55 protein-coding genes (2 of these 55 running past the window's edge) are annotated in these 56,746 nt (G+C 68.8%); 37 read left to right on the forward strand and 18 right to left on the reverse strand.

Going from position 1 to position 56,746, the window contains the following annotated elements:
- The 3 genes in view from MAA8898_RS12250 to MAA8898_RS12260 are tightly spaced (each overlapping or abutting the next) and all read right to left on the reverse strand, a layout consistent with a single transcriptional unit that may run on beyond the window.
- Window positions 1-439 carry the 5' portion of a hypothetical protein gene (locus tag MAA8898_RS12250; RefSeq protein ID WP_094021313.1) on the reverse strand. Its footprint begins 53 nt before the window's first position, so the window shows 439 of its 492 coding nt (coding positions 1-439); its start codon is at window positions 437-439; its stop codon lies beyond the left edge, outside the window.
- Window positions 436-1,401 carry a hypothetical protein gene (locus MAA8898_RS27080; protein ID WP_094021314.1) on the reverse strand — a complete coding sequence of 322 codons (966 nt, stop codon included), beginning with the start codon at window positions 1,399-1,401 and terminating at the stop codon, window positions 436-438. The genes MAA8898_RS12250 and MAA8898_RS27080 overlap by 4 nt, the downstream gene beginning before the upstream one ends.
- Entirely contained in the window at window positions 1,398-2,372 is a 975-nt protein-coding gene (locus MAA8898_RS12260; protein WP_141194840.1) for a hypothetical protein, read from the reverse strand. Before MAA8898_RS12260 ends, MAA8898_RS27080 begins: the two co-directional genes overlap by 4 nt.
- Window positions 2,373-2,798: 426 nt before the next feature.
- On the opposite strand from MAA8898_RS12260, the gene MAA8898_RS12265 reads away from it, so the two are divergent.
- The 10 genes from MAA8898_RS12265 to MAA8898_RS12310 all read left to right on the forward strand — a co-directional run bounded on the left by MAA8898_RS12265 (window position 2,799) and on the right by MAA8898_RS12310 (window position 10,081).
- Window positions 2,799-3,623 carry a hypothetical protein gene (locus MAA8898_RS12265; protein ID WP_141194841.1) on the forward strand — a complete coding sequence of 275 codons (825 nt, stop codon included), beginning with the start codon at window positions 2,799-2,801 and terminating at the stop codon, window positions 3,621-3,623.
- Between the two features lie 51 nt (window positions 3,624-3,674).
- Entirely contained in the window at window positions 3,675-4,292 is a 618-nt protein-coding gene (locus tag MAA8898_RS12270) for a hypothetical protein (protein WP_094021317.1), read from the forward strand.
- Between the two features lie 2 nt (window positions 4,293-4,294).
- A complete protein-coding gene (locus MAA8898_RS12275) occupies window positions 4,295-4,648 on the forward strand; it encodes a hypothetical protein (protein ID WP_094021318.1) in 354 nt (117 codons plus the stop codon).
- A 1-nt stretch (window position 4,649) separates the two neighbouring features.
- Window positions 4,650-5,327, forward strand: coding sequence for a MotA/TolQ/ExbB proton channel family protein (locus MAA8898_RS12280; protein ID WP_094021319.1), 678 nt, complete (start codon window positions 4,650-4,652; stop codon window positions 5,325-5,327).
- Window positions 5,324-5,797, forward strand: a complete 474-nt coding sequence (locus MAA8898_RS12285; RefSeq protein WP_094021320.1) for a hypothetical protein — start codon at window positions 5,324-5,326, stop codon at window positions 5,795-5,797. Before MAA8898_RS12280 ends, MAA8898_RS12285 begins: the two co-directional genes overlap by 4 nt.
- Entirely contained in the window at window positions 5,794-6,468 is a 675-nt protein-coding gene (locus tag MAA8898_RS12290; protein WP_094021321.1) for a hypothetical protein, read from the forward strand. The genes MAA8898_RS12285 and MAA8898_RS12290 overlap by 4 nt, the downstream gene beginning before the upstream one ends.
- Before the next feature lie 88 nt (window positions 6,469-6,556).
- Window positions 6,557-7,342: a hypothetical protein gene (locus tag MAA8898_RS12295; RefSeq protein WP_094021322.1), complete on the forward strand. Its 786-nt coding sequence runs from the start codon at window positions 6,557-6,559 to the stop codon at window positions 7,340-7,342.
- A gap of 136 nt (window positions 7,343-7,478) precedes the next feature.
- Complete coding sequence (locus MAA8898_RS12300) at window positions 7,479-8,921, forward strand: sensor histidine kinase (RefSeq protein ID WP_176445144.1); 1,443 nt, start codon at window positions 7,479-7,481, stop codon at window positions 8,919-8,921.
- Window positions 8,918-9,565, forward strand: coding sequence for a response regulator (locus MAA8898_RS12305; protein WP_094021324.1), 648 nt, complete (start codon window positions 8,918-8,920; stop codon window positions 9,563-9,565). The genes MAA8898_RS12300 and MAA8898_RS12305 overlap by 4 nt, the downstream gene beginning before the upstream one ends.
- A gap of 111 nt (window positions 9,566-9,676) precedes the next feature.
- On the forward strand, window positions 9,677-10,081 hold the full coding sequence (locus tag MAA8898_RS12310) for a hypothetical protein (RefSeq protein WP_094021325.1): 405 nt from the start codon (window positions 9,677-9,679) through the stop codon (window positions 10,079-10,081).
- Between the two features lie 39 nt (window positions 10,082-10,120).
- Here the strand turns inward: MAA8898_RS12310 and MAA8898_RS12315 are convergent, their stop codons facing one another.
- The 10 genes from MAA8898_RS12315 to MAA8898_RS12360 form a co-directional block, all read right to left on the reverse strand.
- On the reverse strand, window positions 10,121-11,944 hold the full coding sequence (locus MAA8898_RS12315) for a M10 family metallopeptidase C-terminal domain-containing protein (RefSeq protein ID WP_176445145.1): 1,824 nt from the start codon (window positions 11,942-11,944) through the stop codon (window positions 10,121-10,123).
- Between the two features lie 354 nt (window positions 11,945-12,298).
- Window positions 12,299-13,441 carry an iron-containing alcohol dehydrogenase gene (locus tag MAA8898_RS12320; RefSeq protein ID WP_094021511.1) on the reverse strand — a complete coding sequence of 381 codons (1,143 nt, stop codon included), beginning with the start codon at window positions 13,439-13,441 and terminating at the stop codon, window positions 12,299-12,301.
- 23 nt (window positions 13,442-13,464) lie between these two features.
- Window positions 13,465-15,252, reverse strand: coding sequence for a thiamine pyrophosphate-binding protein (locus MAA8898_RS12325; RefSeq protein WP_094021327.1), 1,788 nt, complete (start codon window positions 15,250-15,252; stop codon window positions 13,465-13,467).
- Window positions 15,253-15,535: 283 nt separating this feature from the next.
- Entirely contained in the window at window positions 15,536-17,251 is a 1,716-nt protein-coding gene (locus MAA8898_RS12330) for an ABC transporter substrate-binding protein (RefSeq protein ID WP_094021328.1), read from the reverse strand.
- Between the two features lie 129 nt (window positions 17,252-17,380).
- On the reverse strand, window positions 17,381-17,782 hold the full coding sequence (locus MAA8898_RS12335) for a DUF2160 domain-containing protein (protein WP_094021329.1): 402 nt from the start codon (window positions 17,780-17,782) through the stop codon (window positions 17,381-17,383).
- A 54-nt stretch (window positions 17,783-17,836) separates the two neighbouring features.
- Window positions 17,837-18,661: a carbohydrate ABC transporter permease gene (locus MAA8898_RS12340; RefSeq protein ID WP_094021330.1), complete on the reverse strand. Its 825-nt coding sequence runs from the start codon at window positions 18,659-18,661 to the stop codon at window positions 17,837-17,839.
- 23 nt (window positions 18,662-18,684) lie between these two features.
- Entirely contained in the window at window positions 18,685-19,560 is an 876-nt protein-coding gene (locus MAA8898_RS12345; protein WP_094021331.1) for a carbohydrate ABC transporter permease, read from the reverse strand.
- On the reverse strand, window positions 19,560-20,645 hold the full coding sequence (locus MAA8898_RS12350) for an ABC transporter ATP-binding protein (RefSeq protein ID WP_094021332.1): 1,086 nt from the start codon (window positions 20,643-20,645) through the stop codon (window positions 19,560-19,562). The genes MAA8898_RS12345 and MAA8898_RS12350 overlap by 1 nt, the downstream gene beginning before the upstream one ends.
- A gap of 7 nt (window positions 20,646-20,652) precedes the next feature.
- Window positions 20,653-21,738 carry an ABC transporter ATP-binding protein gene (locus tag MAA8898_RS12355; protein ID WP_094021333.1) on the reverse strand — a complete coding sequence of 362 codons (1,086 nt, stop codon included), beginning with the start codon at window positions 21,736-21,738 and terminating at the stop codon, window positions 20,653-20,655.
- The gene (locus MAA8898_RS12360; RefSeq protein ID WP_094021334.1) at window positions 21,731-23,278 is read right to left on the reverse strand and encodes an FGGY-family carbohydrate kinase; all 1,548 of its coding nucleotides are present in this window, start codon (window positions 23,276-23,278) and stop codon (window positions 21,731-21,733) included. Before MAA8898_RS12360 ends, MAA8898_RS12355 begins: the two co-directional genes overlap by 8 nt.
- A gap of 235 nt (window positions 23,279-23,513) precedes the next feature.
- Between MAA8898_RS12360 and MAA8898_RS12365 the strand changes: the two genes are divergently transcribed.
- The 19 genes from MAA8898_RS12365 (at window position 23,514) to MAA8898_RS12455 (ending at window position 44,536) form a co-directional block, all read left to right on the forward strand.
- Window positions 23,514-25,214, forward strand: a complete 1,701-nt coding sequence (locus MAA8898_RS12365; protein ID WP_094021335.1) for a glycerol-3-phosphate dehydrogenase/oxidase — start codon at window positions 23,514-23,516, stop codon at window positions 25,212-25,214.
- On the forward strand, window positions 25,211-25,981 hold the full coding sequence (locus MAA8898_RS12370; protein ID WP_094021336.1) for a GntR family transcriptional regulator: 771 nt from the start codon (window positions 25,211-25,213) through the stop codon (window positions 25,979-25,981). Before MAA8898_RS12365 ends, MAA8898_RS12370 begins: the two co-directional genes overlap by 4 nt.
- Window positions 25,982-26,063: 82 nt before the next feature.
- A complete protein-coding gene (locus MAA8898_RS12375) occupies window positions 26,064-27,044 on the forward strand; it encodes a sugar-binding transcriptional regulator (RefSeq protein WP_245853394.1) in 981 nt (326 codons plus the stop codon).
- Complete coding sequence (locus tag MAA8898_RS12380) at window positions 27,041-28,600, forward strand: FGGY-family carbohydrate kinase (protein ID WP_094021338.1); 1,560 nt, start codon at window positions 27,041-27,043, stop codon at window positions 28,598-28,600. The genes MAA8898_RS12375 and MAA8898_RS12380 overlap by 4 nt, the downstream gene beginning before the upstream one ends.
- Window positions 28,597-29,631, forward strand: coding sequence for a 2-hydroxyacid dehydrogenase (locus tag MAA8898_RS12385; protein ID WP_094021339.1), 1,035 nt, complete (start codon window positions 28,597-28,599; stop codon window positions 29,629-29,631). Before MAA8898_RS12380 ends, MAA8898_RS12385 begins: the two co-directional genes overlap by 4 nt.
- Before the next feature lie 12 nt (window positions 29,632-29,643).
- Window positions 29,644-30,345, forward strand: coding sequence for a class II aldolase/adducin family protein (locus MAA8898_RS12390; RefSeq protein WP_094021340.1), 702 nt, complete (start codon window positions 29,644-29,646; stop codon window positions 30,343-30,345).
- A gap of 16 nt (window positions 30,346-30,361) precedes the next feature.
- The gene (locus MAA8898_RS12395) at window positions 30,362-31,858 is read left to right on the forward strand and encodes a glycerol-3-phosphate dehydrogenase (protein WP_094021341.1); all 1,497 of its coding nucleotides are present in this window, start codon (window positions 30,362-30,364) and stop codon (window positions 31,856-31,858) included.
- Window positions 31,859-31,885: 27 nt separating this feature from the next.
- On the forward strand, window positions 31,886-32,758 hold the full coding sequence (locus MAA8898_RS12400) for a carbohydrate ABC transporter permease (RefSeq protein ID WP_094021342.1): 873 nt from the start codon (window positions 31,886-31,888) through the stop codon (window positions 32,756-32,758).
- Window positions 32,755-33,543 (forward strand): carbohydrate ABC transporter permease, encoded by a 789-nt coding sequence (locus tag MAA8898_RS12405; protein ID WP_094021343.1) that lies wholly within the window; start codon window positions 32,755-32,757, stop codon window positions 33,541-33,543. The genes MAA8898_RS12400 and MAA8898_RS12405 overlap by 4 nt, the downstream gene beginning before the upstream one ends.
- A gap of 70 nt (window positions 33,544-33,613) precedes the next feature.
- A complete protein-coding gene (locus MAA8898_RS12410; RefSeq protein ID WP_094021344.1) occupies window positions 33,614-34,450 on the forward strand; it encodes a tryptophan 2,3-dioxygenase in 837 nt (278 codons plus the stop codon).
- Window positions 34,447-35,634: a kynureninase gene (gene kynU / locus MAA8898_RS12415; RefSeq protein ID WP_094021345.1), complete on the forward strand. Its 1,188-nt coding sequence runs from the start codon at window positions 34,447-34,449 to the stop codon at window positions 35,632-35,634. Before MAA8898_RS12410 ends, kynU begins: the two co-directional genes overlap by 4 nt.
- The gene (locus MAA8898_RS12420) at window positions 35,634-36,041 is read left to right on the forward strand and encodes an acyl-CoA thioesterase (RefSeq protein ID WP_094021346.1); all 408 of its coding nucleotides are present in this window, start codon (window positions 35,634-35,636) and stop codon (window positions 36,039-36,041) included. The genes kynU and MAA8898_RS12420 overlap by 1 nt, the downstream gene beginning before the upstream one ends.
- A 483-nt stretch (window positions 36,042-36,524) precedes the next feature.
- A complete protein-coding gene (locus tag MAA8898_RS12425; protein ID WP_094021347.1) occupies window positions 36,525-37,745 on the forward strand; it encodes a 3-deoxy-D-manno-octulosonic acid transferase in 1,221 nt (406 codons plus the stop codon).
- A 62-nt stretch (window positions 37,746-37,807) separates the two neighbouring features.
- Entirely contained in the window at window positions 37,808-38,248 is a 441-nt protein-coding gene (locus tag MAA8898_RS12430; RefSeq protein WP_094021348.1) for a DUF1178 family protein, read from the forward strand.
- 27 nt (window positions 38,249-38,275) lie between these two features.
- Window positions 38,276-38,920, forward strand: coding sequence for an SDR family oxidoreductase (locus MAA8898_RS12435; protein WP_094021349.1), 645 nt, complete (start codon window positions 38,276-38,278; stop codon window positions 38,918-38,920).
- Between the two features lie 134 nt (window positions 38,921-39,054).
- A complete protein-coding gene (locus MAA8898_RS12440) occupies window positions 39,055-40,290 on the forward strand; it encodes an aspartate kinase (protein WP_094021350.1) in 1,236 nt (411 codons plus the stop codon).
- A 161-nt stretch (window positions 40,291-40,451) separates the two neighbouring features.
- Window positions 40,452-42,692, forward strand: a complete 2,241-nt coding sequence (ptsP, locus tag MAA8898_RS12445) for a phosphoenolpyruvate--protein phosphotransferase (protein ID WP_094021351.1) — start codon at window positions 40,452-40,454, stop codon at window positions 42,690-42,692.
- A 117-nt stretch (window positions 42,693-42,809) separates the two neighbouring features.
- The gene (locus tag MAA8898_RS12450) at window positions 42,810-44,111 is read left to right on the forward strand and encodes a multicopper oxidase family protein (protein WP_306456437.1); all 1,302 of its coding nucleotides are present in this window, start codon (window positions 42,810-42,812) and stop codon (window positions 44,109-44,111) included.
- The gene (locus MAA8898_RS12455; RefSeq protein WP_094021352.1) at window positions 44,108-44,536 is read left to right on the forward strand and encodes a c-type cytochrome; all 429 of its coding nucleotides are present in this window, start codon (window positions 44,108-44,110) and stop codon (window positions 44,534-44,536) included. Before MAA8898_RS12450 ends, MAA8898_RS12455 begins: the two co-directional genes overlap by 4 nt.
- Before the next feature lie 381 nt (window positions 44,537-44,917).
- Here the strand turns inward: MAA8898_RS12455 and MAA8898_RS12460 are convergent, their stop codons facing one another.
- Window positions 44,918-45,667, reverse strand: coding sequence for an EcsC family protein (locus tag MAA8898_RS12460; RefSeq protein ID WP_094021513.1), 750 nt, complete (start codon window positions 45,665-45,667; stop codon window positions 44,918-44,920).
- A gap of 63 nt (window positions 45,668-45,730) precedes the next feature.
- Window positions 45,731-46,216, reverse strand: coding sequence for a GNAT family N-acetyltransferase (locus MAA8898_RS12465; protein WP_094021353.1), 486 nt, complete (start codon window positions 46,214-46,216; stop codon window positions 45,731-45,733).
- Window positions 46,217-46,310: 94 nt separating this feature from the next.
- On the opposite strand from MAA8898_RS12465, the gene MAA8898_RS12470 reads away from it, so the two are divergent.
- Together MAA8898_RS12470 and MAA8898_RS12475 are read left to right on the forward strand one after the other, a co-directional pair.
- Window positions 46,311-46,916, forward strand: coding sequence for a flavin reductase family protein (locus MAA8898_RS12470; RefSeq protein WP_094021354.1), 606 nt, complete (start codon window positions 46,311-46,313; stop codon window positions 46,914-46,916).
- A 393-nt stretch (window positions 46,917-47,309) separates the two neighbouring features.
- Window positions 47,310-47,996: a CatB-related O-acetyltransferase gene (locus MAA8898_RS12475; protein WP_094021355.1), complete on the forward strand. Its 687-nt coding sequence runs from the start codon at window positions 47,310-47,312 to the stop codon at window positions 47,994-47,996.
- A gap of 35 nt (window positions 47,997-48,031) precedes the next feature.
- Here the strand turns inward: MAA8898_RS12475 and MAA8898_RS12480 are convergent, their stop codons facing one another.
- Both MAA8898_RS12480 and MAA8898_RS12490 read right to left on the reverse strand, forming a co-directional pair.
- Window positions 48,032-48,511, reverse strand: a complete 480-nt coding sequence (locus MAA8898_RS12480) for a VPLPA-CTERM sorting domain-containing protein (protein WP_176445147.1) — start codon at window positions 48,509-48,511, stop codon at window positions 48,032-48,034.
- 816 nt (window positions 48,512-49,327) lie between these two features.
- A complete protein-coding gene (locus tag MAA8898_RS12490; protein ID WP_094021358.1) occupies window positions 49,328-50,956 on the reverse strand; it encodes a SulP family inorganic anion transporter in 1,629 nt (542 codons plus the stop codon).
- A gap of 259 nt (window positions 50,957-51,215) precedes the next feature.
- Between MAA8898_RS12490 and MAA8898_RS12495 the strand changes: the two genes are divergently transcribed.
- The 5 genes from MAA8898_RS12495 to MAA8898_RS12515 all read left to right on the forward strand — a co-directional run bounded on the left by MAA8898_RS12495 (window position 51,216) and on the right by MAA8898_RS12515 (window position 54,370).
- Window positions 51,216-51,479: a hypothetical protein gene (locus MAA8898_RS12495; protein WP_141194842.1), complete on the forward strand. Its 264-nt coding sequence runs from the start codon at window positions 51,216-51,218 to the stop codon at window positions 51,477-51,479.
- Between the two features lie 117 nt (window positions 51,480-51,596).
- On the forward strand, window positions 51,597-52,472 hold the full coding sequence (locus MAA8898_RS12500; RefSeq protein WP_094021360.1) for an S-methyl-5'-thioadenosine phosphorylase: 876 nt from the start codon (window positions 51,597-51,599) through the stop codon (window positions 52,470-52,472).
- 10 nt (window positions 52,473-52,482) lie between these two features.
- Window positions 52,483-53,163 carry a DUF2927 domain-containing protein gene (locus tag MAA8898_RS12505; RefSeq protein ID WP_141194843.1) on the forward strand — a complete coding sequence of 227 codons (681 nt, stop codon included), beginning with the start codon at window positions 52,483-52,485 and terminating at the stop codon, window positions 53,161-53,163.
- Window positions 53,163-53,783 (forward strand): LysE family translocator, encoded by a 621-nt coding sequence (locus MAA8898_RS12510; RefSeq protein ID WP_094021362.1) that lies wholly within the window; start codon window positions 53,163-53,165, stop codon window positions 53,781-53,783. The genes MAA8898_RS12505 and MAA8898_RS12510 overlap by 1 nt, the downstream gene beginning before the upstream one ends.
- 47 nt (window positions 53,784-53,830) lie before the next feature.
- Window positions 53,831-54,370 (forward strand): adenine phosphoribosyltransferase, encoded by a 540-nt coding sequence (locus tag MAA8898_RS12515; RefSeq protein WP_094021363.1) that lies wholly within the window; start codon window positions 53,831-53,833, stop codon window positions 54,368-54,370.
- A 149-nt stretch (window positions 54,371-54,519) separates the two neighbouring features.
- Here MAA8898_RS12515 and phaZ read toward each other — a convergent pair whose 3' ends face one another.
- A complete protein-coding gene (phaZ, locus tag MAA8898_RS12520) occupies window positions 54,520-55,803 on the reverse strand; it encodes a polyhydroxyalkanoate depolymerase (protein ID WP_094021364.1) in 1,284 nt (427 codons plus the stop codon).
- A 134-nt stretch (window positions 55,804-55,937) separates the two neighbouring features.
- On the opposite strand from phaZ, the gene MAA8898_RS12525 reads away from it, so the two are divergent.
- Window positions 55,938-56,746 carry the 5' portion of a PHA/PHB synthase family protein gene (locus MAA8898_RS12525; protein WP_094021365.1) on the forward strand. It continues 994 nt past the right edge of the window, so the window shows 809 of its 1,803 coding nt (coding positions 1-809); its start codon is at window positions 55,938-55,940; its stop codon lies beyond the right edge, outside the window.

Below are 56,746 nucleotides of genomic sequence, written 5' to 3' on the forward strand. Positions count from 1 at the left end.
CCAGAGGCCACAGCGCCAGCGGCGGCGTCAGGCCCGGCGGGGTCAGCAGGTGCAGAAGACCCAGGTGCAGCACGGCGGCGATCAACCCGGCGACGGCGCGCTCTCCAATGGACCCGCCGCCCAGGCATAGCAGCGCCGACAGCACCGCCGCCGCCAGGCAGCCCGCCATGAACATCTGTGCCGGGCCAAACGCATCGACCTGCGGCCCCATGGTGAACACCAGCCCGCCCAGCAGCACCGCCAGCGCCGCCGCCGGCACGGCCCGCGCCGCCTGTCCCGGCGCGGCGACTGCCAGCAGCACGACCAGCGCCGCGAGGCTGCCAAGCCAGCCGCCCGCCCGGAACGGCAAAGGCGCAATCCCCTGCCGCAGCGCCACGAGCCCCAGCAGAGCCAGCGCCAGCCACCCTGCCCGCAAGGCCCAGGGGCGGACCCACCTCATGGCTGCGCCCCCTCGTCCAGCAGGCCCAGCAGCCCTTCCAGTTCCGCCGCGACTTCCGGCGCGCAGACCGGGCGCGGCGGCTGCATGAAACCGTCCAGCGCGGCGCGCGCCAGGTCGCCCCGGCGCGACAGCACACCCAGGTAGACCTGCGCCGATTGCAGGCCCGGCGCGGTCTCCGGCACGCGCAGCTGGCGTGACAGGTACAGCTCCAGGTGCGCCGCCACCCGGGGGCAAGGCTCCAGGTCGGCGATCCGCGCCAGCGCCGCCAGCAACTGCCGGAACTCCGCGCGGCAGGCTTCGGGCCGGGCAAAGGCGCCCGCCGCACCGCGCAAATGGTCGCCCTGCGCCAGCGCCAGCCGCAGTTCCAGCGCCAGGGCATTGAAAAACCGCGGCTCGATCTGCGCGGCCTCCTGCGCCAGCACCCGCGCCTCGGCCCCCCGCCCCTCGGCCTCGGCCTGCAAGGCGCGCAGGAACGGCAGGTCGCTGCGCACGAGGTCCGGCGTTTCGGCCGCCGCCATCACCGCCAAAGCGTCGGCAAAGCGGGGGTCAGCGATCTGCCCCGCCCGCACCGCCGCCAGCGCCACCTGCAACGCGGCGGCATAGCGCACGACGGGGTCCTCGGACGACATCAGCGGCGCGGCCATCGGCTGGACACCGTCGAGGGTCTCGGCCAGCGCGGCCAGCGCCAGCCCCCGGCGCACACCGTCATCGCCCACCGCGATCCCCGGACGGCGCAGAAAGACGGTGTCGGCATAGGGCTGGTCCGGGCCGCTCTGGCAACCGCGCTCCAGCTGCTCGCGCAGCGGCTGACACAGCGCGCCGCAGCCCGGCTCCTCGGGCGGCTGGACCGGCAGGGGCACGCAGGGGATCACCCGAAAGGCCGGGCATTGCTGCGCCTGCGCGCCGACGCCCGCCGCCAGCAGCGCCAGGACCGCCGGCAGCACCGCGCGGCGGCGTCTCACCGGCAGACCTCGACCCCGCTGTCGGCGGGACAGGTCGCCGGGTAGGTCGCGCACAGCAGGCGCGCGCTTTCGTCGGCGCGAGCGCGCTCGGCATCGTCCAGCGGCTTGGGCCAGGCCTTTTCGACCGCCTCGACCGCCGGTTCACCCTTCAGCAGGCTGTTGACCAGCACGTTCTGCCGCACCGGCCCCAAGCCTCCGAACAGCGCATCCTGCTCGATCAGGAAGAACGCCAGGTCGCCATCCGTGGGCAGCGCGGCGCAGGCGGTTTCCTCCGTGGCCGGCGGCGGCGGAGCGGGTGTTTCGGCATCGCGCAGCACCTCGTCGGTCTTGACCCGGTCGGGCGCGGACAGCAGGGCAAGGAAACGCGTGACCTCGGCGATCGGGTTGCCGGTGCAGGCGTTCAGGTCGAGGCTGGGCGCGGCCTCGCCCAGCACCTCGGCCGCGCGGGCGTTCAGCCGCTGCGCCGCCGCGCGGCACACGTCGGCGGGCTGCACCTCGCGCGCGTCCAGCGCCGCCTGCGCCGCCTCGACCTGCGCCTTCAGCGTGCCGTTCTCGGCCCGCAGCGCCGCGAGGTCGGTCCCAAGCCCGGCGGCGCGTTCCTCGGCCGCGGTGCACAGCCCGGCGTCCCCGGCATCGCACTGGGCAATCAGCCCCTTGACCTGCTCGCGGTAAAGCCGCGTCTGCCGGTCGAGAAAGTCGATGCAGCCGGTCAGGGTCAGATTGGCCGAAGCGCAGGTCACCGGCATCCGGTAGTCGCGGACAAAGGCCAGGCAGCGCGCCGCCGGCACATCGTTCAGCCGGCAATAGGTGTCAAAGGAAAACCCCGCGAGCACGGCCAGGCACTCCTCGGCCGACACGCCGGCCTCGGCGCAGATCGGCGGCAAAGGCACGGCATCGGCCTCGGCAGGCGGCGGCGCGGTTGGCGATGGCGCTTCGGCGGCCTCGACGGGATCCCCCTCAGGCGCGAGCACGGGTCCGTCCCCCGCCACAGCGGCGGGATCGCCATCGGGCGTGACCACAGGATCCCCCGCAGCGACAGGCACGGCGTCCGGTCCCGCCTCCGCCGGCGTCACGACAGGCGGCGCGGCGTCCGGCAGACTGTCACCCGCCTCCTGCGACAGACCCGGACCCGCCGCCAGCAGGCCGGCCAGCGCGCAGGCCGCCAGAAGGCGCGCGGCCCCTGCCGGCCCCCGTCCCCGCCACCGGATTTTGTCAGTTTCAAATGAAAAGGGCATTTGCTATTTCTACCTTAGAGGTCATTTTCAAACGGCTTGGTCAATTTGACAAGGATGGAAGTCATGTGCGCAAAATCACTTTGGACCTCTGCGGAGCATGCGCCCCGGGCGGCGCGTTTCGGCGGTGTCTTTCGGTCCCTTGGCGCACTTGCGCTCCTGTCGATGCTGACCGCCCTGCCCGCCGCCGCCCAGGACAGCGACGATCCCGTTGCGCGCGCCGTGGCCACCTGCCAGCAGGATGACACGCTGGACCGCTGCCCAAACTATTGCCAGGTGGCCTGCACGTCCACCGGTTTCCTGCTCGACCATACCGACGCCTGCGACGTGGCCATGGCCGCCCTGCCCGACGCGGACGAGGCCAGCTGCCCGGTGGCCAGCGACGAGGGCATCGTCACGCTCCAGGCCTGCATCGACGAGAAACGCAGCATCCCGCGCGAACCGGGCCGCGTCATCGAACGCAATCCCGAACGGCTGCGCCTGTTCAACGACTTCTTCTCCGACCGGCCGGACTGCGCCGCCTCCACCATCGCGCTCGAGGCGATGTTCGGCTGCCTCAGCGGCGAGACCAGCGTCGTGCAGCGCGATTACGAGGCGCTGGGCACGCTGGGCGTCGGTGCCGCACCGCTGACCGCCGACCGGCTGCGCGAACTCGCCTGCGCCATCGACGAGGACCGGCTGATCGAGATCGACATCGGCGCCTCCTCGCTCAGCGGCCGCGCCACCGAGCTCAGCGACAACCTGGGCGAGGTGTCGTCCTGCCGCCGCGCCTATGCCCAGTGGCTCGACGACCGCGCCGACACCTTCTGCGCCAGCAGCGATTTCCCCAACTGCGAGGCCGTCATCAGCCTGTTCCAGAGCGAGCTTCAGAACTCGCTCGACGGGGCAGAGGAACAGAACCGCCAGATCAGCGACGTGGTCGACAACCTCGAACGCGATCTTGGCGCCATTCTCAGCCTGGCCCTTGTCCCCGTTTCCGCCTGCCAGTGACCTGGCGCGCAAGCCCTTGATTTTACTCCAACCCTCATCGGGAGATGTCTCATGATCCGAACCTTTAAAGCCGCGCTTGGCGCTGCCGCGCTTGCCGCAGGGCTGGCCCTGTCCGGCCCCGTCCTGGCGCAGGACACCGAGGAGATCTCGCTGGCCAAGGTGATCGAGGACATCGCCGCCTCGCGGCAGGACACGCTGAGCCGGATCGACGCGCTGTCGGCGGACATCGACCTGGCCACGATCGAGCTGGCCGAGGCCGACAAGGCCTTTGACGCCATGATCGAGACCCTGCGCGCCCATGCCGCCGTGGGCGACCCGGACGGCTCTTACGTCGCCCGCCTGCAGGCGCTCGAAGAGGCCGCCAAGTCCGACGCCCAGGCCGCCAAGATCGCCGGTTTCCTCGATTTCGAAGAGGCCTTCCTCGAGGATGCGCAGATCTTCGCGGAACAGCGCGGTACCCTGATCGGCGAATTCGAGGCGCTGGAGCGCCGCATCCGCGCCGTCGAGGCCGAGCGCGAGCGCATCGTCTTCCTGATCAAGCTGCGCCGCTACGACCAGATTCAAAAGCTGTTCGACGAGGCCACCGGCATCATCCAGCAGGGCGCGGACCGCGTCGGCGCGGTCGAGGCGGCGTTGCGGCAGCGCGACCCGAACCTGGTCGAGAACTGAAGGTGCTCGGGCGGCTTGCCCTTGCCGCGCTGGTGCCCCTCGCGGGTGCCAGCGTCCTGACCTGCGCCGCTGCGGCTCCGGCGCGGGCCGATAGCCATGGCGCGGCCCAGACCCCGGATGAGACCGCCACCGCCCGCGCCGACCTGCGCGACAAGGCGGTCACGATGCAGGCCCAACTGGCGCTCATCGTCGCCGAACTGGACGCCGAGATCGCCACGCAGGAGGACGCCGCCGGCTTCGGCGCCTCCGAAGAGGTCCTGGCCCAGATCGACAGCCTGAAGGCGCGCCGCGACAGCTTTGCCGACCAACTGGCGCAGGTGCGCGCGCTGATCGCCGACCTGGACAGGGCGCAGTGACATGACAGGTCCGGTCGAGGACAGCCCGCCCCCGGCCCGGCCCTGGCGCAGCGCGCTGATCTGCGCCGCGCTGGTGGCGGTGACGCTGGCGGTGCTGCGCGACCTGGGCCTGGCCGACCCGCAGGCGCTGCTGGAGGCACCAACGGGCGACACCGGCAGCCCGCTGCTGACCCGCATCACCGGTGATCCGGTGCGGCTGGTCTTTGCCGCGGGCTGCGTCGCCGTCGCCCTCTTTGCGCTGGTCCAAAGCCTGTCGCTGGCCATCGACGCGCAGCTGGCCCGCGCCCCGCGCGCCCGCGCCGGCCTGCCGACCCTGCCGGCGCAGCTAGTCCGGCTGCTGGCGGGCCGCCGCCTGCACCCCGGTCACCCCGAACGCCGCCGCATGGACGCGCTGACCCTCGCCACCGAGGGCGACACCCTGGCCGATCCGCTGCGCATGGGGCTGACCGCCTTTCCGATGCTGGGGTTTCTCGGCACCGTCGTCGGCCTGTCAGGCGCGATCGAGTCGCTGCCCGCCGCCATCGGCAACCCCGACGCCCTGCAACCCGTGCTGTCCGAGCTGCACGTCGCCTTTGACACCACGCTGATCGGCCTGGTCGGCGCGCTGATCTGCCTTGCGGGGACCAAGACCATCGACCTCGGCTGGGACAGGCTGTCGCGCCTCGCCAGCTTGCGATGACCGCCCGCCTGCGCCGCAGCCGCCCGCAGGAGCGCGTGCCGGTGCTGGCCATGGTCGATGCCTTTGTCGGCGGCACGGCGATCCTGCTGATCCTCATCATCCTCGCCAGTAACCAGCAGGAGACGCAGGGCACCCAGCCGCAGGCCGACCTGGTGATGCGCTGCGCCGGAGGGCTGGTGACGATCACCCCGCCGCCCTGGACCGACCCGCCCCCGGCCGAGGCGCAGGAACCCGAGGCCGCCGCCGATTGGGCCGCCCTGCACCCCCGTCCGGACCGCCTGCTGCTGAACATCCGGCTGGAGGCCGACGCGCGGGAATACCGCTGCGCCACCCGCTTTCAGCGCGCCGCCGACCAGATGAACGACCTCACCGACGACACCGCCGCCCGCGACACCACGGCGGCGCGGGCGATCCTGACGGTGACACTGGTGCTGTCCCCGCCGCCCGCCGACACGGAGCCAAGGCCATGAGCCCGCTGCGCCTGGGGCGCAAATCCAGACGGGACGCGGAGGCCGACGACAGCTACCAGCTGGACGCCGTGGTGTCGCTGTTCGCCATGATCCTCGTCATCCTGGTGACCACCGCCGCCGCCTCGGCCATCGGCACCACGCGCTTTGCCTACCGCAGCGAGGACCCGCAGACCGCCCCGGTGCAGCCCGAAAGCCTCGCCGCCCCCTTCCCGCGGCTGGAGACCTGGATCCTGCGGCAGGGCGCGCTGATGCGGCTGGACTACGACGCCGCCGCGCGCCTTTTGGCCGAAAACATCGCGCGCGACCCGATGGCCGCCACCGACCCGGCGACCGGCATCGACCTGACGCTGATCCCCAGCCCGACCGAACCCGGCGCCTTCGACACCTTCGAGGTACTGCTGCCGCCCGGTCCCATCCCGGCCCCCGGCGGGGTGATCGCCGCCATCGTCGACCCGGCCGACGGTGACGCCGTGGCGGCCTGGGCGCGCGGGGCGCAACCGGCGCGGATCGCCGTCTTTGGCTCCGGCGTGACGGACCTGCCCGCGCTCAGCGCCGCCGCCGAGGCGGCCGGCCGCCCCGTCACCGTGCTGTTCCTGACCGGCAACCAGAAATTCGCGGAACGCCGCACCAGCGCCAGCTTTGGCTTTCGCGGCGTGCTGCGGTCCTACTGAGCGCGCTTTCACCATTCCGCCAAACTCTGTTTTGAAATCATGCGCCAAAGACCTTACATTTGGTCTCAGGCCATTTCGGGAGACCGCCATGAGATTTCGCGCCGCACGGACCGGCCTGGGGCCCGCCCTGGCGCTGATGCTGTCGGCCCAGGCCGCGCTGGCCGACGCCCATTCCGGCGCGCCCGAGGGCATCAGCCCGACCGAATCCGCCCTGGCCGACCTGCTGATCACCCTGGCCGAACTGGAACTCACCCTCACGCGCAACGGTGCCGCCGCCCTGCCGCCGCCACCCGATGGCGGCGACCTGCTGGACAGGGTCAACGCCCGGCTGACCCTGCTGGACGGCGTCCGCCCCGCGCCCGCACCCGACGCGCCCGACGCCGAAAAGCTGGCCGGCCTGCCCGCCCCCGAAAGCCCGGAGACGCCCCTGCCCGCCGCCGATGCGGCGCCGGATTCGCCCGCGCCGGACCCGGCCGCGCCGGATGCCGACTTCGACCCGATCGCCGCCGCGCTGGGGTTCTCGGACACCGCCGATCCACCCGACGCCCCAGAGCCGCCCGCGGCGCAGACCGACCCGCCGCCCGCCGCCCCGCCCGCGGGAGAGCCCTTTGTCGCCGTCTCGCTGAACGGCACCGCCGTGCACAGCCTGGTGATCGAGGACCTCACCGATGCGGACAAGGCAGCCATGCCCGACGCGTCGACCTGCCCGGAGCTGGGCGACTGGTTCCTCGCGCTGCCGCTCCAGCGCGACTTCAAGAGCGTCTTCGTGATCGAGGGCGAGTTTGTCCGCGTCTGCCGCGAACTGGGCCGCAACTGGCTGGTCAAGCGGGCCAACACCCGCGAACGCGCGCACCTGGTCAAACGCCCCGACTGAGCGCGACCCGGATCAGACCATATGGCCGACCCGCCCGACCAAAGTCGGATGAAACCGCCGCGCCCGCCGTGTAGGCTGTGACAAACGCCGACGGTGCAGCCGCCGTCACGGCCCCGACACCATGCGGAAAACGACCATGCGCACCGGCACACAGCCCGCGGGGCTGTCCGATCCCCCCTCACCCGCGCTGCGCGACACCCTGCGGCGCGCCGTCACGGCCTACCGCCGGCAACCGCTGACGATCCGTTTCGCGCTGGTCGGGGGCCTGGTCAGCCTGCTGGGCATGGCGCTGATCGGTGCCTTTGTCGGCGAGAGGATCAAATCCGCCGTGGTGCGCAACTCGGCCATCTCGGCCGCGGTCTACATGGAAAGCTTCATCGCCCCGCTGTCGCAGGACCTCGCCGGTCAGAACCTGCTCTCCGCCGAGGCACAGGCCCGGCTGGCCGAGATGCTGGAGCGCGAGGGCGTCAAGGGCCGCATCCTGTCGATCAAGATCTGGAAGCGTGGCGGCCTGATCGCCTATGCCAGCGACCCCGCCCTGATCGGCCAGACCTTCGCCCCCACCGATGACCTCAGGGCCGCCTGGGCCGGGCAGCTGATCGCCGGCTTCGACGAGCTGGAGCATGCCGAATCCGCCTCCGAACGCGCCCTGGGGGTGCCGCTGCTGGAGGTCTACAACCCGATCCATTCGATCGGCACCGGCGAGGTGATCGCCGTGGCCGAGTTCTACCAGAACGCGACCGAGCTGCAGCAGGACCTGAAAGTCGCGCGGCTGACCTCCTGGGCGGTGGTGGCCAGCGTCGCCGGGGCGACCTTCCTTGCGCTTTACGGGATCGTCCGCGCCGGCAGCCAGACCATCGCCCGCCAGCACGGCGAATTGCGCCACCGCATCGCCGAGATCACCCGCATCTCCAACCAGAACGCGCAGTTGCGCCAGCGGGTGCAGTCCTCCTCCGAACGGGCGGCGGCGCTGAACGAGGCGCTGTTGCGGCGGGTCGGGGCGGAACTGCACGATGGCCCGGCGCAGGTGCTGGCGCTGGCCAACCTGCGGATCGGCGCGTGGAAACGCGGCTCGGGCGACGAGGAACTCGACATGATCCACCGCGCACTGGAAGAGGCGCTGTCAGACATCCGTGGCCTCGCGCGCGGGCTGGTGCTGCCGGAACTGGAAGGGCTGAGCGCCGCCGAGGCGATCCGCCGCGCCGCCGAGGCCCACGCCGAACGCACCCAGACCGAGGTGGTCCTGGACGGCATGGCCGAGGATGGCCAGCGCCCCGGCCTGCCGCACCTGATCTGCATCTACCGTTTCGTGCAGGAAGGGCTGATGAACGCCTGGCGCCACGCTGAGGGACGCGGCCAGTGCGTGGTTTGGACGACCGAGGGCGCGGACCTTGTCGTCACCGTCAGCGACGACGGCCCCGGCTTTGACCCGGACCGCGCCGAGGGCACCGGGCGCATCGGTCTCGAAGGTCTGCGCGAACGGGTGCAAAGCGTCGGCGGCTCCTTCGCTCTGCTCAGCCGCCCGGGCACCGGAACCACGCTGACCATGCGCCTGCACCTGCGGGGCGACACGGCATGACCCGGCGCATCCGCACCCTGCTGGCCGACGATCACCCGCTGTTCCGCAACGGCGTGGCCCGCACACTGGAAGAGGCGGGCGACATCGAGATCGTCGCACAATGCGGCAGCGCCGACGACGCCGTGGCCGCCACCTCAGAGCACATGCCCGATGTCGCCCTGCTGGACATCTCGATGCCGGGCAACGGCATCACCGCCGCCACCCGCATCGGCACGGAGTTTCCCGCCGTGCGGGTCATCATGCTGACCGTCTCGGAACAGGATGACACCGTCATGCGCGCGCTCGAGGCGGGCGCCTCGGGCTACGTGCTCAAGGGCGTCTCGGCCGAGGCGCTGATCGCGGCGGTGCGCGGCGTGCATGCCGGCGGCAGCTACATCTCGCCCGAACTGGCCGGGCGCGTGCTGTCGGCGATGGGCGCGGGCATGGCGCGCAACGCCCGCACCTATGACCCGGTGTCCGACCTGACGCGGCGCGAGGAACAGATCCTGCGGCTGGTCGCGCGCGGCTGTTCCAACCGCGAGATCGGCGAGGACCTGTCGCTGCAGGAGGCGACGGTCAAGCACTACATGACCAACATCCTGCAAAAGCTTCAGGTGCGGAACCGGGTCGAGGCGGCGCTGCTGGCGCGCGAGGAAGGCATGTAACCGCCGGTTTTCCGACCTTGGTCGGAAAACCCGCCAGACCTTGGAGCATGTGCCGCGCGCGGTCCCTCCGGCACAAGGAGGGACACCAGACACCGCAAAGGATGCTTCACGATGAAACGACTGATCCTGGGAACCGCCGCCGTCCTGACGCTGGCCAGCCTGCCGGCGACCGGCCTTGCCGCCTTCGGGCCCGGCACCGCGACGGATGACGCCGCCGTGACCGCCGCCCCCGCGCCGCTGCTGCTGGCGCGTGGCGGCGACGACGACAGGGATGACGATCGTGGCCGGGGCCGCGGCGGCGATGACGACGACGATGACAACCGCGGCCGCGGACGTGGCGGTGACGACGACGGCGAGGATGACCGCGGCCGTGGCCGCGGCCAGGATGACGGCCCCGACATCAGCCCGGACAACAGCCCCGACGGCACCAGCGGCCGCGACCGCCCGCGCGTCCCCGGCGGGTCGGGTTGCGACGATCCCGGCGATGTCGCCGAACACGCGGGCTGCCGCGGATGACCCTCGGGCGCCCGGGTCCGCCGACCGCGGGCGCCCCTGTCACAGGAGGAAATCCGTGGCCTGGAGGCCGGTAATCCCCGCCACGCGGATTTCGGCGTCGGTGACACCGTCCCCGTCCAGGTCGAACATCACGATGGTCGACCCGGAAGGCGTCTCGAACAGGCGCAGCTCGGGATTGCCTGACGGATCGAACGGCGCGGAGCCCCGGAATTCGAACACATCCGGGGACAGGCCGCTCACGTCGATCCGGTCCAGGCCCTGTTCAAAGTCGATGATCTGGTCGCGCGCCGCGCCGATCCCGGCATCCCCCGCCGTCGCAAAGACAAAGTGGTCGGCCTCGGCCCCGCCGGTCAGCGCATCGCTCCCGGTGCCGCCGATCAGCACGTCCATCCCGGCATTGCCGCGCAGCACGTCGACCCCCTCTCCGCCCTCCAGCGTGTCGTTTTCGCCCGACCCGATGATCGTGTCGTTGCCGCCATTGCCGGACAGCCGGTTGGCCCGCAGGTTGCCGACGATGAAATCGCCGCCGCCGCCGCCCTCGACGTTCTCGAAGTTGACGATGGTGTCGCCGCTGACCAGCGGATCGCCGGAGACGCTGTTGTTCCACAGCCGCACCGTGACGCCGCCGGCCGCCGCCGAGTAGTCCAGCGTGTCGCTGTCGCCCGGCGAGCCGTCGAGGAAATCCGCGTCGGGGCTGCCGATCAGCCAGTCGTCGCCGTATCCCCCGGTCAGGCTGTCGGCCCCGGTGCCCCCGTCCAGCGTGTCGTTGTCGGTATTGCCGTTCAGCGTATCCGCGCCCTCGCCGCCCAGGATCGAATCGTTGCCGCCGCGGCCGAACAGGGTGTTGGCCGTGGCGTTGCCGGTGAGCGTGTCATTGCCAGCGCCGCCGATGCCGTTTTCGATCACCACGCCGCTGGCAATGGTGAATCCGCCGTGGAACCCCGCCAGGTGGGACACAAAACCGCCGCCGCCCGCCGCGAACGCCAGCGTCGCGGCGCGCAGGTCGATCACCGCATCGGTGCTGCCGTCATGGCGGATGGCATCCAGCCCGGCGGTGTCCCAGATCGTCCTGTAGCTGCGGTCAAGGCTCTGCATGACATAGAAATCGTCCCCCGCCGCCGCTGTCGTATTGACCCCGTACTTGCGCTGAACGGCGATGATGTCGATCGCCGACGGGTTTTCCGGCGAACCAAAGGGAATGACCGACTCGGGCAGATTGCCCAGCGGTCCGGTGGCCCAGCCGCGATTGTAGCTCATCACCGAAAAGACCTCCTGGTTGAGGTCGTTGTCGCCGTAGTCCCCAAAAGCGGAGGTGACCCCGGGCATGACGATGGCCCCAAGGTCCGCGTCGTGCGTGTGGGTCAACCCGATCAGGTGGCCGATTTCATGGATCAGGATCAGAAAGCCGAACCCGCCTTCGTCCAGCGCCCCGGCATCCGTCCATTGCGGCACCCGGTTCGACATGAACATCTGCTGAACGCCGCCACCCGGATACCCCGCTTCGCCATAAGGCGGCGTGTCGCCGACCAGCACCTCGATATCGGCCTCGGCGCGGTTAGTCGTCTGCACGAACTGGATGTCGGCAACCGCGCTCCAGGTCGCAAAGGCCGCCATGATCCGCGCCTGTTCATAGGCGCTGGTCGCATCCGCCACACGCGAATCCACGGTTTCGCCCGCACCGGCGATATAGACCCGGATCGGGTCCGCATCGTCGATGTTCAGCGTGGTCGCCACGGTATCGCCCAGGTCGGGCAATCGCGCCGCCGCCGTGCGGAACGCCCCGCTCCAACCCTCCGGCACACCGCCCAAGCGGACCGCATCGGTCATCCAGCTCAAGGTCTGTTCGTCGCCGTATCCGCGCATGGTCTCATCGCCTCCTTCGGCCTCATCTGTCGAAGGGGGCGCCGTACCGGCGAAACGCCCGGGAACAAACCCGCAGCACATCGGATGATGCCCAGGGTCACGCGGATGCCCCCAGTCGGTCCCGCGGAGAAGGGCATGCCGAACATTTCACGGGGCGCGCGCCGCAAAGTCAACGAATTCCGCCCGGGCTGCGGGCAAGGACTCGCGCGCCCACAGGCCGTGCGCGCGGCCGGACCATGGCCCTCGACTGCCCGGACCCCATGGAAAAGGGGCCGCGCCCGCAGACGCGACCCCTCTCATTCCCGCACCCCTGTCGGCCTGAAGGACCGCGGGAAACCGCACCGCAGGGCGGGCTCAGGTCCAGCCGGCCTCGGTCAGCGCCTCGGTCAGCTCCTCGGCGGTCAAGCCGATGGGGCTGGCCTTCATCGACGAGCTGGTCGCCGAGTTCTCGGCAATCGCCCGCGCCTGTTCCGCCGACAGCCGCGCCTCCGGCAGCGGCAGACCGGCACCGCGCGCCCAGCCCGCCAGCCCGTCGATGCCGCAGCCCAGCGCCTTCAGACACCAGCCGTCGACCTCGGCCAGCCTGACGGCGGTCACGGAGCCCGGCGCCGCCCGGCGCCGCAACAGGCGCAGCACCGGCGGCAGCAGCTGGCCACAGATCGCCCCGTGCGCGGCCCCCGTTTCGCCGCCCAGCACCCCGGCCACGCCATGCACGGCCCCCAGCCCGGCGTTGGCCAGGGCGATGCCGCTCTGGCAGGCGACAAGGGACAGCGCATCCCGCGCGCCCCGGTCCTCGCCGACCTGCGCCAGCCGCGCCAGCCCAGCCAGTCCGCGCGGGATCGCGTCGCGGCACAGCGCGTCGGTAAAGGGGTTCGCGCGCGACGACAGGTAGGGCTCGATCACCTGCGTGACCGCGTCCAGCCCGCTGGCCATGGTCACATCCAGCGGCGCGCCATCGCTCAGCCCCGGGTCAATGACCGCCAGCCGCGCCATCATGCGCGGGTCGCGCAGGCTGACCTTGCGGCGGTGTTCGGGCACGCCGATCACCGCGTTGCGCGTCACTTCGGACCCGGTGCCCGCCGTTGTCGGCAGGGCGACAAAGGGCAAGGGATCGACGTGCAGCGGCAGCCCCTTTCCCACCACTTCGAGGTGCTCCAGCGGATCGGGGTCCGGCGCGGGCAGCAGTGCCGCCAGCGCCTTGCCAAAGTCCAGCGCCGCACCGCCGCCCATCGCGACGACCGCCTCAGGCCCGAAACCGCGTGCACGGGCCAGCGCGGCGGTCAGCATGTCGAGATCCGGCTCGGCGCCGCAGGTCTCGCGGTGCAGCACCGCGCCCGCCGCCTCCAGCGCCTTTGCCAGAGGCGCCGACCGGCCAGGGGACCGCCCGTGTACCAGCACGATCCGCCGCCCCAGGCCCAGGATCTCGGGCGCGCAGGCCAGCGCCTCGCCCCGGCCAAAGCGGATGCGCGCCGGCAGGATCAGGCCGAACGGCGCGATCCCGGAAACATCCAGAGGCCCGCTCATAGGTCCGGCGATACCTTCCAGTCGCGCAGCTTGTAGACCAGCCCGGGGCGCACGCGCTCCTTGGTGTCGGGCTCCTGCAAGCGGCGCTTGAAAGAATGGATCGGTGTCGCCATGTCGTCGATCCGCACCTCGACCACCGACGGCCCGTCATGGGCAAAGGCCTCGTCCAGCGCCGCGCCGATCTCGTCCGGCTTGTCGACGTAGATGCCCTTCAGCCCCAGCGCGGCGGCAGCGGCGGCATAGCCGGGCACCGCGCCCTGGGTTTCCAGGTCGACCGAGATCGTCTGGCCGAAATAGAACTTCTGCCAGAAGTTGATCCAGCCCAGCTTGCCGTTGTTGATCACCACGTTGACGATCCGCTGGTTGTAGACCGCCTGCGTCGCCAGTTCGCCGATGGTGTAGGAAAACGCGCCGTCGCCCGCCACGGTGACGATGCGCGCACCCTTGGGCATCACGGTCGCCGCCCCGATGGCGCCGGGCACCGAATAGCCCAGCCCCCCCTGCCCGCGCGCGTAGAGGAACTGCCGACCGGGTTTCTTGGCCGGGATGTAGCCGGCGATCCAGCCGGCGGCAAAGGACGCGTCCGACACCATGATGTCATCCTCGCCCAGCCGCGCCGCGATCTCGGCCATGACGCGCGGCGGCTGCACCGGGATCCTGTCCGAGGCCATCTCCTCGGCCTTGATCTGATCGCAGCTGTCCTTGACCTCCCTGATGCGCTCCATCCACTCGGGGTTCGCGTCGGAACGGTCCTCGTCCAGCGCGGCACCCAGCGCGAGGATCGTCTCGCGCACGTCGCCCAGCAAGGGCACCGTGGGGCGGAAGGTGCGGCCATGCTCCAGCGGGTCGCAGTCGATGGTGATGGTGGCCTGTTCCGGCGTCGGCATGGTCCAGTTCAGCCCGGTGTTCTGGCTCACCTTGGAGCCGCACCAGATCACCAGGTCCGCCTCGCCGATCAGCTCGATCGCCGCCAGAGACCCCAGCGGGTTCAGCACCCCGGCCGCATAGTCGCGCGTCTCCGGCACCGATCCCTTGCCCGTCAGCGAGGTCACGACAAGCCCGCCCAGCCGGTCGGCAAAGGCGGTCACGACACCCGCCGCGTCCGAGCCATGCACCCCGCCGCCGCAGACCAGCGCCGGGCGCCGGGCCTTGCGGATCAGGTCGGCGGCCTTCTGCACCTCCGTCTGCGGCGCGACGGACCGCAGGTAGGGGATGTGGACGCAGCGGTTGTCGGTGGTGGCCTTCAGCACTTCCGGGTCCCAGTCGGCGTCGAATATGTCGTGCGGGATCACCAGCGCCACGGGGCCGGGGCGCGGCGCGGTGGCGATGCGAAAGGCGGTGCGCAGCAATTCGGGCAGCGACGCCAGCGTCGGCACCTGAAAGGCGTCCTTGCAGCAGGTCTTGAAAAAGGCCACCTGGTCGAACCCCTGGCTGGCGATGCCCTTGGTCTTGAGCGACAGCCAGTCCAGCGGCACGTCACCGATGATGCCCACCATCGGCACCGAGGCGTTCAGCGCCTCGAGGAACCCCGCCGGCAGCAGGTTCGCGCCCGGCCCCACGGTGGCGTCGCAGACACCGACCTTGCCGGTGACGCGGGCATAGCCGTCGGCGGCATAGGCGGCGTTGCGTTCGTCGCGCATCAGGATGTGCCGGATCTGGTCGGGACGCCGGGCAATCGCGTCGTGCAGCGCGGTGGTCTGCCCGCCGGGCATGCCAAAGACGCATTCCACGCCGTACTCCAGCATCATCTCCACAATCAGATCGCCCGCATGAAGCCTGGTCATTGCTCTGTCCTCCTGGTCGTCGATGGCCCGCAGAGGGGCTGAAAGGGCGGGTCCGGCGGACCCTTGTCCACCTCGAAACACCCCCGACGGGTGCCTCGGGCCGCATCGCCGGAACGGACCGCCGCGCATCCGCGCACCGCGCCATTGGCGCGGGGGGCGAAGCGGTCGAAACCTGCCGGCAAGGGCGTGAATCTGTTGCCGAGTCGGGAACGGCGGATTGCGCCGCCGTTCCCTGTGGCCGGGTGCGGGAGGAAGGGGAGTGCGCTCCCCCCCGCGGGCCCGGTCACTGGTTCCAGGACTTGATCAGCTCGTCATAGGCGACGGTGATCGGGGTCTCTTCCTCGTCGGCCAGCTTGGCCTTGGGCGAACCGGGCTGGCTGAGCCAGTATTCCGGGTCCTGCTCCTCGTTCAGCTTGGGACCGATGTCGCCCATGATGCCGGCGCGCTCGAGACGCTCCAGCACCCGCTCCTGTTCGGCGCAGAGCGCATCCAGCGCTTCCTGCGGGGTCTTGTCCCCGGACAGGGCGTCACCGATGTTCTGCCACCACAGCTGCGCCAGCTTGGGATAGTCAGGCACGTTCGTCCCGGTCGGCGACCAGCGGACGCGGGCCGGCGAGCGGTAGAACTCGATCAGGCCACCCAGACGGGGCGCGCGATCGGTGAAGTGCTGGCTGTCGATGGTCGACTCGCGGATGAAGGTCAGGCCGACGTCGGACTTCTTCAGGTCCACGGTCTTGGAGACCACGAACTGCGCGTAGAGCCAGGCGGCCTTGGCGCGATCCTCGGGGGTCGACTTCATCAGCGTCCAGGACCCGGCGTCCTGGTAGCCGATCTTGGTGCCTTCTTCCCAGTAGACGCCATGCGGCGAGGGGGCCATGCGCCACTTCGGCGTGCCGTCCTCGTTCATGACCGGCAGACCGGGCTCCACCATCGACGCGGTGAAGGCGGTGTACCAGAACATCTGCTGGGCCACGGTGCCCTGCGCCGGCAGCGCGCCGGCCTCGGCAAAGTTCATGCCGGCCGCGGCCGGGGGCGCGTATTTGGTCAGCCACTCCTTGGCCTTGCGGATCGCATAGACCGCCGCGGGCGAGTTGGTGGCGCCGCCGCGCGCGACGCAGGAGCCGACAGGCTGGCTCTGCTCGTTCACGCGGATGCCCCATTCGTCGACCGGCAGGCCGTTCGGCTCACCCTTGTCCCCCATGCCGGCCATCGACATCCACGCGTCGGTGTAGCGCCAGCCCAGGCTCGGGTCCTTCTTGCCGTAGTCCATGTTGCCAAAGACCTCGGTCGGGCCACCGGCATAGGACATGTCGCGTCCGGTAAAGAACTCGGCGATGTCCTCGTAGGCCGACCAGTTGACCGGCACGCCGAGGTCGTAGCCATAGGCGGCCTTGAAGTCGGCCTTGGTCTTTTCGTCGTTGAACCAGTCGTAGCGGAACCAGTAGAGGTTCGCGAACTGCTGGTCGGGCAGCTGGTACAGCTTGCCGTCCGGCCCGGTGGTAAAGGACGTGCCGATGAAGTCGTCCAGGTCGAGCGTCGGCAGCGTCACGTCCGCGCCTTCGCCGGCCATCCAGTCGGTCAGGTTGCGGGCCTGCTGATAGCGCCAGTGGGTGCCGATCAGGTCGCTGTCGTTGATGTAGGCGTCATAGATGTTCTCGCCCGACTGCATCTGCGTCTGCAGCCGCTCCACCACGTCGCCTTCGCCGATCAGGTCATGCGTGACCTTGATGCCGGTGATGGCGGTAAAGGCCGGGGCCAGCACCTGGCTTTCGTATTCATGCGTGGTGATCGTCTCGGAGACCACCTTGATCTCCATGCCGGCAAACGGCGCCGCGGCATCGACAAAGAACTGCATCTCGGCTTCCTGCTCGGCGCGGCTGAGCACGGACAGATCGCCGATCTCGCTGTCGAGAAACGCGCGAGCGGCCTCCATGTCGGCAAAGGCTGGCGCAGCTAGCGCAAGCGACAATGCCGCCGTTGTGGATAATAGTCGTTTCATTCTGGTCTTCCTCCCTTTGGTGTGGATTCTCAGTATTTTGCAGGCGCCCGCGTCGTCGCGGTAATTCGGTGGCGGGCGTGTGCCTCGGGTAAACTCGGTGCGGTCTCGGGGCGGCTTTCGGGGCGCGTGTCATGCCTTCCAGAAGACCAGGACAGCCCAGGCGGCACAGACCGCCATGGCCCAGGGTTGCGGCCCGGCCTCCAGCCCCAGCCAGGCCAGGTTGATGAAGGCCGATCCCAGCAGGGTGATGAACAGCCGGTCGCCGCGCGTCGTCTCGATCCCCAGGATGCCGACGCGCGGTGTCTCGGGAAAGCGGATCGCCAGCAGGGTAAAGATCACCAGCACCGTGCCGATGCTCCAGAAGAACAGCGCGACGGGAAAGGACCATGCCATCCAGCCGCCCTTGGACATCTGGTCGGTCCACTTGAAATCGGTGCCGTCGTGCGGCACCGACAGGATCAGCGCCGCCAGGATCGACAGCAGGATCAGCGCGGTGACGGCGTAGACGATGGTCCAGCGGGACTTGGTCATGGTGACGTCACTCCCCGGTCATAGGGTTGCAAGGGGGCAGGCAAAGGTCGCGCATCACACCCTCCCCAGGGCAAAGCCCTTGGCGATGTAGTTGCGCACGAACCAGATCACCAGCGCGCCGGGCACGATGGTCAGCACCCCGGCCGCCGCCAGCACGCCATAGTCGAGGCCCGTGGCCGAGGAGGTCCGCGTCATCGCCACGCCGATGGTCTTGACCGCGGTCGAGGTCAGCGTGCGGCTCAGCAGCAGGTCCACCCAGGAGAACATGAAGCAGAAGAAGGCCGCGACGCCGATGCCGGACGAGATCAGCGGCATGAAGATGCGGACAAAGAACCGCCCCCAGCTGTAGCCGTCGATATAGGCCGTCTCGTCGATCTCCTTGGGCACGCCGCGCATGAAGCCTTCGAGGATCCAGACCGCCAGCGGCACGTTGAACAGGCAATGCGCCAGCGCCACGGCGATGTGCGTGTCGAACAGCCCGATCGACGAATACAGCTGGAAGAACGGCAGCGCGAACACCGCCGGCGGCGCCATCCGGTTGGTCAGCAGCCAGAAGAACAGGTGCTTGTCGCCGATAAAGCTGTAGCGCGAAAAGGCATAGGCCGCCGGCAGCGCCACCGTGACGCTGATCACCGTGTTCATCAGCACGTAGATCAGCGAGTTGACATAGCCCATGTACCAGGTCGGGTCGGTCAGGATGACCGAGTAGTTGGCCAGCGTCGGGTTGTTCGGCACCAGCGAGAACGAACTCAGGATCTCGACGTTCGGCTTGAAGCTCATGTTCATCAGCCAGTAGATCGGCACCAGCAGGAACAGCAGGTAGCCGATCAGCACCGCGTAGGACACCGCCCGGCGCAGGCCCGCCCTTTCGCCCGCCATGGCAGGGGTTTGTCCGTTGCTGCTCATTCCGAACGCTCCTCACGGTCGAGGTTCACCATGATCGTGTAGAAGGCCCAGCTGACCAGCAGGATCACGAGGAAATACATGATCGAGAAGGCGGCGGCAGGGCCGAGGTCGAACTGTCCCAGCGCCATCTTGACCAGGTCGATCGACAGGAAGGTGGTGGCCGATCCCGGCCCGCCGCCGGTGACGACAAACGGCTCGGTGTAGATCATGAAACTGTCCATGAAGCGCAACAGGATCGCGATCAGCAGCACGCCCTTCAGCTTGGGCAGTTCGACGTAGCGGAACACGGCAAAGCGGCTGGCCTGGTCGATCTTGGCGGCCTGGTAATAGGCGTCGGGGATGGATTGCAGCCCGGCATAGGCCAGCAGCACCACCAGCGAGGTCCAGTGCCAGACGTCCATCATGATGACCGTGACCCAGGCCGCGGTCGAGTTCTGGCCCAGGTTGAAGTCGATCCCCAGCGCGCCCAGCGTGGCGCCCAGAAGGCCGATGTCGATGCGGGCAAAGACCTGCCAGATGGTGCCGACCACGTTCCACGGGATCAGCAGCGGCAGCGCCATCAGCACCAGGCACAGCGACGCCCCCAGCCCCTTTTTCGGCATCGCCAGCGCCACCGCGATGCCCAGCGGCACCTGGATCGCCAGGATCACCGAGGAAAAGATCAGCTGCCGTTGCAACGCCGACCACATCCGGTCCGACGACAGCACCTCCTCGAACCACTCGATGCCGACCCAGAAGAAGATGTTGTTGCCGAAGGTGTCGTTGAAGGCGTAGTTCACCACCGTCATCAGCGGGATGATCGCCGAAAAGGCCACCAGCAGCAGCACCGGCAGGACCATGAACCAGGCGCGGTTGTTCTGTGTCTTGTCCATCAGGCGTTTCCTCCCTCGACCGGTTCCAGCCGCCAGTCGTCGACAAAGACCCCGACCTGCTCGGGGGCAAAGACCACCCGGCTGGCGTCCGCCGGCACGGGCATGCCTTCGGGCAGCACCACGTTGATCGGGGTGCCGGCCAGCTCGGCCCGCACGATGCGGTGGCGGCCCACGTCCTCGACCCGGTTCACCGTGACCGGCAGCCCGCCCGCGTCGGCAAAGCTGACGTATTCCGGGCGGATGCCGATCTGCACCCGGCCCTTGGGCGCGCCATAGCCATGGCCCAGCGGCACGGACTGCCCCGCCACCGTCGCGGTATCGCCCTGCACCTCCGCCTCCAGCAGGTTCATGCCGGGCGAGCCGATGAAATAGCCCACGAACGTATGGCCCGGCCGCTGGAACAGCTCATCCGGCGTGCCCAGCTGCACCACGCGGCCGTCGTGCATCACCACCACCTTGTCGGCAAAGGTCAGCGCCTCGGTCTGGTCGTGGGTGACGTAGATCATGGTGTGGCCGAACTGCCGGTGCAGCTGTTTCAGCTGGGTGCGCAGTTCCCACTTCATGTGCGGGTCGATCACCGTCAGCGGCTCGTCGAACAGGATCGCGTTGACATCCTCGCGCACCATGCCCCGGCCCAGCGAAATCTTCTGCTTCTCGTCGGCGGTCAGCCCGCGCGCCTTGCGCTTCAGCTGGTCCTCCATGCCGATCATCCTGGCGATCTGCTGCACCCGGTCGGCGATGTAGCTGGCCGGCATCCTGCGGTTGCGCAGCGGAAAGGCCAGGTTGTCGTGCACCGTCATGGTGTCGTAGACCACCGGGAACTGGAACACCTGCGCGATGTTGCGTTCGGTCGTGGGGGCGGCGGTCATGTCGGCGCCGTCGAACAGGATCTTGCCCCGCGTCGGCACCAGCAGCCCGGAAATGATGTTCAGCAGCGTGGACTTGCCGCAGCCCGAGGCCCCCAGCAGCGCATAGGCGCCGCCGTCGTCCCAGGTCAGGTTGATCGTCTTCAGCGCAAAATCGTCCTCGCCGCCGGGCCGGGGCAGGTAGCTGTGCGCGAGATCGGTGAGGTCTATGCGGGCCATGGGTGCCTCATGCTGCGACGGCATAGGCGGCGGGCAGCGCCAGCCGGCCGTCGGTGTCGAAGAGGTAGACATGCGCCGGGTCCAGCCAGAGGCTGACCGCGCTGCCCGGAGCGAAGTTGTGCACGCCGTGGATCAGCGCGACCCATTTGTCGCCGCCATGGCTGAGATGCAGAAAGGTCTCCGACCCGGTGATCTCGGCGATGCCCACGCTGCACTTGAACTCCACCGCGGCACCGGAATGGGCGTCCAGCCGCAGGTGGTTGGGCCGGAATCCGGCGCGGTAGGCCCCGTCCGCCAGCGTGGCAAAGCCGCCGTCCGCCGGGGCGTGGTTGCCCTGGCCGAATGTCAGCGCATGGCCGGACTTGCGGCAATCGGTAAAGTTCATCGGCGGATCGGAATAGACCCGCGCCGTGATGGCGTCCGCCGGGTGGCGGTAGACGTCCGGAGCGGCACCGAACTGGGTGATGCGGCCCTCCCACAGGGTCGCCGTGTTGCCGCCCAGCAGCAGCGCCTCCTCGGGTTCGGTCGTGGCATAGACAAAGATCGCGCCGCTTTCGTGAAAGATGCGCGGGATCTCGGCGCGCAGCTCCTCGCGCAGCTTGTAGTCCAGGTTGGCCAGCGGTTCGTCCAGCAGCACCAGGTCGCTGCCCTTGACCAGCGCGCGCGCCAGCGCGCAGCGCTGCTGCTGGCCGCCGGACAGTTCCAGCGGCTTGCGCGACAGCATCGGCGTCAGGCGCAGCATCTCGGCGGTGGCGCGCACGGCCGCGTCGATCTCGGCCCGGCTCTTGCCCATCAGCTTCAGCGGCGAGGCGATGTTGTCATAGACCGTCATCGACGGGTAGTTGATGAACTGCTGGTAGACCATGGCGACCTTGCGGTCCTGCACCCGCATGCCGGTCACGTCCTTGCCATGCGCCAGGATGCGGCCCTCGGTCGGCGCATCCAGCCCCGCCATCAGCCGCATCAGCGATGTCTTGCCCGACAGCGTCGGCCCCAGGAGCACGTTCATGGTGCCCGGCTCCAGCGTCAGGTCGGTCGGCTGGATATGCACCTTGCCCCGGACAGAGCGTGACACGCCGCGAAGTTCAAGCATGGGCCGTCTCCCTCTGGGCGGGCGCGGCCGCCGGTTGTGTCGCCAGCATCGCCCCCGCCATGGCGTCGCGCAGCGCACAGTAGCGCGGATACTTGGCCAGGTGCACCGCGCCCCGGTCTGCGTTGACCTCGTGGCGGCGGGCGATGCCCGCCATGCCCTGGATCGCCGCGTCGAGCGACGCATAGGCCCCCGCCCCGGTCGCCGCGCACATCGCGGTGCCCAGCGCGCCGAACTCGGACCCCGCGGGCACCTCCACCGGCAGGCCCAGGATATCGGCGAACATCTCGGACCAGCAGGCGCTGTTAGAGGCACCGCCGGTCATCCGGATCACCTGCGGCGTCGCGGCGTCCGGCCCGGTCAGCGCCTTGTCGATGTCGGCCTTGTGGGCAAAGACGATGCCTTCGAACACCGCCAGCATGGCCTTTTCGAAACTGGTCCGCGCGGTCATGCCCACCAGCCCGGCAGGCGCGCCCTCGGGACCGCCAAAGAGGTAGGGAAAGAACATCGCGTTGGTGTGCTGGCCCATCACGCTTTGGACGGCGGCGTTCACCGTGTCGTAGATGGTGCCGCCGGTCTCCAGCGCGCCGCCGTGCTGGAGCAGCGTCTTGACCACCCATTCCAGGTTCGACGCCGAGGTCGCCGAACCCTGCACCGACAGCCAGCCGCCCAGCGGATAGGCGAATTGCAGCATCGGCATGGCGTCGGTCTTGGGCCTGTCCTGGTGCAGCGTCGACGCGATCGAGAAGGTCCCCGCCACCACGCTCATCTGCTCGGGCCGCGTCACCATCGACGCCATGGCCGAGGCCGACATGTCGACCGTGCCGCGCACCACCGGCGTCCCCTGCCTGAGCCCGGTCAGCGCCGCGGCCTCGGCGGTGACATGGCCGGCAATCTCGTCCGACCGGCCCAGTTCGGGCAGCATCGGCAGCCAGGCCTGCATTCCCAGGATGCGCAGCGTCTCTTCGGAATAGCGCCCGGCCGACACGTCCAGCAGCCCGGAACTGCCCGCATCGGTGAAATCGGTCGACAGATCCCCGCACAGGCGACCGCGCAGGAAGTCCTTGCAGAACGCCACCCGGTGCGTCCGCTCCAGCACCTCCGGTTCATGCCGCTGCACCCAGCCCAGCAGCGCCAGGCTCATGCCCGGCCAGACCGATTGCTGGATCAGCGGCGCGATTTCGGCGGCATGGCCGTCGCCCTCCCACTCGGCCAGCAGCCCCATCGTTCGCCCATCGGTAGAAACGATGCCGGGGCGGACCGGGTTGCCCGCGCGGTCCAGCAGGTACAATCCGCTGCCATAGCCCGACACGCTGATCGCCAGCACATCGGCCGGATCGGCGCCGCTCTCGGCCAGCACCTGGGCGATCGCCTGCGCCGCCGCGCGCCACATCGCGTCGGGGTCACGCTCGGTCCAGCCAAGCTGCGGAAAGGTGGTGACGTTGCGGCTCCGGGCACAGGCCAGCTCGCGCCCGGCAAGGTCAAAGAGCGCAGCCTTCGTCATCGTGCCACCGGCATCGATGCCGATCACGCAATCACCCATGATCTCCTCCCTGCGGCCGGTTAAAAGGGCATCCGACTCGCAACTTGTTATTATGAGTTGAGCCTACGGTAGCGCCCTCACAAGTCAAGCTTCGAACATATCTGCGTTTTTGAGTATGATTTTGCCGCATTGCAGCATTTACGCGGATTGCTGCACCGCAGCTTGTAATGACAACTCAATCGGATCAAGTTACACCTGCGACTCGCTGAAACCGCATCAGGGAGACCACGGGCGCATGCGCAGCCGAGCCGAACTCATGGACCGGATCCGTTCCGGTCAGGTGCCCCGGATCCTGATCGTCGGTGGCGGCATCAATGGCGTGGGCACCTTCCGCGATCTTGCCGCCCAAGGGGTTGCCGCCCTGCTGGTCGATGCCGGGGACCTGTCCTCGGGCACCAGCGCCGCGCCCTCGCGGCTGATCCACGGCGGGCTGCGCTACCTCGAGACGGGCGAGACCGCGCTGGTCCGCGAGTCGCTGATCGAGCGCAACCTATTGTTGAAGAACGCCCGCCACGTCGTGCACCCCCTGCCGGTCTGGATTCCGCTGCGCAGCTGGTTCGGCGGTGCGGCATCGGCGGCGCTGCGCTTCTTCCGGCTGAAAAAGACGCCGGGCCGCAAGGGCGCGATCCCGGTCGAGATCGGGCTCTGGGCCTATGACCTCTTCGGCCGCCTGCACCGCACCATGCCCACCCACCGGCTGATGTCGGCCAGCCGCGCCCGGCGCGAGATGCCGGCGCTGGCCCCGGACGTGCGCGCGGTGGCGGAATTCTACGACGCCCGCATCAGCCACCCCGAACGGCTGGTGCTGGAACTGGCCGCCGACGCCGAAGCCGACTGCCCCGAAGCGATGGCCGTGCCCTATCTCGCCGCCGGCGCGCAGCGGGACGGCGCGATCACCCTGCACGACCGGCTGACCGGCGACACCCTCACCGTCCGCCCCAGCGTCGTGATCAACGCCTCCGGCGCCTGGGTCGACAAGGTGCAGGCCGGCCTCGGTTTCCAGGGCCGGCTGATGGGCGGCACGCGCGGCACCCACATGGTGATGCGCAACCCGCAGCTGTCGGCCGACCTGGGCGGGCGGATGCTGTACTTTGAAACGCACGACTTCCGCGCCTGTCTCGCCCTGCCGCTGGACGCCGACCACGTCTATGTCGGCACCACCGACATCCGCACCGACGACCCCGACGACCGCCGCTATACCGAGGCCGAGATCGACTACATCTTCGACGTGCTCCGCCCGGTGCTGCCGGGGGTGGACTGGCGGCGCGAGGACATCGTCTTTGTCATGGCCGGCATCCGCCCCCTGCCCTACCAGGATGACAAGGTCGCCGCCACCGGCGCGATCAGCCGCGACCACCGGATCGACCGCTTTGACCCCACGCCGGAGCGCCCCTTTCAGACCTTCACGCTGGTCGGCGGCAAGTGGACCACCTACCGCGCCTTTGCCGAACAGGCGACCGATGCCGTTCTGAAACACATCGGCGCCCAGCGCCGCACCGGCACCGACAGCCTGCCCATCGGCGGCACCCGCGGCCTGCCCGAACGCGGCGCCGCGACCCAGGCCTGGATAAGGGACATGGCGCAGGAAACCGGCCTGCCACTCGACCGCTGCGCGAAACTGGCCGAACGCTACGGCAGCGCCGCCCGCCGCTACGCTTTGGCCGAGGCGCGCGACAATCGCCATTTCGACACCCTGACCGATTACACCCCGGCCGAAATCGCGCTGATCTGCCAGGACGAACGGGTGTGCAGGCTCGAGGACATCGTCCTGCGCCGCACCCTGCTGGCCTTCGAAGGCCGCACCCGCCGCGCCGAACTGCAAGAACTGGCCGACCTCGCCGCCGCCGTCCTGGGCTGGGACGCCGGGGAACGGGACCGCCAGCTTGGCGACCTCGTCGCGCTGCTGCGCGACCGTCACAAGGTGGAGGTGGCATGAAGGAACCCGCCGCCTACCCCGAACTGGCCTACCGGATCGACAGGGACTCCGCGGCGCCGCTCTGGCTCCAGGTGAAACAGGCGCTGACCGCCACCATCCATGACCAGAGCATGCAGGAACAGGACAAGCTGCCCTCCGAATCCGAGCTCTGCCGCCATTTCGACGTCTCGCGCACCGTGATCCGCGAGGCGCTGGCGCAGATGGTGAACGAAGGGCTGATCTACCGCCTCCAGGGCAAGGGCGCCTTTGTCCGCGGCCGGCGCGAGGAACAGAGCTTTGCCGGCTCCACCGTCGGCTTCAGCGGCGAACTGGAGGAAAAGCGCCATTCCGTCACCCGCGTGATCCTGCGCCAGGAGGTCATCCTGCCGACCCCGCGCATGCAGCGCTTTCTCCAGGTCGGCCGCGACGAGGAAGTCGTCGCCATCGACCGGGTGATGAAGGTCGACGGCATCCCCCGCGCCATCGTCCGCTGGGCGATGCTGGCGCGGGTCGTGCCCGGGCTCGAGGCGCTCAACATCCAGAACCGCTCGCTCTACGACACGATCTCGCGGCAGTACGGCATCCGGCTGGTGCGCGCCGAACGCTGGATCGAGGCGGTGGCGCTCAGCGCCGGTGACGCGGCCCTGCTCGGCGTCGCCGAACGCACCGCCGCCCTGCGGATCGAATCCGTCGGCGCCAGCGCCTCGACCCAGACCATCGAGTATTACACCGCGCATTACCTGACCGACCGTTCGCGCCTGCGCTTTGTGATCTCCGCCACCGGCTGACGCCATTGACAGACTCCAGTTTGAAAAATAAACCGGGTGTGAAAAATATTCCAAACCTCGTGGCAGCCCGCCGCGATCCCCCTTGCCGGACCACGCACAGATGCAGGACAGCACCGCCGAAACAGACATGACCGCCCGCGCGGCCTGGCTGCATTTTGTCGGCGGCCTGACCCAGGGCGAGGTCGCCCGCCGGCTGGGCGTGCCGCCCACCCGCGCGCACCGCTACATCGCCCGCGCGCAGGCGCTGGGCCTGGTGCAGATCAGCGTGACCGCCACCGAATCCGGCTGCATCGCGCTGGAGGAACGGCTGCGCAGCCGCTTCGGCCTCGATTTCTGCCGCGTCGCCATGGACGTCCCCGAACCGCAGGCGCTGCCGCTGCGCGCCCTCGCGGCGGCGGGCTCGGTCTGGCTGCGCGACACGCTGGCGCGGGGCGACCACGCGGTGATCGGCATCGGCCAGGGCCGCACGCTGGCCGCGGTGGTCGACGCGCTGGGGCGGACCGACCCGCCCGACGCGCGCTTTGTGTCGCTGCTGGGCGGCTTGACCCGCTCGTTTGCCGCCAACCCCTACGACGTGATCCATGCATTGGCCATGCGCACCGGGGCGGATGCCTGGCTGATGCCCGCGCCGCTGTTTGCCGACAGCGAGGAGGACAAGCGCGTGATGCGCTCGCAGGCGATCCTGCGCGGCGTCTTTAACCGCATGGCGCAGGCCAGTCTCGCGGTGATCGGCATCGGCGACCTGCACGGCGGGTTCGGCGCGGTCTCGGCCATGCACGACGGTGCGGCGCTGATGGCGCGCATCCGCGCCGAGGGCGCGCAGGCGGAAATCCTGGGCCAGTTCCTAGACGCGCAGGGCCGCATCCTGCCCACCCCGCTGGACGCGCGCGTCATGGCGATGCCGCTGGCCGACCTGGCGGCGCGCAAGGTGGTGGCCATCGCCGGCGGGGCGGAAAAACACAACGCCATCCGCGCCACGCTGCGCAGCGGGCTGCTCAGCGGGCTGATCCTCGACGAAACGACCGCCCGCGTGCTCGACAGCGACGGGGAGCAGGCGGCATGAGCCAGGATATCCTGATCGGCATCGACGCCGGCACTTCGGTCATCAAGGCGGTGGCCTTTGACCTTGACGGCCGGCAACTCGCCGTCGCCAGCCGGCGCAACAGCTATGTCACCCGCCCCGACGGCGGGGTCGAACAGGACATGGCCCGCACCTGGGACGACACCGCCGCCGTGCTGCGCGCGCTGGGCGACCGCGTGCAGGGGCTGGCACAGCGCGCCATCGGCCTCGGCGTCACCGGACAGGGCGACGGCACCTGGCTGGTCGACGCCTCCGGCGCGCCGGTCCACGACGCCTGGCTCTGGCTCGACGCCCGCGCCGCGGGCGAGGCCGCGCGCCTGCAATCCGGCCCGACGATCGACACCATCTATCGCCGCACCGGCACCGGCGTGAACACCTGCCAGATGCGCAGCCACCTGGCCTGGATGCAGCGCCACGCGCCCGGCCTGCTGGCCCGCGCCGCCACCGCCTACCATTGCAAGGACTGGCTTTTTCTGAACCTCACCGGCATCTCCGCCACCGACCCGACCGAGGGCGTGTTCACCTTCGGCGACATCCGCACCCGCGATTACAGCGCCGAGGTGCTGGAGGCGCTGGGCCTCACGGACCTGCGCCGCCTCTTGCCGCCGATCCTCGACGGCGCGGTCCAGACCCACGCCCTGACCCCCGAGGCCGCGCAGGCCACCGGGCTCAGGGCGGGCCTGCCGGTCTCGCTGGGCTACATCGACATCGCCTGCACCGCGCTGGGGGCGGGCCTCTACGATCCGCAGGCGCAGGCGGGTCTGTCCATCCTCGGCTCCACCGGCGCGCACCTGCGCCTTGTGCCGGATATCCAGGGCGTCACCCTGAACCCGGACCGTACCGGCTATACCCTCGCCCTGCCCGGCCCGGCCTTTGCCCAATTGCAAACCAACATGGCCGCGACGCTGAACATCGACTGGGCGCTGGGCCTGATGGCGCAGATCCTCGAGGCGGCCGGCATGCCCCCCGATCCCGCCGCCCTGCTGGCGGGGCTCGACGCGCAGGTGCTCTCTGCCCGCCCCGGCGCGGCGCTGTTCCACCCCTACATCTCGGCCGCCGGGGAACGTGGCCCCTTCACCGACCCATCCGCCCGCGCCAGCCTGACCGGCCTTGACCAGGCGACCCGCTGGGCCGACATCCTGCGCGCGGTCTGCGACGGGCTGGCGCTGGCCGCGCGCGACTGCTACGCCGCCATGGGTCCGATGCCCGCCGAGGTGCGCCTGTCCGGCGGCGCCGCCCGCTCCAACGCCCTGCAACACCTGCTGGCGGCTGCGCTGGGTGTGCCGGTGCGCGCCGTGGCACAGGACGAGGCCGGCGCGGCCGGCGCGGTGATGATCGCCGCCCTGTCACTCGGCGTCTTTCCCGACGCCGACAGCGCCACCCGCGCCTGGGTGCGCCCGCTGCTCCAGGACCCCCGCCAGCCCGATCCCGACCTGATCCCGGTCTACGAAAATATGTACGAAGCCTACCTTGCCACGCGTCAGGCGCTGCCGCCGGCCTGGGCGGCGCAGGCGACACTGCGGAGGACGCTGACATGACCATCGACGTGGCGATCATCGGGGACGGCTTCATGCGGGCCGAGGTCTTTGCCCGGGCCCTCACCGCGACCTGCGGCACGCGCGTCACCTGCCGCACGCTGGACCTGCCCTGGCCCGACAGCCCGATGCGCCACGGCGGCCCCGGCATGGAGCAGATCGGCGAATACGCCGGCACACCCGAAGAGGTCATCGCCTTTGCCGGCAGCGCGCCGGTCCTCGTCACCCACCTCGCCCCCCTCTCGCGCGGCGTCTTCGAGGCGCTGCCCACCCTGCAACTGGTCGCCGTGCCGCGCGGCGGGCCGGTCAACGTCGACATGACCGCCGCCGCCGACCACGGCGTGCGCGTCGTCAACGCCCCGGGGCGCAACGCCTCGGCCGTGGCCGAATTCACCATCGGCGCGATCCTCGCCGAGACGCGCACCATCACCCGTGGCCACGACGCCCTGCGGCAGGGCACCTGGCGCGGCGACCTCTACCGCTCGGACACCACCGGGGACGAGCTGGCCGACATGACCGTCGGCGTGATCGGCTACGGCCACATCGGCACCCGGGTCGTCCGCCTGCTGCGCGCCTTCGGCACCCGCGTGCTGGTCTGCGACCCCTACGTGCCGCTCACCGCGCAGGACACCACCGATGGCGTCACGCAGACCGACCTGCACGACCTGCTGAGCCAGTCCGACATCGTCACCCTGCACCCCCGCGTCACGCCGGAGACGCGCGGCATGATCGACGCCACAACCCTCGCCGCGATGAAACCCGGCGCGATCCTCGTGAACACCGCGCGCGGCCCGCTGGTGGACCTCGACGCGCTCACCGCCGCGCTGCACAGCGGCCACCTGCGCGGCGCCATGCTGGACACCTTCACCACCGAACCGCCGCCCGCCAACAGCCCGCTGCTGACCCTGCCCAATGTCACCCTGACCCCGCACATCGCCGGGGCCTCGCTGAAAACCGTGCGGACCGCCGCCGCCATGGCGGCCGAAGAGGTCCGCCGGTGGCTCGACCACGAGTCCCCCCTCAACCCCTGCTGACAGGAGCCCAGAATGAAGAAATCGGAAAAGAAACTCAGGCAGGCGATCATCGACCAGTGCCTGTTCATGAACGCCTGCGGGCTGAACCAGGGCACCTCGGGCAACATCTCGGCCCGCTACCACGACCGGATGCTCATCACCCCCTCGGCCACGCCCTACGACAAACTGACGCCCGAAATGATCGCCTCGATGCCCTTCGACGCGGACTACGGCACCTGGGACGGCCCGTTGAAGCCCTCGACCGAATGGCGCTTTCACTTCGACATCCTCAAGAACCGCACCGACATGGGCGCGGTGGTCCACGCCCACCCGACCTACTGCACCGCGCTGGCCATGGCGCACAAGGAGATCCCGGCCGCGCACTACATGATCGCGGCCTTCGGCGGCACCAACGTGCGCTGCGCCCCCTACGCGCGCTTCGGCTCGCCCGAGCTGTCGAAACTGGCCATCGAGGCGCTTGAGGGCCGCACCGCCTGCCTCTTGGCCAACCACGGCTCCATCGCCATGGGTGAAACCCTGGACAAGGCGATGTGGCGCGCGGTGGAACTGGAGACCATCGCCCGGCAGTACCACCTGTCCCTCTCGATCGGCGGCGGGCCGTTCATCCTGACCGACGACCAGATCGCCGAGACGATGGCGGCCTTCGGCTCCTACGGCGTGCAGGACGACTACAAGGACATCGCCGCCGGCACCAAACGCGAAGTCAAGGCATGACACGGGGTTGCAAGACATGACGGAGACGGTGGACCTGCTGGTCATCGGCGGCGGGATCAACGGCGTCGGCGTCGCGCGCGACGCGGCGGGGCGCGGGCTGTCCGTGCTGCTGGCGGAAAAGGACGACCTGGGGCAAGGCACCTCGTCGCGCTCGGGCAAATACATCCACGGCGGGCTGCGCTACCTCGAATACTACGAATTCCGGCTGGTGCGCGAGGCGCTGACAGAACGCGAAGTGGTGCTGGAGGCAGCGCCACACCTGGCCTGGCCCTTGCGGCTGGTGCTGGTGCACAGCCCGGAACAGCGGCCGCGCTGGCTGATCCGGCTGGGCCTGTTCCTCTACGACCACCTCGGCGGGCGCAAGCGCATCCCCGGCACGAAAAGCCTGCGGCTGGACCGCGCGCCCGAAGGCGAGGTGGTCAGGGACCGCTACCGCAACGCATTCGCCTATTACGACGTCTGGTGCGACGACGCCCGCCTCGTGGTGCTGAACGCGCTCGACGCGGCCCGGCGCGGCGCGCAGATCCTGCCGCGCACCCGCGTCGCCTCGGCCCGCCGCGACGGCGACACCTGGCTGGCCATCCTCGACACCCCCGACGGCCCGCGCGAGATCCGCGCCCGCGCGCTGGTCAACACCGCCGGTCCCTGGGTCGAACAGGTGCTGGGCAATGTCGCCGGCGTCAACTCGGCCAAGCACATCCGCCTGGTCAAGGGCAGCCACATCGTCCTGAAACGCTGGTGGACCGGCGACCACGGCTATGTCCTGCAAGCCCCGGACAAGCGGCTGATCTTCGTCAATCCCTACTTCGACGATCTCGCGCTGATCGGCACCACCGACATCCCCTTTGACGGCAAACCCGAAGAGGTGCAGATCGAGGGCCATGAGGTCGATTACCTGCTCGGCATCCTCAACACCTACTTCAAGACCGAACTCACACCGCAGGACCTGGTCTGGGCCTATTCCGGCGTCCGCCCGCTGTTCGACGATGACGAGGCCAAGGGTGCCTCGGCCGTCACCCGCGACTACACCTTCGAACTGGACGGCGGTCAGGGGCGCGCGCCGATCCTGTCGGCCTTCGGCGGCAAGCTGACCACCTACCGCAAGCTGTCGGAGGCGGCGCTGGACCAACTCAGGCCCTTCTTCCCCCGGATGGGCAAGGACTGGACCGTGACCGCCCCGCTGCCCGGCGGCGACATCCCCGGTGCGGATTTCACCCGCTGGTTCATGGACTTCTGCGACCGCTGGCCCTGGCTGCCGCAGTCGCTGGCCACCCATTACGCGCGCTGCTACGGCACCGAGGCCGATAAACTGCTGGCGGGCGCGACCTCGCTGGCCGACCTTGGCACGCAGTTCGGCGGCGATTTTTTCGAACGCGAGGCGCGCTGGCTGATCCGCCACGAATGGGCCGCCAGCGCCGAGGACCTGCTGTTCCGCCGCACCAAGCACGGGGTTTTCCTCACCCCCGGCGAACAGGCCGGCGTCGCCGACTGGCTGGCGCGTCAAACCACCTGAGCCAAGCCCCCCGCCACCGGAGAGACCATGCACCCCCACGACAACCGCGCCTGGCTGTTCGTCCTGCCCGCCGCGCTGGTGCTGGGTTTCGTGGGGGTGATCCCGCTGGCGATCAACGCCTGGCACAGCCTGTTCGACATCTTCACGCTGGAGCAGAAATTCTGGGTCGGCACCGAATGGTACACCGCCATCCTCGGCTCGGACCGGTTCTACCACAGCCTCGGCCGCAGCCTGATGTTCTCGGCCGTGGTGATCGCCGTGCAGTTCCCGCTGGGCCTCGCCATCGCGCTGGCCCTGCCCAGGGACGGGCTGATGCGCGCGCTCTGCCTCGTGCTGCTGGCGGTGCCGCTGATGGTGCCGTGGAACATGATCCCGGCCATCTGGCTCAGCCTGATCAACCCCGACACCGGCTATGTCGGCCGCCTCATGGCCTGGGCCGGCATCGCCTTCGACTACAAGTTCACCGCCCTGCACACCTGGATCCTGCTGGTGGCGATGGACACCTGGCACTGGGTCGGGCTGGTGGCGATCCTGTCCTGCTCGGGCCTTGCCGCGATCGCGCCCAGCTACTACCAGGCCGCTGCCATCGACAGCGCGACCCGCTGGCAGGTCTTCCGCTTCATCGAACTGCCCAAGCTTGCCGCCGTGCTGACCATGGCGCTGCTGTTGCGCTTCATGGACAGTTTCATGATCTACACCGAGGCTTTCGGCATCAACGCGGGCGGTCCCAGCGGCGCAACCGCGTTCCTCTCGCTGGACCTCGGCGAAGAGATCAAGGCCTTCAACTACGGCCCCGCCGCCGCCCGCTCGGTGATCTATTTCGCGCTGGCTCTGGTGATCGTCTGGGGCTTCTGGCGGGCGCTGAACGCCCAGCGCGACGCGAACGAGGCCGCGCGATGAAACGCCTGCTCGGCCCCCTCGGCTTTCTTGCCCTTGCCACCTTTGTCCTGCTGCCGCTGGCGCAGGTGATCCAGCTGAGTTTCACCAACACCCTGCCGCGCGACAACATGGCCCGCGGTGCGCTGACGCTGCAAAACTACGCCAACGTCTTTGCGACCGAACGTCTGGCGGATTCCCTGCTGAACTCCACCCTCTACGTCTGCCTCAACGTCGCCCTTTCCATCGCCGTCGCCCTGCCCGCCGCCTACGCCTTTTCTAGGTTCCGCTTTCGCGGCGACCGGCTGGCCTTCTTCGCGCTGCTGGCCTTTCGCGTCACACCCCCTGTCGTCCTGTCGCTCCCGGTCTTTCTGCTGTTCGCCCGGGTCGACCTGCTGAACACCCCGGTCGGTGTCGCGCTGGTGCATTGCGTCTTCAACGTGCCCATCGCCATCTGGATCCTCGAAAGCTTCATCTCCGCCGTCCCCCGCGAATACGATGAGACCGCCTTTCTGGATGGCCACTCCACCCCCGGCTTCCTGGTCCGCCGCCTGATCCCCGTCATCGCCCCCGGCATCGGCGCCACCGCCTTTTTCTGCTTTGTCTTCTCCTGGGTCGAGGTCGTCTTTGCCCGCACCCTGACGATCACCGACGGCAAGCCGATCACCACCGCGATCACCTCGCTCTTTGGCTTTCGCACCGACATCGGCCTTGTCATGGCGATGACCACGCTGTCGCTGATCCCCGGCCTCGCGATGATCTGGCTGGTGCGCAACCACATCTCGCGCGGCTTCACCATCCGCGTCTGATGCCCCGCCACCCTTGCGGCGCGGGCCGATTTCCGGCAACCCTCCAAGCGTCCGCAACACGAGAGCCGCCATGACCCAGCCCACCGACCCCGCCCAGGACGGCGCAAGGATGGATTTCGCCGGGGCCATGTCCTATGGCGACTACCTGCACATCGACCCGCTGCTGTCGCAGCAGCACTGCCTCAGCGACGCGCATGACGAGCTGCTGTTCATCATCCAGCACCAGACCTCGGAATTGTGGATGAAGCTGGTGATCCACGAACTGACCGCCGCCCGCTCTGCGCTGACCCAGGGCGACATGCCCCGCATGTTCAAGGTGCTGGCCCGCGTCTCGCGCATCTTCGAACAGCTCAACAGCCAGTGGGAGGTGCTGCGCACCATGACCCCCGCCGACTACACCCGCTTTCGCGAGTCGCTGGGGCCGTCCTCGGGCTTTCAGTCCTGGCAGTACCGGCTGATCGAATTCATCCTCGGCAACCGCAACACCCACATGCTGCGCCCGCACGAACATGTGCCGCAGGTCCACGCCCGCCTGACCGCCGAACTGGCCCGCCCCAGCTTTTACGACGAGGTCACAGCCCACCTGTTCCGCACGCTCGACGGCAACACCGACGCCATGCCCACCCCTGTCCTCGACAAACCGCACGAGGAACACCCCGACATCCGCGCCCGGTGGAAAATCGTCTACCAGGACATCGACACCCACTGGACGCTGTATGAACTGGCGGAAAAGCTGGTGGACCTCGAGGATTACTTCCGCCGCTGGCGCTTCAACCACGTCACCACGGTCGAACGCGTCATCGGCTTCAAGCGCGGCACCGGCGGCACCTCCGGCGTGCAATACCTGCGTCGCATGCTCGAGGTCGAGCTTTTCCCCGAACTCTGGCACCTGCGAGGCGAACTGTGACCCTGCCCAGAAAACACCTCTTCGACCTGCCCCCGGGCGTGATCTACCTCGATGGCAACTCGCTCGGCCCCCTGCCCAAAGGGGCGGCAGAGCGTGCCCAGCGCACCATCACCGACGAATGGGGCGGGCAGCTGATCCGCGCCTGGAACAGCGCCGGCTGGATGGCGCTGCCGCAACAGGTGGGCGACCGCATCGCCGGGCTGATCGGCGCGGCCCCGGGCAGCGTCGCCACCGGCGACACCCTGTCGATCAAGGTCTACCAGGCCCTTGCGGCGGCGCTGAAGATGCGCCCCGACCGCCGGGTGATCCTGTCCGACAGCGGCAACTTTCCCTCCGATCTCTACATGGCGCAGGGGCTGATCGGCACCATCGACAAGGGGTATGAGCTGCGCACCCCCGCGCCGCAGGACGTGGCCGAGGCGATCACCGAAGAGGTCGCCGTCGTCATGCTGACACAGGTCGACTACCGCTCGGGCCGGATGCACGACATGGCCGCGATCACCGCCCGGGCCCATGCCGTCGGCGCGGTGATGATCTGGGATCTCGCCCACAGCGCGGGCGCGGTGCCGGTGGACCTGGCCGGCTCCAACGCCGAATTTGCCGTCGGCTGCACCTACAAATACCTCAACGGCGGCCCCGGCGCGCCCGCCTTCATCTACGTCCGCCCCGACATCGTCGACAACATCCAGCCCGCGCTGTCCGGCTGGCTGGGCCACGACGCGCCCTTCGCCATGGAGCCGGAGTATCGCCCCGCCATGGCCACCGAACGGATGCGCGTCGGCACCCCGCCGATCGTGCAGCTGGTCCTGCTCGACGCCGCACTCGACGCCTGGGAAGGTGTCTCGATGGCGGAGGTCCGCGCCGCCTCGCAGGTGCTGTCCGAGCGGTTCATACGAGAGGTCGAGGCCCGCTGCCCCACCCTGCGACTGGCCTCGCCGCGCGACCCGCAGGCGCGCGGCAGCCAGGTCTCCTTTGCCTTCGACCACGGCTACGCCGCCATGCAGGCGCTGATCGACCGGGGCGTGATCGGCGATTTCCGCGCCCCCGACATCATGCGCTTTGGCTTCACGCCGCTCTACCTGGATGAGGCCGACGTGGTGCGCGCGGCCGAGATCCTTGAAGAGGTGATCGGCCAGGAACTCTGGCGCGACCCGAAATACCAGACCCGTTCGCGGGTGACCTGATGCATTTCACCCTGCGCCAGAAGGTGCTGTTCAAACACTGCGATCCGGCCGGGATCGTGTTCTTTCCGCGCTACGCCGAGATGGTCAACGACGCGGTCGAGGCGCTGTTCGACGAGGCGCTGGATTGGCCTTTCCAGGTGATGCACCCCGACGCCGGGGTGCCCACCGCCGCCATCGCCATGCAGTTCACCGCACCCAGCCGCCACGGCGAAATGCTGGACCTGAACATCACCATTCAGCGCATCGGCCGCAGTAGCCTGACCTTGCAGACGGTCGCGGTCTGTGGGGCGGAAACACGCTTCACCGCCGATCAGACCATCGTCTGCATCGACGGCGCGGGCCGCCCGCATCCCTGGCCACAGCGCGTGCGGGACCGGATCGAAAAACTGCTGGAGACTGCGACCTGAGAGGGCGCGAATCGTCCAACCGGCCCTGTGCGGAGGCAAGGCGCGCCACGGACAGGGCCGGGTCGCACCTCTCGTGGCGCATGAACATTCAGATGCAAAGCATTGATAAGATATCTCTTTCATCAGCGCTTTCATCCTCCACTTGCCTACCCCGACTCGCGTGAATTCCGGCGAAACCCGACCGCGAAAAAAGGACCGGAACATCACCCCGCACCCTGTCGGCCTCGGGGCGCCTCACGCAGCCGACCAGCGCTCTGCCCTGCGAAAAGATCGGCTTTCGGAAGCTCTAACTGAAAAACCCGCCATAATACCCTGAAAAAATTGCATAAAGACAATTCGCACGCACCCGCGAAACCCCGAAACCGCATCGCCCCCCTGGCCCGACCTCACCGCACCAAAGCCGCCCGGCACCACATCCGCCTTGCCAAGGGCCGTCCAGAGCGCCTATCGCACCCCTGCAACTGCCGGCAGGCCCATCGCCCCGTGTTCCTCTATCGCCTCCTTGTCAGCGTCTTCGCCATCGTCACCCTGTGGCGCGCCTTTCGCGCCGGGGGGCTGGCGGCGATGCGCGACCGGCTGTCGCCCGGACCGGCCCCGGCAGGCCCGCATGTCTGGCTGCACGGCGCCTCGAACGGCGAACTGGCCTCGGTGAAACCGCTGCTCGACGCGATGATCGCCGCCCGCCCGGACCTGCGCTGGCTGATCACTGCCAACACCGACACCGGCGTCGCGCTGGCCCGGGGCTGGGACCTGCCGCGCACCTCCGTCCACCTCGCCCCCATCGACCTGCGCGGCCCCGCCAAACGCACCATGCGCCTCTGGCACGTCACCGCCCACATCGCGCTGGAGTCCGAGCTCTGGCCGAACCGCATCCTCGCCTGCCCCGGCCCCACCGTCCTGCTGGGCGCACGCATGACGCCCGGCACCGCCCGCACCTGGGCGCGCTTTCCCCGCCTGACCCGGCGCATGCTGGCACGCGTCCGCTACGCCTCGGCGCAGGACGCAGGCTCCGCCGACCGCCTCGCAGCACTAGGCCTGCCACCGCAGGCGCGCGGCCCCATCGTCGACCTCAAGGCCTTCTACGATCCGCCCCCGATCCCCGAGGACCCGACGCTCACCGCCGCCTATCCTCGCGCCCGCACCTGGCTTGCCGCCTCCACCCACGCGGGCGAGGAGGAGACCGTGCTCGACGCCCACAAGGCCCTCCTGATACAGCACCCGCACCTCAAACTCATCCTCGCCCCGCGCCACCCGCGCCGCGCCGAGGAGATCGCCGCAGCCGCCCACACACGCGGCCTCACCTGCGCCCGCCGCAGCCTCGACCAGTCGCCCGAGACGGCGCAGGTCTACATCGCCGACACCATGGGCGAGATGCCGCGCTGGTACGCCCGCGCCGGCCGCGTCTTCATCGGCGGCACGCTGACCGACCGGGGCGGCCACACCCCCTATGAGCCCGCCGCCTTTGGCGCGGCCCTTCTGCACGGCCCCGATACGGCCAATTTCGCCGCCGCCTTCGCTCGCCTGGCCGAGGCCAAGGCGGCCTATGAAATCGACGACGCCGAAACCCTCGCCGCCGCCCTCGCCGCCCTCACCGACGCCGAAGCGCAGGCGACCGCCGGGCAGGCCGCGCAGCAGGCGCTGCGGCAGGAGGCCGACCCGGTCGCCGTGATCACACCCGTTCTCGCCCTGCTGCCAAAGGCGTGAGCGAACTTGAAATCCGGTCAGATATGTTTACCTTTGCAGGACTGTTCCATCGGAGACCGGCGATGATCCAGTACAGTCTCAAATGCGCCGACGGGCACCAGTTCGACAGCTGGTTCCAGTCCGCCTCCGCCTTTGACAAGCTTCAGGCCGCGGGCCATGTCGCCTGCGCCGTCTGCGGCTCGGGCGAGGTGTCCAAGGCGCTGATGGCACCGCGCGTCTCGCACGGCGAGCACGGCGAGCAGGTCAAGACCGACGCGCCGAAACCGCTCACCGCCCCCGCCAATCCCGCCGAACAGGCGCTGGCCCGGCTGCGCGCCCACGTCGAGGCGCATTCCGACTATGTCGGCACCCGCTTTGCGCAGGAGGCCCGCGCCATGCACCTGGGCGAAACCCCCGAACGCCCGATCTGGGGCGAGGCCCGCCGCGAAGACGCCAAGGCCCTGCTCGAAGACGGCATCCCGGTTGCCCCGCTGCCCTTCACCCCGACGCGAAAGAGCAACTAGTCGGCCGCAACCGACCGGAGGACCCCCATGCAGCTCCTGATCACGGGCGCCAACCGCGGCATCGGCGCGGCGCTGAAAACGGCCTTTTCCGCCCGCGGCGACCGCGTGCTGGCAACGGCCCGGACCGCAGAGGGGTTCCTGCCGCTCGATGTCGCCGACCCGCAGTCGCACCGCGCCCTGGCCGACCGGCTCGAGGGCGAGGCGATCGACACGCTGGTCTGCAACGCCGGCGTCTACCTCGACAAGGGCCAGCGCCTGGCCGATGGCTACCCGCCGGACATATGGGCGCAGACCTTCGCGGTGAACGTCACGGGCGTGTTCCTGACCGTCCAGGCGCTGCTGCCGAACCTGAAACGGGGCACCGCCCCGCGCATCGCGATCATCTCGTCGCAGATGGCCTCGCAGACCCGCGCGCCGGGCGGCAGCTACATCTACCGCGCCTCCAAGGCGGCGGCGCTGAACCTCGGCCGCAACCTCGCCGCCGATCTGAAACCGCAGGGCATCGCCGTGGGCATCTACCACCCCGGCTGGGTGCGCACCGACATGGGCGGCGGCGGCGCCGACATCGACACCGACGAGGCCGCGCGCGGCCTGGTGGCGCGGATCGACGCGCTGGGCCTCAGCACCACCGGCTGCTTTGAAACCTGGGACGGCCGCGCCCACCCCTTCTAGCGACCAGACCGGCCCAAGACCCGGTTGCGGCACGCAAAACGCACCCCGCAGACCCGATCCCCCCTGCGGCCAAAGTGCCCTTGCATGGCTGTCAAACGCGGCGTAAACGCGCCCCGATCCAAAGGGGGATTCCCATGCCCGTTCTCGTGATGAAATTCGGCGGCACCTCCGTCGCCACGCTGGACCGCATCCGCCGCGCCGCCAAGCGCGTCGGCGTCGAGGTGGCCAAGGGCTATGACGTCATCGTCATCGTCTCCGCCATGTCGGGCGAAACCAACAAGCTGGTCGGATTTGTCGAGGAAACCTCGCCGCTGTTCGACGCGCGCGAATACGATGCCGTCGTGTCCTCGGGCGAAAACGTGACCGCCGGGCTGATGGCGCTGACCTTGCAGGAAATGGACGTGCCGGCGCGCAGCTGGCAGGGCTGGCAGGTGCCGGTGATGACCACATCCGCGCATTCGCAGGCCCGGATCGAGGAGATCCCCACCGCCAACATCACCCGCAAGTTCGCCGAAGGCATGAAGGTCGCCGTGGTCGCCGGCTTCCAGGGCATCTCGCCCGAGGGCCGCATCACCACGCTGGGCCGCGGCGGATCGGACACCACCGCCGTCGCCTTTGCCGCCGCCTTCGGCGCGGAACGCTGCGACATCTACACCGACGTGGACGGCGTCTACACCACCGATCCGCGGATCTGCGAAAAGGCGCGCAAGCTGGACCGCATCGCGTTCGAAGAGATGCTGGAACTGGCCTCGCTGGGCGCCAAGGTGTTGCAGACCCGGTCGGTGGAACTGGCCATGCGCTACAAGGTGAAGCTGCGCGTGCTGAGCAGCTTCGAGGAAATGGACGACGCGGCCGGCACCCTGGTCTGCGACGAGGAGGACATCATGGAAAGCAATGTTGTGGCCGGTGTGGCGCATTCCCGCGACGAGGCCAAGATGACGCTGGTGTCGGTCGCCGACCGCCCCGGCATCGCCGCCGCGATCTTCACCCCGCTGGCCGAGGCCGGCGTGAACGTGGACATGATCGTGCAGAACATCTCGGAGGAGGGCCGCACCGACATGACCTTCTCCTGCCCCACCAACCAGGTGGCGCGCGCCGAAAAGGTGATGGAAGAGGCCAAGGCCAAGGGCGAGATCAACTTTCACAGCATCGTCGCGGACAAGAACGTCTGCAAGATCTCGGTCGTCGGCATCGGCATGCGCAGCCACGCCGGCGTCGCGGCCAAGATGTTCCGCGTGCTGGCCAACGAGGGCATCAACATCCAGGTCATCACCACCTCCGAGATCAAGATCTCGGTCCTGGTCGAACGCAAGTACATGGAATTGGCCGTGCAGGCGCTGCACGACGCCTTTGAGCTCGACAAGGGCTGACACCGACGCCCCCGGGGTCCGCGCAGCCATGCGGCAAAGGCGGACCCTGCCACACGCATAACGGGAGCTTTTCGCCCGGATAAGCGAAAAGCGGTTTCCAAAGCCGGACGCGATGGTCTATCTCTGCGGACCGCGGCCTAGGGTGACTTGCAAACCGACTCATGGTGACAAATACCGAATCAGAAAGCCGCAAGTTGCTGGGGCGCTTGCGCGACACCATGGCCGAGGAAGCCGCCGGGCAGGCGCGCCTCGACAAGATCACGCATCTGACGGCCGACAGCATGGGCACCGAAGTGTGCTCGATCTACCTGTTCCGCGACGCCGAAACGCTGGAACTCTGCGCCAGCCAGGGCCTCAAGGCGGAGGCCGTGCACCAGACCCGGATGAAGCTGGGCGAGGGCCTGGTGGGCCGCGTCGCCCGCACCGGCAAGACGATCAACACCGCCGACGCCCCGGCCGAGCGCGGCTTTCGCTACATGCCGGAGACCGGCGAAGAGATCTATTCCAGCTTTCTCGGCGTGCCGATCCAGCGGCTGGGGTCCAAGGTCGGCGTGCTGGTGGTCCAGTCCAAGCAGAAGCGCGAATTCACCTCGGACGAGATCTATGCGCTCGAGGTCGTCGCCATGGTGCTGGCCGAGATGACCGAGCTGGGCGCCTTTGTCGGCGAGGGCGCGGCGCTCAAGGCGCGGCACACCCAGTCGATGCTGTTCCGCGGCGGCACCGCGCAGGAGGGCAGCGCCATGGGCCGCGTCTGGCTGCACGAACCGCGCGTCGTGGTGACCAACCCCGTCGCCGACGACCCGGAAAAGGAACGCGTCCGCCTGCTGGAGGCGGTCGAGAAACTGCGCGTCAGCGTCGACGAGATGCTGGCCGACACCCCGGGCGAAGGCGACCACGCCCAGGTGCTCGAAGCCTACCGGATGTTCGCCAACTCCAAGGGCTGGCTGCGCCGGATGGAAGAGGACATCGCCCGCGGCCTGTCGGCCGAGGCTTCGGTGGAAAAGGAACAGAGCACCGCCCGCGCCCGCATGTCCCAGGTCTCGGACCCCTACCTGCGCGACCGGCTGCACGATCTCGACGACCTGTCCAACCGCCTGCTGCGCATCCTCACCGGCCAGGGCCGCCAGACCGGCGCCGAACTGCCCGAGGATCCGATCCTGATCGCCCGCAACATCGGCCCCGCCGAACTGCTGGAATACAACCGCAAGCTCAAGGCCGTGGTGCTGGAGGAGGGCTCGGTCGGCAGCCACGCCGCCATCGTCGCCCGCGCGCTGGCGATCCCGCTGGTGATCCACGCCGACCGCATCACCAACGAGGCGCTGAACGGCGACCAGATCCTGGTCGACGGCGACCAGGGCATCGTCCACCTGCGCCCCGATGAGACCGTCGTCAGCGCCTTCCGCGACAAGCTGGCGATGCAGGCCAAGGCGCAGGAACGCTACACCACGATCCGCGACAAGGAGTGCATCAGCGCCGACGGCCAGCGCGTCCACCTGCTGATGAACGCGGGCCTGATGGCCGACCTGCCCTCGCTCGACAGTTCCGGCGCCGAGGGCGTCGGCCTGTTCCGCACCGAGCTGCAATTCCTGATCCGCAACAAGATGCCCCAGCGCACGGAGCTGGCCGATCTCTACGCCCAGGTGCTCGACGCCGCCGGGGGCAAGCGGGTGATCTTCCGCACGCTCGACATCGGCTCGGACAAGGTGCTGCCCTACATGCGCAAGGTCGACGAGCCGAACCCCGCCCTCGGCTGGCGCGCGATCCGCGTCGCGCTGGACCGGCCCGGCGTGATGCGGATGCAGTTGCAGGCGCTGGTGCGTGCCGCCAACGGCCGCCCGCTGACGCTGATGTTCCCCTTCATCGCGCAGTACGACGAATACGCCCGCGCCCGCGAAGAGATGGAAAAGGTGCTGGCCCGCGAACGCCGCCTGGGCCACCCGGTGCCGTCGAAGCTCGAGGTCGGCACCATGCTGGAAACGCCCTCGCTGGCCTTCGCCTCGCGCCGCTTCTTCGACGAGGTCGAATTCCTGTCGATCGGCGGCAACGACCTGAAACAGTTCTTCTTTGCCGCCGACCGCGAAAACGAACTGGTGCGCCGCCGCTACGACACGCTGAATGTCTCCTTCCTGACCTTCCTCGAAAGCATCATCCACCGCTGCGCCCAGTCGAAGACCCCGCTCAGCTTTTGCGGCGAAGACGCCGGCCGCCCGATCGAGGCGCTGGTGCTGGCCGCCCTCGGCCTGCGCACCCTGTCGATGCGCCCCGCCTCCATCGGCCCGGTGAAAAGCCTGATCATGCGCTACTCGCTGAAAGAGGTGCGCGACGTGATCGAGGAATCGCGCCTGCGCGGCGACCAGTCGGTGCGCCAGGCGGTGATGGAATACCTGCGCGACAATTCCTGACCCCCGCCCCGCCTCACGAAATCGTCGCCCGGCGCGCGCTTGACATGCGCGGCCCACCCTTCAACTCTGGCGCAGACCCTCCGGCCGTCCGGCCAGCCAAAGCCAGGTGACACCGCCATGCTCCCGATGACCCGCCGCCAGCTGCTGGCCTCCACCCTCGCCGCCGTGGCCCTGCCGCGCGTGACCTGGGCGGCCGAACCCTTTGCCCTCACGGCCGAGCCGGTGGTCGCCCAGATCCTCGACGAAGGCGACCCCGCCACGCCGATGTTCGGCTTCAACGGCTCCACCCCCGGCCCCGAGTTGCGCGTCAGCGAGGGCGAGCGCCTGCGCGTCACCTTCCGGAACGCGCTGGCCGATCCCACCGCGATCCACTGGCACGGCATCCGCATCGACAACGCGATGGACGGCGTGCCCGGCATGACCCAGGCCGCCGTCGGAGTGGGCGAAAGTTTCGACTACGATTTCGTCGCGCCCGACGCGGGCACCTACTGGTATCACTCGCACCACCAGAGCTGGGAACAGGTGGCGCGCGGCCTCTACGGCCCCTTGATCGTCGAGGAAACCACTCCCCCGGACATCGACCACGACATCACCGTCATCGTCACCGATTGGCGGCTGGAGCAAAACGGCCAGATGATGGGCGGCTTCGGCAACATGCACGATTTTGCCCATGCCGGGCGGCTGGGCAATTTCGCCAAGGTGATCCTGTCGCGCGACACTGTCCGGCAGGGCGACCGGGTCCGCCTGCGCCTGATCAACACCGCCACCGCGCGGATCTTCCCCGTGGCGCTGGAGGGCTTTGACGGCCGCATCGTCGCGCTGGACGGCCGCGCCCTGCCCGAGCCGCGCGAGATTTCCGAGATCACCCTTGCCCCGGCGCAGCGCATGGACCTGGTCGGCGACGTGACCGCCGCCCTGCGCTTTCTCTTCCCGACCCGGGACGAGGATTACCAGATGGGCCAGATCGCGCTCGACGGCGAACGCGCCCCGCGCGGCACCCCCGTCACCGCCCTGCCCGCCGGGCATCGCCCTCTGCCGGGCGACACCCCGCGCGCGCTCAGCCTGCGGATGGAGGGCGGCGCCATGGGCGGGCGCCACGCGGGCGACGACATCTGGGCCTTCAACGGTCATTCCGGCCTGCCCAAGCTGCCCTTCGCCAGCTTCACGCGCGGCGAGACGGCCCGCCTCACCCTGGTCAACGACACCGCCTTTCCGCACGGCATCCACCTGCACGGCCACCATTTCTACGAGCTGGACGCCGACGGCACCCCGGGCGACCTGCGCGACACCACGCTCTTGATGCCGGACGAAAGCCGCGACATCCTCTGCGTCTTCGACAACCCGGGCAAATGGCTGATCCATTGCCACATGCTGGAACACCAGGCCTCCGGCATGAAGACATGGGTGGAGGTGGCATGAAGGCCCTCCTGCCCCTGCTGGCCCTCGCCGCCGGCCCCGCGCTGGCGGGGCACGAACTCGACGGCCGCGACCTGACCCGGGGGGCCGCGCTCTACGCCACCCATTGCGCCGCCTGCCACGGCGCCGCGCTCGAGGGCGCGGAGGACTGGCAGACCCCGGACGAAAACGGCATCTACCCCGCCCCGCCACATGACGAGACCGGCCACACCTGGCATCACTCCAACGTGCAGAACTTCAATTATGTCCAGCAGGGCGGGCAGGCCATCGTCGAACAGCTGGGCCTGAAGGGTTTCACCAGCGGGATGCCGGGCTTTGCCGAGGTGCTCAGCGACGAGGAGATCTGGCAGGTGCTCGCCTACATCCGCTCCAGCTGGCCCGACCGCATCCAGGACCTCCACGCCGCCCGCAACCCGCCGCACGACTGAGCCACCGCGCACCGGCACCGGCCCGCACACTGGCCGCCGGCCCGAGTCGCGCGGCCATCCCCGATCCCAAGGGCAGCACCTGCCGCCACCGGGCGCCCGGCCCGCTGCCCAGCCCCCGCCGGGCACGCAAACCCCCGATGAAAAAAACCCGGTCGCAGCCTTCGGCATACGACCGGGTTCCAGGACTGTCTCCACGAAGTCGCCCCTGCCATTCTGGCCAGAGCGGCGCCCCCACATTCTGCGCAGGGCACACATCCCCTGCCCCCTGGTCCGGCACCGCCCGTCACCGCGCGGCGGTGCAGGCATCCCGTGTCGCCCGGGGGCGGGTGGTTCGTCTTCGAAGCTTTTCGCCCCGATGCGACTCGGATAGCACCATCAAGCCTAACGCGCGGTTAACCGTGGTTCGGAAACCGCCTTGCGCAGCGCCTCGACCAGCGTCTCGCGCGGGGTGCCGCTGTCGCGGGCCAGCCGCAGCAGGCCGAAATGCACATGCGCCATCTGCTGGTAATAGCTGGTAAAGGCATAGTTCGTCGCCGCCCCCGCCACCGCGCCCAGCACCGGCACCGTCTGCGCCGCCAGCTTCTGGCCCAGCGCCAGCGACAGCCGCGGCGCCACCCGGCCGATCAGCGCATGCACCGTCGCCCCCGTCACCGTGACCCGCGCCGCGAGAAATCCCATGTCCGCGCCATCGTCCTCCGCCAGCGGCCCCGCCACCGCGAACACCGTCAGGCATTCGCGCGCGATCTCCGGGTCTGTCGGGTCGAACCCGTGTTCCGCCGCGATGCCCTGGATCGCCCGCATCAGCACCGTCACCGTCACCGGCAATTCGGCCAGCGCCGAAGGCAGCCCCGCCGATCCGCCCGCCGCCCCCATCGCCGTGGCAAAGGCGGTGTTCAGCCAGCCCTTCTGGTCCGGCACCACCCCGCGCGACCGCTGTGCTGCCTGCATGGCCCCGGTCAGCGCCCGCCGCGTCGCCGCCTCCAGCCCGCTCTTGGCGCTGTCCGGCAACCGCTCCAGCAGGTTCTCGGCCTGCCCGCCGATCAGCGACAACAGCTGCATGCCGACCGAATTCGCGCCCCGGTACCGCTTGGCCAGCGCCGCAATCTCCCGGTCCAGGTCCGTTGCCGCCATCACGATGTCGTCCAAGATCACCCTCCATGCTCCCCACCCAGATGGGGCCGCAGGGTGCCGCGATCAAGCCGCCCGTGTCACCTCTCCGGCCACGCCCGCCCAGGCGCCGGGGGTCAGCTCCAGCCCCAGCACCCGGTCCGGGTTGGTCGGCGGCGGCATCTCGACCTCGTCCAGCCGGACAAAGCCGAAGCGCGAATAATAGGGCGCATCGCCCACCAGCAGCACGCGCGCATGGCCCAGTTCCCCGGCCCGCTCCAGCGTGCCGCTGATCATCGCCGCGCCCAGCCCCTCGCCCTGCGCGATCGGGTGCACCGCCACCGGCCCCATCAGCAGCGCCCCGACCCCGCCGACGCACACCGGCCAGTAGCGGATCGCCCCGCCCAGGGTGCCGGTCTCGTCCCGCGCGATCCAGCACAGCTCCGCCACCGGCGGCACGTCATCGCGCAGCCGGTAGGATGACAGCAGCGTGCGCCCCGGGGCAAAGGCCAGGTCGAACAGCCCCTCGACGTCCAGGCCGTCCTCCGGCCTCTCCTGTGCAAGCGTGAACACCCGCCTCTGATCTCCTGCTGAACGCGATCCCGTGCATTCCGGTGCAAACCGGCGTATCACGCTGAAAACCCATGCGCAAACAGGAGCGACGCCAGTGTTCTACCGCCCCCAGGACGGCCACGGACTGCCGCACAACCCCTTCAACGCCATCGTCACGCCGCGCCCGATCGGCTGGATCTCGACCCGCGGCCGCGACGGGCACGACAACCTCGCGCCCTACAGCTTTTTCAACGCGGTGGCCTACGTGCCGCCGCAGGTGATGTTCGCCTCGACCAGCGCCAAGCCCGACCGCGGCGACACCAAGGACAGCGTCGCCCAGCTGCGCGAAACCGGGGTGTTCTGCGTCAACATCGTCGAATACGCGATGCGCGACGTGATGAACCAGACCTCCGGCCCGTGGGACCGCGAGGTTGACGAGTTCGAGCTCGCCGGCATCGAAAAGGCCGCGTGCGAGACCATCGACTGCCCCCGCGTCGCCCGCGCGCCGGCCAACCTCGAATGCCGGGTGACGCAGATCGTCCAGCTGGAGGGCAAGTCCAACTTCGCCGTCTTCGGCGAGGTGGTCGGCGTGCACATGCGCGACGACTGCCTCAGGGACGGCGTGTTCGACGTGCTGTCCTTCAACCCGCTCTCGCGCATGGGGTATCGCGACTACACGGTGGTGCGGGAAAAGTTCGAGCTGAAGAGACCGGGGGAGTAAGTCGCCTCTGCGAAGGCAGAGGCGACTGGTGGGCAAGGGTCATGTTTCCAAAGGAAACGTGACCGCCCACACCCCTCCATTCCAGGCGCACCCTACCCACCCCACACCCCTTGCGGTCGGGTTGGCGGGCGGGCGATGGGCGTCAGCCCAAGTCCCGTCTCGACCGACCCGCAAAACAAACCCCTCCCCCCTTGCGGCAGGGCCGGTGGGCGGGCGATGGGCGCCAGCCCGAGTCCCGCCCCGCCGACCCGCATACCGCCCATGCAGATCCGCATGGACTGCGCCCTCGAAACGTCGCCCCGAACCCGCTATCCTCCACCGCGCAACCGATGGAGCGCGCCATGGACCAGCACCCTTGATCCCCTGACCCGTCACGGACCCCAAGGAGGCCCCATGCCCTTTTCCCTGCCCGACGCGGCGCGCCCGCACCCCATCACCCTGCCCGACGGCACCCCGCACGGCGGCACCGTCCACCTCAAGGCCGTCATCGACCACCCCAGGTTCGAGGTCGGCGCGCACAGCTACGCCAGCGATTTCGACCCGCCGCAGGACTGGGCCACGCGCCTCGCCCCCTACCTCTTTCCCTTCAGCCAGGAGCGCCTGAGCCTGGGCAAGTTCTGCCAGGTCGCCCACGGCGTGCGCTTCCTGACCAGCTCGGCCAATCACGCCACCGACGGGCTGACCACCTACCCCTTTGCCGTCTTCGACCCGGACAGCATGACCGGCTACCAGCCCGACACCCGCGACACGGTGATCGGCCATGACGTCTGGCTGGGCTACGGCGCGCTGGTGCTGCCCGGCGCGCGGATCGGCAACGGGGTGATCGTCGGCGCGGGCGCGGTGGTGCGCGGCACGGTGCCCGACTACGCCGTGGTCACCGGAAACCCGGCGCAGGTGGTCCGCCTGCGCTTCACGCCCGCTGAAATCGCCACCCTGAACGCCCTCGCCTGGTGGGACTGGCACGACGACACCATCGCCGCCGCCCGCCCGGCGCTGGAGTGCGGCGATGTCGCAGCGTTGCAGCAAATGGCACCCCGAGGGCAACCGCGCTTGCCGCGGAACGAAAACGGGCGACCGTAGCCGCCCGCTTGAGACCCGTGAATCGGGATGCTGTGTCAGGCAGCCTTGCGGCGACGGGCGGCAAGGCCCAGACCGCCCAGGGCGGCCAAAAGAAGAGGCAAGCCTGCGGGGACCGGCACCGGCGACGGCGGCGGTGCCGCGTTGAAGTAGAGATCGTCCACAACCGTGTACAGGCTCACATCGGTCCCAGACCCGTAGCGGATCGACACGCTTGTGACCAACTCGTCGCTGACAAAGCCAATGAACTGGTCAACGGCGTCGTTCATGTTCGCGGCCACGGAAATCGACCCCAGAGCGCCGCCAACGCCAAAGATGTCCAGTACGGCACTGAATGCCCCTGAGCAGCAGGTGTCATCGTTGCCGAAGAACATGCCGACCGAGGACACGGCGGAGGCAAAGGTGAACGTGATCGCGCGTGGAAAGGTGGCCGTTGTGAGGCCCGTAGTGCCGCTGGGAAATGACGGGGCATAACCCAGGTTCGCCAGGGTCAGAGCGCCGGAAGACGAGGCGGTCACACCTGGCACGAGTGCCAGGTCATCGAAGGTTTCAAGGGTGTAAGGCCCTTGTGTCAGTCCCGCGACCGACCCGACTTGAACAACGGCAGCACTTGCTGTGCTGGCTGCAAGCAGTAGGCCAAAGACCGCTCCTGCAAATCTACGTACACTCACTTGGTTTCCCCCATTTGACATTGTCTTCAACCTGGAAAGACGTCCGCATAGCCTAGAATTCCGCGTTCGGATCCGCCAAGCCCTTTTTGGGGAATCCATCGACTATCAGCATTTAATACAACATTGAGGTGTATGGCCGCGCATTTACCCAGGTTTTCCGTGCATTAACCATGGCATTGGGGATTCGACCTCTGACTCCGGGACAGGTTTTTCGCGCCGTCCGAATCGATGGTCGCGAATATCGAAAATCCCTCGGTCCTGTGCAGGTCGCACTTGGCGGTAGCCCGTGCAGGGGGGGATTGGGCCGAAAACGTCCGCGAAGTTGCAATGCGGACCGGCGACTTCGGCCATCCTGGATTCGAAGTCGGCGTGGCCCTGCGCCAGCACCTTGGATCCGCCACTGAACTGGGCGGCGCACCTCGCCCCCGACCTCATTCCCTTCAACCAGGGACGCGTGACCATCGGCAGGGTCTGCCGGGTCGCCCACCTCCCGCGCTCGAGTCCGGCGATGTCGCTGCGTTGCAGCATCACGCGCTCCGCTGACCCCGCCCGAAACGCAAGGAGGGCGCCCGCAACAGGCGCCCTCACCCCGTCAGGCGGGTTTTGTACAAAACGACATTTTTCGCGTACAAGACGTACCTTTTGTACAAAACCGCGGCGCGCTCAGTGCCCGCCCAGGATGCCGGTCCGCACGTTGTAATCGACCGCCAGTTCGTAGTCCGGGTCGTCGTCGGAATCGACCATCAGGTGCCCGGCCTTGTTCAGCAGGCGGTGACAGTCGCGGCTGAGGTGGCGCAGCTGGATCTGCTTGCCCGCCGCCTCGTATTTGCCCGCCACGGCCTCGATCGCCTGCAACGCGGACTGGTCCACCACGCGGCTGTCGTCAAAGTCGACGATCACCACCGAAGGGTCCTCATCCACTTGGAAAAGCTCGGCAAATCCGTCCGCCGAGCCAAAGAACAGCGGCCCCTGCACCTGGTAGACCTTGGCGCCCTCGGGGGTGATGTAGGTCTTGGCATGGATGCGCCGCGCATTGTTCCAGGCATAGGCCAGCGCCGAGACGATGACGCCCACGACCACAGCGACCGCGAGGTCCTCCATCACCGTGACCACGGTCACCAGGATGATGACAAAGGCGTCCATCAGCGGGACTTTCGTCAATATTTTCAACGAGTTCCAGGCAAAAGTTCCGATCACCACCATGAACATCACCCCCACCAGCGCGGCCAGCGGGATCAGCTCGATCATCGGCGCGGCGAACAGGATGAAGATCAGCAGGAACAGCGCCGCCGCGATCCCGGCAATGCGCGTGCGCGCGCCGGATTTCACGTTGATCATCGACTGGCCGATCATCGCGCAGCCGCCCATGCCGCCAAAGAAACCCGTCAGCAGGTTGGCCGCACCCTGGGCGATGCATTCCTGGCTGGCGCCGCCGCGCTGGCCGGTCATCTCGCCCACCAGGTTCAGCGTCAGCAGCGATTCGATCAGCCCGATGGCCGCCAGGATCACCGCATAAGGCAGAATGATTTCAAAGGTTTCCAACGTGAAAGGCACCATGGGAATGTGGAACTGCGGCAGCCCGCCCTGGATCGAGGCCAGGTCGCCGACGCGCGGCACCTCGAGGCCAAAGCCGATCACCAGCGCCGCCACAACGGCGATTCCGGCCAGCGGCGCGGGCACCACGCGGCTGATGCGCGGCATGATCCAGATGATCGCCATGGTCAGCGCCGTCAGCCCCAGCATCAGGATCAGCGGCCCGCCCGACAGCCATTCGCCCCCGCTCATGCCGTGCCCGGTGTTGACCATCGTGCCCGGCACCTTGAACTGGCCCAGCTGCGCCAGGAAAATGACGATGGCCAAGCCATTGACAAAGCCCAACATTACCGGATGCGGCACCAGCCGGATGAACTTGCCCCATTGCAGCACCCCGGCGATCAATTGCAGCAGGCCCATCAGCACGACGGTGGCAAACAGGTATTCCACCCCGTGCTGCGCCACCAGCGCCACCATGACCACCGCCAGCGCCCCCGTCGCGCCAGAGATCATCCCCGGCCGCCCGCCAAACACCGCCGTCACCAGCCCCACCAGGAAGGCCGCATAGAGCCCCACCAGCGGATGCACCCCGGCGACAAAGGCAAAGGCCACCGCCTCGGGCACCAGCGCCAGCGCAACGGTCAGCCCCGCCAGCAGTTCGATCCGCAACCGGCCGGGGGTGAACTCCACCTGCGACATCAACGACAGATCGGGCAACGCAAGACGATCGGCGAAACTCGCCAGGATGGCTTTCTTCATCGGGGGTCCTTTCAATGCCGGGTCCCAGGGCAGCGCCCACAAGGGGCACGCCGCACCGCAGCAAACGAATCCGTTTGGTCTGCCTTATCCCAATCCTTGGCAGTTTGCACGGATTTACTGCCCCCGCGCCCGGACGCAGGAGGCAAAGCACAGTGCGCGCGAAGGAATAATTTTTCCTGAAACTTTCCCGGCGCGCCGTCGTGAGTCCTGATGGACGCACCGAAAGCGGCGTCCGTTAACCGATATGGAGGACGTCAGAATGACCAGAACAGCAATTGCAGCCGCGCTTGCCCTGTCCCTCGTTGCAGGCCACGCAATGGCCAAGGCACACGATCAGGGTGTCGCCGACGGCGGCTATGTCCCGGGCGAACAGACCGGCGCAAAGACCGTGATCGATGCCCTCGAAGACGCCGGGGTGCTTGACGGCAAGGGCGTCTCGGCCGTCGTCAAGGGCGGCGCACGCGGCGACGCCGCCTCCGAGAGAAAGGGCGGCAACCGCGTGGTGCCGACCGTCAACGACTGACGTGACACACCGGCCCCGGGCAAGACGTGCCCGGGTGCCTCGGCGGTGCATTGGCCTCTGGAACTTCACGGCGCGGCCCCCTACCCTGACTGCGAGCGGCAGCGGGGAGAGACACGCATGGACACCATGATCGGGGTGATCGGCGGATCGGGCATCTACGACATCGACGGGCTTCAGGACGCGCGCTGGACCGCCGTGGACAGCCCCTGGGGCACGCCCTCGGACGAGATCCTGACCGGCACGCTGGGCGGGGTCCGCATGGCCTTCCTGCCGCGGCACGGTCGCGGCCACGTGCACAGCCCGACAACCGTCCCCTACCGCGCCAACATCGACGCGCTGAAGCGGATCGGCGTGACGGACGTGATCTCGGTCTCGGCCTGCGGATCGTTCCGCGAACACATGGCACCGGGCGATTTCGTGGTCGTGGACCAGTTCATCGACCGCACCTTTGCGCGGGAAAAGTCTTTTTTCGGAACGGGTTGCGTGGCGCATGTCTCGGTCGCGCACCCCACTTGTCCGCGCCTTGGGGATGCCTGTTTCACCGCCGCGCAGGACGCCGGGATCACCATCCATAAGGGCGGCACCTATCTCGCCATGGAAGGGCCGCAGTTCTCGACCCTGGCGGAATCGAAGATGTACCGCGACAGCTGGGGCTGCGACGTGATCGGCATGACCAACATGCCCGAGGCCAAGCTCGCCCGCGAGGCCGAGCTCTGCTACGCCTCCATCGCCATGGTCACCGACTACGACAGCTGGCACCCCGACCACGGCGCTGTCGATGTCTCCGAGATCATCAGGATCCTGATGGGCAACGCCCAAAAGGGCCGCGAGATGGTGCGCCGCCTGCCCGCCCTGCTGGGACCCGACCGCGCCCCCTGCCCGCATGGCTGCGACCGCGCGCTGGACCATGCCATCCTCACCGCGCCCGACAAACGCGACCCCGCGCTGCTGGCCAGGCTCGACGCGGTCGCCGGGCGGATGCTGAACACCTGACGTCGTCGTGTTGTCGCGCCTGCTCCTCGCTCTCGCGCTCCTGGCGGTTCCCCTCGCCGCCCCCGCGGCCGAGGACTTCATCGAGACGATCGGCCCGCTGAGCGACGAGGATTTCTACCGCCTCGTCGCCTGCGCCGCCCCGCCCGGCGGCCCCTGCGACAAGAAGATGGTCCACTGGAGCACGGCCCGCCCGCTGCGCGTCCAGCTGACCCGGATCGACCCCGCCTTCCTCGGCGGCAAGCAGAAACGCGCCCGCGCCGCGCTGACCCGCGCCGTGCGCTACATCAACCGCGTCGGCGCCGGCATCGCGCTGACCGAGGTCCCCGAGGGTGCCGAGGCCGACATCCGCATCTACCTGGTCGACACCGACGGCACGGCGCCGATCAGCGGCACCGGCATCAAGGGCGTCGACGGCACCACCGTCACCGGCGCGCGGGTGATCGTCTGGTCGCGCAGCGACAGCCAGCTGATCCAGCGCGCGCAGATCGTCTTTGGCACCCGGCTGCACATCCGCCACTACGAATCCGCGATGATCGAGGAGCTTACCCAAGCGCTTGGCCTGTTGACCGACATCCGCAACCCGGATTACCTCGGCAAATCGGTGTTCTCGCAGGACGACAACCTGTCCAAGGACCTCGGCCCGCAGGACGTCATGGCGCTGCGCCGCCACTACCCGCCAAAGGAGCGATGATGGACCTCAGTCTCTGGCTCGCCTTCGTGGCCGCCTCGACGGCGCTGCTGCTGATCCCCGGCCCGACCGTGCTGCTGGTGCTGTCCTACGCCCTCGGCAAGGGCCGCCCGGTGGCGCTGGCCTCGGCGGCCGGCGTCGCCAGCGGCGATTTCCTCGCCATGTCGCTGTCGCTGGCCGGGCTGGGCGCGCTGGTCGCGGCGTCGGCCACGCTCTTCACCGCGCTGAAATGGGTTGGCGCGGGCTACCTGGTCTGGCTGGGCATCCGGCTGATCCGCTCCGCCCCGCGCGACGGGCTGACCCTGCCCTCCGCCGCCGTCTCGGCGCGCGGCGTCTACCTGCACACCCTGACCGTGACCGCGCTCAACCCCAAAAGCATCGCCTTCTTCATCGCCTTTGTGCCACAGTTCGTGACACCCGGCGCGCCGCTGCTGCCGCAGTTTGCGATCCTGGTCGCCAGCTTCGTCGCGCTGGCCGCGCTGAACGCGCTGGCCTACGCGCTCGCCGCCGACCGGCTGCGCCGCACCATCTCGCGCCCCGCCGTGCTGGCGGGGTTGACCCGCGCCGGCGGCGCCACGCTGATCGGCATGGGTCTCCTGACCGCCACGCTGCGCCGCGCCTGACGCCCGCCCTCAGGCCCTCCCCCCCCTGACCACACCAAGGAGCGGACATGCCCCGCAAGACCGAGATCAAGGACTACATCCGCACCATCGTCGATTTCCCGCACGAGGGGATCCTGTTCCGCGACGTGACCACGCTGTTCGCCGACCCGCGCGGCTTCCGCATGGCGATCGACCAGCTGCTGCTGCCCTACGCCGGGGTGCGCTTTGACAAGGTGGTGGGCCTCGAGGCGCGCGGCTTCATTCTCGGCGGCGCGGTGGCGCATCAGCTCTCCGCCGGCTTCGTGCCGGTCCGCAAGAAAGGCAAGCTGCCCGGCGCGGTGATCTCCGAGGAATACCAGCTGGAGTACGGCGAGGCGGTGGTCGAGATCCACGACGATGCCATCGAGGCGGGCGAAAAGGTGCTGCTGGTCGACGACCTGCTGGCCACCGGCGGCACCGCCGAGGCCGGCATCAAGCTGATCGAGCGGCTGGGCGGCGAGATCATCGGCTGCGCCTTCGTGATCGACCTGCCCGACCTCGGCGGCCGCAAGCGGCTCGAGGCGATGGGCATGGACGTGCACGCGCTCTGCGCCTTCGAGGGGCTCTGAGCGCCACGGCAGAGGCTTCTTCTGGCGTGAAATATCCCGGGGGAGCCCCGGACCCCGTCCGGTGCGGGGGCAGCGCCCCCCGCCGGAGGTCTTGCGCCCCGCGCAAGGCCGACAGAACCGGCGCGCGCCGCAAGGCGCGCACCGATGGATCAGCGGTGATCGGCCAGATTGACGGTCTTCGACTTGGCCCTGGCCGACGTGTCGCCGGAATTGGCGTCGATGAACTCCAGCACCAGCGGGCGGATGTTGTTGCGCCAGCTCTTGCCGGCGAAGATGCCGTAGTGCCCTGCGCCCTCCTCCACGTGGCTGGCCTTCTTCTCGTCCGGCAGGCCGGTGCAGAGGTCCAGCGCCGCGACGCATTGGCCGGGGGCCGAGATATCGTCCTTGGAGCCTTCCACCGTCTTGACCGCCACGCGGGTGATCGCGCCGATGTCCACCTTGTGACCGGCGACGACAAACGCGTTCTGCGCGATCTCGCGGTTCTTGAAGACCCGCTCGACCGTCGACAGGTAGAACTCCGCCGGCATGTCCATGACGGCCAGGTACTCGTCGTAGAACCGGTTGTGCGCGTCGTGGTCCGACGCCTCGCCCCGCGACACGCGCAGGATCTGGTCGCGGAAGGCGGCGGAATGCCGGTCGCCGTTCATCGACATGAAGGACGCCAGCTGCAACAGCCCCGGGTAGACCATCCGCCCCACGCCCTTGTACTTGAACCCGACGCGCTGGATCATCGTCTCTTCGAGCTGGCCCATGGTCACGCGGCGGCCAAAGTCGGTGACGTCGGTGGGGGTCGCGTCCGGGTCGATCGGTCCGCCGATCAGCGTCAGCGTGCGCGGCTGCGCCTCGGGGTCCTGCTCGGCCAAGTAGGCAGTCGCCGCCAGCGTCAGCGGCGCGGGCTGGCAGACCGCGATCACATGCGTGTCCGGCCCCAGGTGGCGCATGAAATCGACCAGGTAGAGCGTATAATCCTCGATGTCGAACTTGCCCGCCGACACCGGGATGTCGCGCGCGTTGTGCCAGTCGGTGATGTAGACCTCGCAGTTGACGAGCAGCGACTTGACGGTCGAGCGCAGCAAGGTGGCGTAGTGGCCCGACATCGGCGCCACCAGCAGGATCTTGCGCGGCTGCTCGGCGCGGCCGGCCACGTTGAAGTGCAGCAGGTTGCCGAACGGCTTTTCCACCACGGTGGCGATGTCGACAAGGTGATCCTTGCCGTCCTCGCAGGTGAAGGTGCGGATGCCCCAGTCCGGCTTGACCACCATGCGTTCAAAGGTACGTTCGGTTACTGCGCCCCAGGCCGCCATCCAGGCCAGCGCGGGATTCGGAACAGCCGCAAAAAACGGGTACGAGGCAACGGTCCGGGCTGTCGCACCCAGCCAGGCGTTGGTGTTGCGGATACTCTCCATCAGGTCATACGTCGCCATGTAGCGCACGTTCGGCACTCCTTATTTCGTTCCACGGGGGCCAGCGGAAACCGCCTGCCCGAACCCGAGCCAATTCGTCGCTTTGCCCCCCAACGCCCACGACGGTATGCTGCACTTGCGAAGGATAGGGGGAAATCAATCCAATGACAACGAACGAGGTTGCCGCAGGCGAAAGCCGTGCGCGGCTCGAAAAGAATCTGGAGCGGGTCGAAGAGCTGAGCAAGCGACTCGTCGGAGCCCTGACCCGCCGCCACCCGACGCCGCCCGCACTGAACGGACCTGACAGCGCGCTCTATACCAAGGCGGCGCAGGCCTACATGCAGGAGTGGATGACCAACCCGGCCAAGCTGCTGGAACAGCAGGTCAGCTTCTGGGGCAAGACGGTCACGCAGTTCGTCGAGGCGCAACAGACCCTGGCCAGGGGCAAGCTGCAGGCGCCCGAGGATCCGGGGCCCAGCGACAAGCGCTTCAAGAACCCGCTCTGGGACACCCACCCCTATTTCAACTTCGTCAAGAAGCAGTACCTGCTGAACGCCGAGACCATTCAGAACGCGATCGACGCGATCGAGGACATGGACGAAAAGGAAAAGCGCCGCCTGCGCTTTTTCAGCCAGCAGATCGTCGACATGTTCGCCCCGACGAACTTTCTCGCCACCAACCCCGATGCGCTGATGAAGGCGGTCGAGACCGAGGGCGACAGCCTGGTGCGCGGGCTCGAGAACCTGGTCAATGACCTCGAGGCCAACAACGGCGAACTGGTCGTGCGGCTGGCCGACGAAAGCGCCTTCGAGATCGGCGAGAACATTGCCACCGCCCAGGGCGAGGTGATCTATCGCAACCGCATGATGGAGGTGATCCAGTACAGCCCGACCACCGACGAGGTGCATGAGACGCCCGTCGTGCTGTTCCCGCCGTGGATCAACAAGTTCTACATCCTCGACCTGAAGCCGCA

The sequence above is a fragment of the Antarctobacter aquimaris genome, assembly GCF_900184945.1.
Taxonomy (GTDB): domain Bacteria; phylum Pseudomonadota; class Alphaproteobacteria; order Rhodobacterales; family Rhodobacteraceae; genus Maliponia; species Maliponia aquimaris.

Bases quoted from the DNA above. Each gene is read 5' to 3' on its own strand.
- MAA8898_RS12265 (WP_141194841.1), top strand. From the start codon at position 2,799: ATGCTGACCGCCCTGCCCGCCGCCGCCCAGGACAGCGACGATCCCGTT.
- MAA8898_RS12270 (WP_094021317.1), top strand. From the start codon at position 3,675: ATGATCCGAACCTTTAAAGCCGCGCTTGGCGCTGCCGCGCTTGCCGCA.
- MAA8898_RS12280 (WP_094021319.1), top strand. From the start codon at position 4,650: ATGACAGGTCCGGTCGAGGACAGCCCGCCCCCGGCCCGGCCCTGGCGC.
- MAA8898_RS12285 (WP_094021320.1), top strand. From the start codon at position 5,324: ATGACCGCCCGCCTGCGCCGCAGCCGCCCGCAGGAGCGCGTGCCGGTG.
- MAA8898_RS12290 (WP_094021321.1), top strand. From the start codon at position 5,794: ATGAGCCCGCTGCGCCTGGGGCGCAAATCCAGACGGGACGCGGAGGCC.
- MAA8898_RS12295 (WP_094021322.1), top strand. From the start codon at position 6,557: ATGAGATTTCGCGCCGCACGGACCGGCCTGGGGCCCGCCCTGGCGCTG.
- MAA8898_RS12300 (WP_176445144.1), top strand. From the start codon at position 7,479: ATGCGCACCGGCACACAGCCCGCGGGGCTGTCCGATCCCCCCTCACCC.
- MAA8898_RS12305 (WP_094021324.1), top strand. From the start codon at position 8,918: ATGACCCGGCGCATCCGCACCCTGCTGGCCGACGATCACCCGCTGTTC.
- MAA8898_RS12310 (WP_094021325.1), top strand. From the start codon at position 9,677: ATGAAACGACTGATCCTGGGAACCGCCGCCGTCCTGACGCTGGCCAGC.
- MAA8898_RS12315 (WP_176445145.1), bottom strand. From the start codon at position 11,944: ATGCGCGGATACGGCGACGAACAGACCTTGAGCTGGATGACCGATGCG.
- MAA8898_RS12325 (WP_094021327.1), bottom strand. From the start codon at position 15,252: ATGACCAGGCTTCATGCGGGCGATCTGATTGTGGAGATGATGCTGGAG.
- MAA8898_RS12330 (WP_094021328.1), bottom strand. From the start codon at position 17,251: ATGAAACGACTATTATCCACAACGGCGGCATTGTCGCTTGCGCTAGCT.
- MAA8898_RS12335 (WP_094021329.1), bottom strand. From the start codon at position 17,782: ATGACCAAGTCCCGCTGGACCATCGTCTACGCCGTCACCGCGCTGATC.
- MAA8898_RS12340 (WP_094021330.1), bottom strand. From the start codon at position 18,661: ATGGCGGGCGAAAGGGCGGGCCTGCGCCGGGCGGTGTCCTACGCGGTG.
- MAA8898_RS12345 (WP_094021331.1), bottom strand. From the start codon at position 19,560: ATGGACAAGACACAGAACAACCGCGCCTGGTTCATGGTCCTGCCGGTG.
- MAA8898_RS12350 (WP_094021332.1), bottom strand. From the start codon at position 20,645: ATGGCCCGCATAGACCTCACCGATCTCGCGCACAGCTACCTGCCCCGG.
- MAA8898_RS12355 (WP_094021333.1), bottom strand. From the start codon at position 21,738: ATGCTTGAACTTCGCGGCGTGTCACGCTCTGTCCGGGGCAAGGTGCAT.
- MAA8898_RS12360 (WP_094021334.1), bottom strand. From the start codon at position 23,278: ATGGGTGATTGCGTGATCGGCATCGATGCCGGTGGCACGATGACGAAG.
- MAA8898_RS12365 (WP_094021335.1), top strand. From the start codon at position 23,514: ATGCGCAGCCGAGCCGAACTCATGGACCGGATCCGTTCCGGTCAGGTG.
- MAA8898_RS12370 (WP_094021336.1), top strand. From the start codon at position 25,211: ATGAAGGAACCCGCCGCCTACCCCGAACTGGCCTACCGGATCGACAGG.
- MAA8898_RS12380 (WP_094021338.1), top strand. From the start codon at position 27,041: ATGAGCCAGGATATCCTGATCGGCATCGACGCCGGCACTTCGGTCATC.
- MAA8898_RS12385 (WP_094021339.1), top strand. From the start codon at position 28,597: ATGACCATCGACGTGGCGATCATCGGGGACGGCTTCATGCGGGCCGAG.
- MAA8898_RS12390 (WP_094021340.1), top strand. From the start codon at position 29,644: ATGAAGAAATCGGAAAAGAAACTCAGGCAGGCGATCATCGACCAGTGC.
- MAA8898_RS12395 (WP_094021341.1), top strand. From the start codon at position 30,362: ATGACGGAGACGGTGGACCTGCTGGTCATCGGCGGCGGGATCAACGGC.
- MAA8898_RS12400 (WP_094021342.1), top strand. From the start codon at position 31,886: ATGCACCCCCACGACAACCGCGCCTGGCTGTTCGTCCTGCCCGCCGCG.
- MAA8898_RS12405 (WP_094021343.1), top strand. From the start codon at position 32,755: ATGAAACGCCTGCTCGGCCCCCTCGGCTTTCTTGCCCTTGCCACCTTT.
- MAA8898_RS12410 (WP_094021344.1), top strand. From the start codon at position 33,614: ATGACCCAGCCCACCGACCCCGCCCAGGACGGCGCAAGGATGGATTTC.
- MAA8898_RS12420 (WP_094021346.1), top strand. From the start codon at position 35,634: ATGCATTTCACCCTGCGCCAGAAGGTGCTGTTCAAACACTGCGATCCG.
- MAA8898_RS12430 (WP_094021348.1), top strand. From the start codon at position 37,808: ATGATCCAGTACAGTCTCAAATGCGCCGACGGGCACCAGTTCGACAGC.
- MAA8898_RS12435 (WP_094021349.1), top strand. From the start codon at position 38,276: ATGCAGCTCCTGATCACGGGCGCCAACCGCGGCATCGGCGCGGCGCTG.
- MAA8898_RS12440 (WP_094021350.1), top strand. From the start codon at position 39,055: ATGCCCGTTCTCGTGATGAAATTCGGCGGCACCTCCGTCGCCACGCTG.
- ptsP (WP_094021351.1), top strand. From the start codon at position 40,452: ATGGTGACAAATACCGAATCAGAAAGCCGCAAGTTGCTGGGGCGCTTG.
- MAA8898_RS12450 (WP_306456437.1), top strand. From the start codon at position 42,810: ATGCTCCCGATGACCCGCCGCCAGCTGCTGGCCTCCACCCTCGCCGCC.
- MAA8898_RS12455 (WP_094021352.1), top strand. From the start codon at position 44,108: ATGAAGGCCCTCCTGCCCCTGCTGGCCCTCGCCGCCGGCCCCGCGCTG.
- MAA8898_RS12460 (WP_094021513.1), bottom strand. From the start codon at position 45,667: ATGGCGGCAACGGACCTGGACCGGGAGATTGCGGCGCTGGCCAAGCGG.
- MAA8898_RS12475 (WP_094021355.1), top strand. From the start codon at position 47,310: ATGCCCTTTTCCCTGCCCGACGCGGCGCGCCCGCACCCCATCACCCTG.
- MAA8898_RS12490 (WP_094021358.1), bottom strand. From the start codon at position 50,956: ATGAAGAAAGCCATCCTGGCGAGTTTCGCCGATCGTCTTGCGTTGCCC.
- MAA8898_RS12495 (WP_141194842.1), top strand. From the start codon at position 51,216: ATGACCAGAACAGCAATTGCAGCCGCGCTTGCCCTGTCCCTCGTTGCA.
- MAA8898_RS12500 (WP_094021360.1), top strand. From the start codon at position 51,597: ATGGACACCATGATCGGGGTGATCGGCGGATCGGGCATCTACGACATC.
- MAA8898_RS12510 (WP_094021362.1), top strand. From the start codon at position 53,163: ATGGACCTCAGTCTCTGGCTCGCCTTCGTGGCCGCCTCGACGGCGCTG.
- MAA8898_RS12515 (WP_094021363.1), top strand. From the start codon at position 53,831: ATGCCCCGCAAGACCGAGATCAAGGACTACATCCGCACCATCGTCGAT.